Source organism: Planosporangium flavigriseum (assembly GCF_011947225.1).
GTDB lineage: Bacteria > Actinomycetota > Actinomycetes > Mycobacteriales > Micromonosporaceae > Planosporangium > Planosporangium flavigriseum.
Genome location: NZ_JAATVW010000008.1, coordinates 112,306 through 169,160, shown reverse-complemented (window position 1 = coordinate 169,160; position 56,855 = coordinate 112,306). Strand labels below are relative to the sequence as shown.

Genomic DNA, 56,855 nt, shown 5'->3' with positions numbered 1-56,855 from the left:
GACGGTCGTGCTGAGCCAGCTGACGGAGGCGGTCATCGCCGAGGCGGCACCGCACCGGACGGCCGGGGCCGATGACGTCCTGGCGCCGCGGGCACTGCTGGCCGGCCCGATGGGGCCGGCGGGACAGGCCGGGCCGGCCGGCGTCGCCGGACCACAGCCGCCGACCGCCACGATGGTCGGCGCGGTGGCCCACAGCGCCGCCGACGCGGCCAGCACGACGCCGGCCGGCACGGCACGGGGAGTCGCGCCGCCGATCATCGGTGCCATCTCCGGCCGGTGGCCGGACGCGAGCCTGCAGTAGTCGTCCCCATGTTCACGGGGAGTCGGTGTCACCAGGACGACACCGACTCCCCGTGAACATGGGAACCTAGAGCAGGTTCAGCTCGCGCGCCCGCTGGATGACCTCGCGGCGACGGCCGGCCCCCAGCTTGCGGTAGATGCTCTTCATGTGGGTCTTCACGGTGTTGACCGACACGCACAGCATCGACGCGATCTCCGCGGCCGACAGCATGCTCTGCAGGTACCGCAGGACGGTCAGCTCCCGCTCGGTCAACGGCTCGGGCAGCCGGCTCACCGCCACGTTCTGCCGCGACGCCCCCTGCGCCAGGTCGCCGGCGAGGTCGTCGGCGAGGCTCCGGTAGCTGCTGCCGGCCGGCACGTACGTGGTGAGCAGCTCGCGGATCGCGTGCCCACCCTCCAGGAACGGCCGCCGGATGCCCTCCTCGTCGGCCAGGCGCAGCGCCTGCTCCACCGACCGGCCGGCCTTCGTCCGGTCGCCGAGCGCCCGCATCGCCCGCGCGTACGTCAGGTTGGCCTCGATCGTCCACAGCAGCGAGGTGCCGCCCGGCTCGAGGTGCGCCACGACCGCGGACGCGGCCGGCGACGGTCGTCGCTCAGCCAGGTGGACCTTCGCCTGCACCAGGGTGAACCAGACCGACAGCAGATCCGGCGGCGGTGCGCCCAGCAGCCGCTTGGCCGCCGCCGGCTCGCCGGCCTGCACGTGCAGCTCCGCCTCGGCGAGGGTCAACGAGTGCCACAGCAGGCCCGAGATCTGGCAGTCGACGAGTTGGCGGCGCACCACCGACAGCTCGCTCGCGGCGCCCTGGACGTCGCCGGCGGCCGCCGCCAGGCGGGCACGGACGATCGCCGCCGAGGCGACCATGCCCGGGTCGACGAGGCCGCCGCTGTTCACCGCGCGTTCGAGGTAGTACATCGCCGGGCGGACCCGGTTCTGCTGGTAGCACACGTCGGCGAGGGTCAGCAGGGTCCAGATCAGGTCGCTGCCCTGGATCAGGCCGTGCTGGTCGGCCAGGCTCACCGCCTCCTTGGCGAAGCGCACGGCGGCGTTGAGCCGGCCCCGGGTGGCATGCAGCGCGGCGAGCTGGCGCAGGGACGCGATCTGCGCCTGCGCCACCCCGGAGCGCCGGGCGTGCACGAGTCCCTCCTCCAGCGGCGCCTCGGCCGCCTGCAGATCGCCCTGGTGCAGCCGCGCGCTCCCCATCGCGATGAGCGCGAGGGCCCGGACCTGGTGGATGTCCCCTTCGGACACCGGCACGTCGTCGGAGAGCAGCAGGGGCGCGGTCGCGAGTACCAGCTCAGAATCGCCGGACAGGTGCGCCTCCGCCACCCGGAACGCCGCGAGGATCGGGCGCACCTGGTCGCGGGTGGAGTCGTCGGGCGCCGCGTGCTGGGAGCGGTCCACCAGGTGCAGGAACGTCTCGGTGGCCCGCGGGTCGCTCGCGTCGAGCCGCTCGGCGGCGAACGCCAGCGCCAACCGGGGATCCTGCTGCACCTGCTGCGGCGGCGTCGGAACGATCTCTTTGAGGGTACGCATGCGGGCGCCGGGCACGAGCTCGTGCCAACTGGAGTCGACGACAGCGACCGCCTGGGCCCACTCCCCTGCCGCGAGCGCGTGCCGGATCGCGTCCGCGGGCATGTCGTGCGCGAAGTACCACTCCGCGGCCCGCCGGTGCAGCACCGGCAGCTGCTCGGGCCGGCGGTGGCGCAGCTCGTTGTAGAGCATCAGGCCGAACAGCGGGTGACAGCGGTACCAGCCACGACTGCCGGTACCGTGTACGGCCAGCAGGTTGGCCTGCTCGAGCGAGGCGAGGATCCGCTCCCCGTCGGCGCGGCCGGTCAACGCCTGAACCAGCTCCGGGCGTACCTGCTCCAGGATCGACGTGGCGAGCAGGACCTCGCGGATGTCGTCCGGCAGCTTGCCCAGCACCTCCCCGACGAGGTACTCCCCCAGCGCCCGGTCATGCACCGCGAACTCCGGTACCAGGCTGTCCGGGTCCGGGTGGTCGGCGATCGCGAGGGCCGCCAGCCGCAGCCCGGCCGCCCAGCCCTCAGTCATCGCGTGCAGGCTCACCAGCGCCGGCTCCGCGAGCCGCACGCCGTGGGCGCCGAGCAACTGCCCGGTCTCGGCCAGGGAGAACGCGAGCTGAGCGCTGCGGATCTCGGTCACCGCGCCGTTCATCCGCCACCGGTACAGCGCGACCGCCGGGTCGGCCCGGCAGCCGAGCACGAACCGCAGCCGGGCGGCCGTACGGCCGAGCACGGTCTCCAGCTCAGTCCAGACCTGCGCGTCGGCCACCTCGTGGGCGTCATCGACGACCACGACGATGATCGGCCCCGGTACCTCCAGCGCGGCGACGATCTCCCCGATCGTGCCGGCGCGGTCGTCCGCCCGGTGCGCGAACGGCTCGACGGCGGCGAGCGCGGCGGCGAACTGGTCCCAGAACTCCGCGACTGAGGCGGCCTCGGCCGTGAACCAGGCCACCGGGCCCGGCGCCCGCCCGGCCCGCACCCACGCGCCGAGCAGCGTCGTCTTGCCCCAGCCGGCAGGCGCGGAAACGATGGTCAGCGGCCGGGTAACCGCCTGGTCGAGCAGCTCGAACAGGCGCGGCCGCTCAACCAGGTTCGGTGGCGGCGCCGGGATGGCCGGTTCGGACAGCACCTGCTCCATGCCACCGGGCGCGAACGCGTCGATCACGGCGACGGTCGGATCCGACCGGCTGTCAGAGGTCATGCCGGCCCCCACTGGGCCGTACGCGCGCCCAGGCGCCGGACCGCCCCTCGCTCACCCCGGCGGGCAGCCCCGTGGGACCGCCCGAAGTCCTGGTAGCCATACCTGTCGTTCACCCAGCGGTCCCCCTGCCCGTTGATGCGTAACACGCCGGGAATTCTTTAGGCGGCCGAGGTGATCCGTCTTCACCCCGCGAAGGTGAAGCCCGCATCCGCACCGGCAGGCCCCGTGACCTCGGCATCCAGCGCCGACAGCGACGCCACCGCGTCGTCCATCATGCGGCCGGGTGGGGTGAGCGCGCCTCGCACCGGCCGGACCACGCGCCGGCCGCCGACACCACGGATGCGACCACCCCACCGAGGTGACGTGTGCTCACCCAGGCCCCTACCACGATCGACGGCGTCATGGTTGGCACGCTCAAGCCAAGGGAGGTGGCCGCTGAAGGAGGCTCGCCAGGCGGGCCGCGACAGGGAGCACTCTCACCCGCCGGGCGGCTTCCGGCCAACTACGCCGCCCGCTCCTGCCGCACGCGACGCGCCACGGTCCGCCGGCGAGTCCGGCCGAGCTATCCGGAGTCGGAGGAGTCAGCCAATGACCCAAAGTACGAGCCCACGGTCGGGCTGGATCAGCTTCGCCACGGTCATACTGACGATCATCGGAGCGTTCAACATCGCGCACGGCCTGGCCACCCTCATGGTGGGCACGGTCAGCTTCGTCGACGCGGGCCGCCTGATAGTGGTCAACCTGACGGCGTGGGGCGTGCTCGCCCTCGTCTCCGGCGCGCTGCTCATCGCCGTCGGCCTGGGACTGCTCGCCCGCAGCCAGCTGGCACGCGTGGCGGCGGTGGTCCTCATCTGCCTGCACGCGCTCATCCAGGTCGCCGTGCTCGCGGCCTTCCCGATCTGGTCGCTGATCATGGTCGCGCTGGACGTGGTGGTCCTGTTCGCGTTGACGGTGCACTGGCCCGACGCCGTGGTCGAGCCCGTGACCGAGCCACTGGCGGTTCCCGACGCACGGCCGGCGGGCGGCGCGCCACGCTGACCCGCGCCTACCCGGTCACCACCACTGCTCGTGGCGCAGCACGCGTGCCTTCGCGGCCGCGAACTCCTGCGTGGTCAGCACGCCCCGCTCAGCCAGCTCGACCAGCTGGCTGAGCTGGGCGACGACGTCATCGCCCCCGCTCGCGATGGACGGCGGCGTGGAGATCGGGCTCGCGGGTACCGGCTCCGGTGGCAGACCGCCCGGCCAACCAGCCGAGAGCGCCGCGACGGCCTCCTCCGCCCTGCGGTGCGCCAGACCGATGCTGAGGGCGCCGCGCAGCAGCGGCGCGCCATGCCGGCGAGAAGACATTGGTCCCTCCTTACGACGGGGTCGTCAACGGGCCGGGTGGCCGGGCGCCTCCTGGCACCGGCGCGCTTCGTTCGCGTACGCCTCGGGGATCCGTACCGCGCCGACCAGCAGGCCGCCCAGCTCGCGCACAGCGGCGTCGGCCGCGCTGGCCCAGACGTGGTCGATCAGCAGGGCGAGCGCGGCGGTTCCGGCGTCCAGCGCCTGTCCGACCTCGTCGACGTCGGCGGCGTCGATCAGCCCCGGGTCGGCGACGTCGTACGCGGCCAGCGCCGGCACGTCCGCGAACTCCACGCCGCGGACGTGCCCGTCGCGGTCCTTGACGACCGCCAGCGCGTCGACGATCCGGACAGCGCCGCCGGTCTCCACGGCCTGCAGCACGGACGCGACCCGGTCCGGCAGCGCCTCCCCCGGAAACGCCACCACCAGGAACTCCAGTGGACCGATCCCCGCCATCAACCGCTCCTGTCCGCCTACCTCTGCCCCGGCCGTCGGCGACCGAGTCGTTGCCGGCAATCGTGGGGCTCGATCGGGTGAGAGCGCGTCACCCGCTACGGACACCGCTCGCCCGCGCCGCCGTCACCCCGTACCGGCTCCGGCGGGTACGGCCGGGGTCATCCTCCGGGTGAGCGTGGGGTGTCCGCGGTCGGACTGTTCGGCCGGTCACCGCCGCGAGCTGGCCTCCGGTCACTAGGCTTGCCTCGTGAGTCGACCTCTGCTGCTCGTCGATACGGCAAGTCTCTACTTCCGGGCCTACTTCGGCATCCCCGAGTCGGCAGTGGCCGCACCGGACGGCACGCCGGTCAACGCCGTACGCGGCTTTCTCGACATGCTCGCGACGCTGGTGCGCACGCGGCGACCGGGGCGCGTGGTGTGCGCGCTGGACGCCGACTGGCGCCCCGCCTGGCGGGTGGCGCTGATCCCCGGCTACAAGGCCCACCGGCTCGCCGACGACGGCGGCGAGCAGACGCCGGACGGGCTGTCGCGCCAGGTGCCGATCATCCTCGACGTCCTCGAGGCGCTCGGCGTGCCCGCGATCGGGGTGGCCGGTTACGAGGCGGACGACGTCATCGGCACCCTCGCAGCCCGCGAGCCCGGCCCGATCGAGGTGGCCACCGGCGACCGTGACCTGTTCCAGGTGATCGACGACGACCGCGCCGTACGGGTGCTGTACTGCGGTCGCGGCGTGTCCAAGCTCGCGGTGTACGACGACGCGGCGGTACGCGCGAAGTACGGGGTGCCGGCGGCCGCGTACGCGGACTTCGCGGCGATGCGCGGGGACCCGAGCGACGGGCTGCCCGGCGTGGCCGGCGTCGGCGAGAAGACCGCCGCCCGGCTGGTCGACCGGTACGGCAGCGTGGCCGGCGTACTCACGGCCCTCGACGACCCGGCGGCGGGGTTCGCGCCCGGCCTGCGCACGAAGCTGACGGCCGCCCGCGACTACCTGGGGGTGGCGCCCGAGGTGGTGCGGGTGGCCGTGGACGTCGCGGTGCCGCCCTTCGACGGTCACCTGCCGCCGTCGACCGAGGGCGAGCGGGTGCTCGCCCTCGCCGAGAAGTGGAACATCGCCGGTTCGGTACAGCGGGTGGTCGACGCGCTCTCCGCCTAGCCGCGGTGGGCGCCCCCGATCCGGCTACTGATCGGCGCCCAGGTGCGGTTGAGCGTTGCCGTGTCGCCGGGCGCGGCGTGTGCGGGAGGCCTGGCGATGCCGGCCTCGGCCGGTGCGACGTGCGCGGCAGATCTGCCGGCGCCGCCTGGCGGCGCCGCGTCGGCACCGGCGACGACTTCCTGTCCGTTGCCCGGGGGCGCCTCGTCCGCCGCGTGCGCGCCCGGCATCCGCACCACCCCGCGTACGGGCTGACTCAGCTGGTCCGGCCGGGTGCCGGCGCGGTCCTGCACGGCCGGTTGAACGGCCGGAAGCGGATCGCTGAGCGGGTCCGGCTGGCTGGGCGCGGCCGGTTGGTCGTCGTTCTCCCGGGCGGGCTCCCGGGCGGGCTCCCGGGCGGGCTCCCGGGCGGCTGACTCCTCGGGGTCGGCAAGTGCCGCCAGGAGGTGCTCGCCGGGTACCGCCGCCGCGACTTCAAGCGACGGCAGTTCGTCGATGCGCCGCTGCACCCCGCCCAACTGTTCGGACAGCGCGTCCCGGTGCGCGCCGAGCGCGTCGACCAGCCACCGGGCCGACGCGATCACCTGGCTGCTGACCGCACCCGCGCGTTCGATGACCCGGCGCGCCGTGTCGCGGGCCTCGTTCACGTGCCGCTCGGCCCAGCCCTCGATCGCGGCGCGACGCTCGGCCGCCGCGGCGTCCTCGGCGGCCCGCCGCTGGGCCAGCATGGCCTCCAGGGCCGAGGTCGCCTGCTCGGCCTGTTGGCGGGCGGTCGTGAGGACGTTCTCGGCCTCCTCGCGGATCGCCCTGGTTTCCGCGTCGGCGCGGGCGCGCATCTCCTCGGCCTCGGCGGTGGCGATGTCGATGATCTGCCGGAGGCGGGCACCAACGACTACTGATTCCGGCTTGTTGGGGTCGCAGGTGCATATGGCGGCGGCCCTAGTCAGGTCGTCGACCCGGGCGGTGAGGATCTGCTCGTGCTGGCGTACCGCGACCAGTTCGTTCGTGAGCTCCTCGATGCGCTGCTGCGTCCGGGTCACGTACTTGTTGACCTGCCGCCGGTCGTACCCGCGCAGCGCCCCGTCGAACCCGGCGTGCGCTTGCAGGTCGACATCTCCGCCGACCGGGGTCGGGTGGGCCTCTTCGCCCCTGACCTCCGGTGCGGCCGTCGTCGCGGCGGGTTGCGCGGGTGACTGGTCCATCAACGCTCCTTCGTTACCGGTTCGGGGTGGGACACGTCTGCAGGCAACCGGGCTTCAGCTAACGCCCGACGAGTGGCGCCGCAGCATCCACAGTGGAGTGGTCGATGTCCGGGGATGGTCAGCGCCGGGCAGGCCCGGGACGTACCCCTTCCCGCGCCCGTGAACTGCCGCAACCGGGCACCGGCGGTATCGCGCCGGTTCACCCACAACGCCCAGAACGGTAGGAGAGGGCCGGGTTCGTCTTCATCACCCTGGCTGGGTGAACCTCCCGAGGGCGGCGGCTACCGCCGTCACCGGGTGTACGCGAGCACCCCGCGGTTCACGGCGGACATCGCCTGCCGCGCGGTCTTGCGGATCTCCGCCGAGGCGCCGCTCGCCTCGGCGAGCTGGCCGAGCAGGTCGATCACCTGGCGTGCCCAGCGCACGAAGTCGCCCGCCGGCATGTCGCCCTCGATGCCGTGCGCGCTCGCCAGGACCTTCGACAGCGACTCGCCGCGCGCCCACCGGTACATCGGCCAGACGAACCCGAGATCGGGCTCGCGGGTCAGCTGCAACCCCAGGGCGGACTCGGCGTTCTGGAGCTCCGCCCACAGCTTCAGCGTGTCGTCCACCGCCTCGGCGAGCGCGCCACGGGGCACCGACGCCCGCTCCTCGGTCTCCCGGCGGGACTCGTAGAGCACCACCGACACCGCGGCGGCCAGCTCAGCGGCGTCGAGGCCGTCCCATGCGCCCTCCCGCAGGCACTCGGTGACGAGCAGGTCCGCCTCGGTCCAGATCCGCGCAAGCATCTGGCCGTTCGGGGTCACCTCGCCCCCGCCGCCGAGGTAGCCGCGCTGGGCGAGGATCGTGCAGACCCGATCGAAGGTACGGGTCAGCGAACCGGTCCGGGTGGAGACCTTCTCCTGCAGCGCCTCGTTCTCGCGGGCCAGCCGCCAGCGCCGCTCGGCCCAGCGGGCGTGCTCCTCCCGGTCGGGGCAGGCGTGGCAGGGGTGGCTGCGCATCCGGTCGCGCAGCCGCGCCAGCTCGGAGTCGTCGCCGCCGTCCGCGCGGTGCCGGCGCGGCCGGCGGTGCCCGTCGACCTCCCCGGCGGCGTCGCGCAGCAGCGACGCGAGGTCGCGGCGTGCCTGCGGGGAACGGTGGTTGAAGTGCTTGGGTACCCGTACCCGGGTCAGCGGCTCGACCGGCTCGGCGAAGTCGCCGGACGAGATCCGGCCGGCCCACCGGTCCTCGGTGAGCACGAGCGGGCGGGGCTCGCCGAACCCGGCGGAGCCGTTGTCGAGAACGACCGCGAGACCGGCCCGCCGCCCGTGCGGCACCCGGATCACGTCGCCAATGCGCAGCCGCTCGACCGACTCGACGGCAGCGGCGCGCCGCTGCGCCTTGCCCCGGCGCGCCAACTGCCGCTCGCGGTCCGCGATCGCCACCCGCAGCGCGAAGTAGTCCTCGAAGTTGCCGAGGTGGCAGCTCATCTCTTCGAGGTAGCTCTGCATCGCCTCGGTGTTGCGCTGCACCTGGCGGGCGAAGCCCACCACCGACCGGTCGGCCTGGAACTGGGCGAACGAGGACTCCAGCAGCTCGTGGGAGGCCGTCATGCCGACGCTGCCGACGAGGTTCACGGCCATGTTGTACGAGGGCCGGAAGCTCGACCGCAGCGGGTAGGTGCGGGTGGAGGCCAGTCCGGCGACGTGCCGCGGGTCGATCTCGGGCGACCACGCGACGACGGCGTGCCCTTCGACGTCGATGCCGCGCCGGCCTGCCCTACCGGTGAGCTGGGTGTACTCCCCCGGCGTCAGGTCGACGTGCGCCTCGCCGTTGAACTTGACCAGCCGTTCGAGCACCACGCAGCGCGCCGGCATGTTGATCCCCAGCGCCAGCGTCTCGGTCGCGAAGACGGCCTTGACCAGGCCCCGTACGAACAGCTCCTCGACGACTTCCTTGAACGCCGGCAGCATCCCCGCGTGGTGGGCGGCCAGGCCCCGTTCCAGCCCGTCGAGCCACTCCCAGTACCCGAGCAGCTGCAGGTCCTCGCTCGGGATGTGGGCGGTGCGCTCCTCGACGATGCGCCGAATCTCGATGCGCTCGTCCGGCGCCGTCAGGCGCAGACCGGCCTGCAGGCACTGTTCCACCGCGGCGGCGCAGCCGGCGCGGCTGAAGATGAAGACGATCGCCGGCAACAGGCCCTCGCGATCGAGGCGCTCGACGACGTCCGGCCGCGGCGGCGGCATCCAGCGCCGGCCGCGACCCGGCCGGCCGCGACCGTCGTACTCGCCCAGCCGCCGCAGCGTCTCCCGGGTGTAGCGCAGCAGCTCCGGGTGTACCTCGCGCTTCTCGGCCGCCTCGGGGTCGTGGAACAGGTCGAACATCCGCTTGCCGACGAGCATGTGCTGCCACAGCGGAACAGGTCGGTGCTCGCTGACGATGACGTCGGTGTGGCCGCGCACGGTGATCAGCCAGTCGGCGAACTCCTCGGCGTTGGAGACGGTGGCCGACAGCGATACCACTCGCACCGATTCGGGCAGGTGGATGATCACTTCTTCCCAGACCGCGCCGCGGAAGGGGTCGGCGAGGAAGTGCACCTCGTCCATGACCACGTACGCCAGCCCCCGCAAGGCCGACGACTTGGCGTACAGCATGTTCCGCAGGACCTCGGTGGTCATCACGACCACCGGGGCGTCACCGTTGATCGCGTTGTCCCCGGTCAGCAGGCCGACCTGCTCGGCGCCGTAGCGCTCGACCAGGTCGTTGTACTTCTGATTGGACAGCGCCTTGATCGGGGTGGTGTAGAAGCACTTCCGGAGCAGCCCGTCACCGTCGGAGTCGGGCCGCTCGGCGGCTGCGCTCCCGCGCAGCGCGAGGTGGACGGCGAACTCACCGACGACGGTCTTGCCGGCGCCCGTCGGCGCGCAGACCAGGACCCCGCTGCCGCGCTCGAGCGCTTCGCACGCCTCGCGCTGGAAATCGTCCAGTTCGAACCCGAGCCCCTCGGCGAACTCATGGAGAGCCGGGAATCGGGCCACCTCAGCGGCGCGCTTTCGGGCCGCGGCATACCGTTCGGCCGGGCTGGTCATAACCTAAGGCTAGGGGACGGAGGTTGTGGGCTGTCGGGCGGAGCCCACGACTCGACGGCCGGTTCGTTTCAATCGTCTCCTGTCGGGTCGGTATGGTGCTCGGCGTGCCGCACCGCCCCGAAGCGCCGCAGCAGAACCACGAGTCGGACTCCGACCCCTCGGCGTCACCGCTGCCAGCGGTTAACCCGTCCCGGCGAGCGGATCGGGCCCAGGTGGAGCGGCCGCAGGCGGTGCTGTTCGACTTCCAGGGCACGCTCGCGCAGGTCGAGGACCCCGTGACCTGGGTACGCGAGGCGGCCCGTACCTGTGGCGTGGAACTGGACCGGCCCCGGGCGACGATCCTCGCGGACCGGCTCGTCACCGCGGGCCGGGCCGGCGGCCCCGCACCGCACCGGGTCCCGCCACACCTGGCGGAGGCCTACTGCGACCGGGATCTTGACCCGCGGTCGCATCGGGCGACGTACACCGGCCTGGCGCAGACCGTGGACTGCGGCGTGGACGGGTTGCCGGAGGCGCTGTACGACCGGCTGCTGAGCCCGGGTGGGTGGGTGACCTACCCGCATACGGTGCCGACCCTCAAGGCGCTGCGCGCCGCCGGCATCCCCGTGGCGGTGGTCAGCAACATCGGCTTCGACATCCGGCCGATCACGGCACATCTCGGCTTCGCCGATCTCGTCACCGAGTTTGTGCTCTCGTACGAGGTCGGGCGGTGCAAACCCGATGCGGCGATCTTCGAGTACGCGTGCGGGCGGCTCCGCGTTGACCCGGAGCGGACGCTGATGGTGGGTGACACTCCCGCCGACGCCGGGGCGGTGGTGGCCGGCTGCCGGGTGCTGATCATCCCGGCCCAACCGCCGGCGACGGCCAACGGCATCGCGGCCGTGCTCGACCTCGCCGGGCTGTAGTGGGGGCCGGCCGGATCAGCTGAGCAGCGTCAGCGCGCCGGGCACACAGGTGATCGTGACCGGCAGCGGGAACGCGCGCTCGCCGTCGGCGTATCCGATGATCCCTTCGGCGTCCAGTTCGACCGTACGGGCACGGAACGTGCTCACCATCGGATGCTCCACGTGGGTGCCCCGGTAGACCCGAGGCTTGATCCGCATCAGCGTCAACCGGCCGACGGCGCCCGCGACGACCACGTCCAGCAGCCCGTCGCCCGGGTCCGCGGCGGGACAGATCCGCATGCCACCGCCGTAGCTGGCGGTGTTGCCGACCGCGACCAGGACCGCGTCGACGGTGTGCGCCACACCGTCGAGGCGCAGCGTGTACCGGCGAGGCCGCAGCCGGGCCAGCTCGGCGAGGATGGCGAGGTCGTAGCGGCGGGGACCGCGCGGGAAGCGCATGACGTTGGCCCGCTCGTTGACGATGGCGTCGAATCCCGCGCCGAGCACCGCCCCGTACCAGCGGGTCCGGTCCGCGCCGGAGCGCAGCTTCGCCAGGTCGACCGTACGGGTCCGGCCGGCTGCGAGGGCCGCGGCGACGGCGTCGGCCGCGGCGAGCGGCTGCGTCGACAGCCCGACCTCCGCGGCGAAGTCGTTGCCGGTGCCGGCCGGGACGATGCCCAGCGGTACCGGCGTCCCGCCCACCGCCTGCAGGGCGGTGTGCACGGTCCCGTCCCCGCCGACGGCCACCAGCGCCGCGGCGCCCCCGGCGACGGCCGCGTGGCAGGCGTCGGAGGCCCCGGCGGCGTCCGAGGCCTCCAACAGCCGCACGGACGCGCCGGCACCGCCGAGCCGGGCCAGGACCTCCGGCAGCAACCGGGCGAGGCGTCCACGGCCGGCCGACGGGTTGGCGAGCACCGCGATCTCACCGGTACAGGGCGGCTCCGTCACATCGCTCGTGGCGCTGGTGGTCACGGCGAGCAGCGTACGGCCGCATCAGCCTCACGTGAAGTCGTCGTAGCCGCGGTCGAGGGGCTTTGGCCGGGCCACCGACTCCGGCGCGTCGATCGAAGAGATCCGGTCGACCGGCTCGCCGGCCTCGATCGGGTCCGCGTCGTACTCCAGCGGCGAGACCTCGTCGTCGCCGACGTTGCCGAACTCCGCCTTGCGGCGGCGCTCACGGCGGCGGTCGTTGAGGAACGCGAACCCGACGGCCCCGAAGTAGAGCACGGCCATCGCACCGGCGAGGGCCGACATTCCGAACGGGTCGGGGGTCGGGGTGACCACCGCGCCGAAGAGGAACATCAGGAAGACCGCCACGCGCCACCAGCTCAACAGCTTGCGCGCGGACACCGCACCGGCCAGGTTGAGCATGACCACGATCAACGGGAACTCGAACCCGGCGCCGAACAGCAACATCATGTTCGTGACGAAGTCGAAGTAGCCGGTCAGCCCGACGGTGATGTTGAACTGGCTGCTGTCCCCGAGGAAGAAGTGCAGGCTCTTGGCGACGATGAAGTACGCCAGGGTGGCGCCGGCGAAGAACAGCGGCGCGGCGACCGCCGCGAAGGCGTACGTGTAGCGCCGCTCATGCTTGTGCAGACCGGGCGCGATGAACGCCCACAGCTGGTAGAGCCAGATCGGCGCCGCCGCCATCAGCCCCAGGTAGAGGGCAATGCGCAGGTTCAGGATGAACGGGTCCATCGGGGCGCTCGCCACGAACTGGCAGTCCGGCCCGGGCTTGACGCCCTTGAGATCGCAGTAGGGCGTGATCAGGAAATCGAGAGCCTGCCTGGCGAAGAAGTATCCGACGCACAGGCCGACCAGGACCGCCAACGAACCCTTGAACAGGCGGCTACGCAGCTCCTGGAGGTGCTCCATGAGGGTCATGGAGCCGTCGGCGGCCCGGTTGAACCGGGCTTCGCGCTGCCGTCGAATGGGGAGTGCCACGATTTACTTGTCGCGGACCCGCTCGACCGGGTCCACGGTGCTCGGCCGCCCGTCTTCCGACTTCGGCAACGGCTGGCGTTCGTGCTGCGCGTCGGCCTTGGCGTTCACGTCGTCGTCGGCCAGGCCCTTGGTCTCGGCCTTCAGGATGCGCATCGAACGGCCCAGGCCGCGGGCGGCGTCAGGCAGGCGCTTCGCACCGAAGAGCAGGATCAGCACGACCACCAGAACGGCGATGTGCCACGGTCGGAGAGCACCCATGTGAAGCCACCTCACAGTAATTGTCGCTGCCGACCTCATGGTACGTGTGTTTATGCACGGGACCCAGGCCGACTGCGATCGGTCAGCAAAGAAGTCTTGACCAGCGCGGCCCGGGCGTCAACGGTCGCACAGCTCTGTTAACCAACTGATCCGCTAGTGACCACTCCGAATTTGAGTGGCCCGCTCCTGAACCGCCACGACCTCCTGCTGCATCCGCTCGGCCCGACTCTGGAGCGCGGTCACCGCTGGCATCAGCCGCTGCACGTCCGCCACGCGCAACTCCAGGCGGCGCGCCGCGATGCCCAGCTCACGCAGCCGCCGCAGCAGCGGCGCCGCCGCGACAGCCAGCAGGAGCAACGAACCGACCACGAGGACGATCACGAGCGACCAGATCACGGACCGACTCTAATACGTCGATCGTCTCCGGACCCGATCAGCACCCGACCGACTCCTCGTACACGGCGAGAGCGGTCCGCGCCTCAGCACCCACCGCCTCGATCAGCTCGGGCGGCCCGACGACGCTCACCTCCGGCCCCAGCCCCAGCACCAGCCGCCGCGCCCACGACAGGTCGGAGGCGCGCAGCGAGACCAGCCAGTGCTCGCCCCGCTCGGCCCGGACCTCCTCGCACGGGTAGTACTCGGTGATCCACCGCGCGCCGCGGCCGACCCGCAGCGTGACCAGCGGCTGGTCTGGGGTGGCACGGAAGACGCCGTCGCGCACGTCGGTAGGGTGCGCGCCCGGCGGGGGCGCCGACGGTTCGGAAAGCGACGTGAAGGCGTCGATGCGGTCCACGCGGAAGAGCCGTACGCCCTCGGCCCGGCGGCACCACGCCTCCAGGTAGGCCCGGTCCCCCACCGCCAGCACCCGCATCGGGTCGACGACCCGGTCCGTGGTCTCGTCCCGCCCCGCGGTGTAGTACGTGATCCGCAGCGCCCGCCCCTTTTCGACCGCGGAGCGCAGCTCGGCGAGCCGGTCCCGGTTGCCCGGCAGCCGCACCGTCACCGGCGGGGCGGCCTCGTCGCCGCTCGCGCTCTCGATCTTCGCCAGGGCCCGCTCGATCGCGTCCCGGTGCCCCACGCCGGGGGTCTCGGCGAGCAGCCGCAGCGCCACCACCAGCGCGAGGGCCTCGTCACGGGTCAGCCGCAGCGGCCGGTCGATACCCGCGTCGTAGGTGATCGTGACCCGGTCGCCGTCGAGCGCCATGTCGATGAGGTCACCCGGCCCGTATCCAGGCAGGCCGCACACCCACAGCAGCTCCAGGTCATCGCGGAGTTGACGCTCGGTGACCCCGAGATCCGCCGCCGCCTCGGCGACCTCGATACCCGGCCGGGCCAGCAGGTAGGGCACCAGATTGAGCAGCCGGGACACCCGGTCCGCGGAACCGCTCATGAAAAAGCCGCCTCCTGCCGTACGGACGGGTGCGCGCCGACGATCTCGTGCAGCCGCTTGACCACGAAGTCACGTACCTCGGGCGGGTCGAGGACGATCACGTCCGCACCGTAGCCGACCAGCCACCCGGCGAGCCCCTCGGCGTCGGCGTACCGCAACACGACCCGATCTCCGTCGTCGCCCGGGACGATCTCCTCGGCATAGCGGCGGATGCCCGCGCCGCGCCCCTTGCGGACGACGACGGTGGCGCGGCGGGTGCGCTCCGGCGGGCCGGACCACCTGGCCACGTAGCTGATCAGATCGACGTCGGGCGGGGTGTACGCGCCCGGGCGGTCGATGCGCCGCACGGTCCCGACGACGCGCGACAGCCGGAAGCACCGGGGCGCCGCGCGCTCCAGGTCGTGGCCGACCACGTACCACCGGCCGCGCCAGCAGACCACGCCCCACGGCTGCAGCCGGCGGGTCGTGGGCCGGTCGTCGGATGGCGTGCGGTAGTCGAACGTCACCGGCTGCCGGTCCCGCACCGCGGCGGTCAGCGGCTCGAACGCCGGATCCACCCGGACCACCGGCTCGATCCCGAGGGTCGCGTGCGGGTCGACGTCGATCCCGGCCGCACGCAGCTTGGCGAGGGCCGACGCCGCCGCGGCGGCGAGGCCGGCGTGCTGCCAGGTCCGGGCGGCGATGCCCACGGCCGCCGCCTCGTCCGGCTCCAGGTGAATGTCGGGGAGCGCGTACTCCCCCCGTGCGATGCGGTAGCCGGGCTCGGTGTCGAAGACGCTGGCGGTGCCGGTCTCCAGCGGCACCCCGAGGTCGCGCAGTTCGGCCTTGTCCCGCTCGAACTTGCGCTGGAACGCCTCGTGGTCGCGCGGGTCTGACGGATCGTGCTCGTAGCCGGGCACGGTCGCGGCGATCTGCGCCGCGGTCAGGAAGCGGCGGGTGGACAACAGGCAGATGACGAGGTTGACGAGGCGTTCGGTGCGGCTGCGCGACACGCTCCGACGCTAGCAGCGTCCGGGCGTGTTTGCGGTGACGGTTGACGATATCCGTACGTACGTACGATCAACTGTGTCCCGGCGGGGTGGCGCGGAGGCCACGGCGTGATCCGTTAGCGTGGCACGGTGATCCGATGGCGCCAGGGCACCGTGACCGGACTGCGTCGCCGCTGGCGGGGCGCGGTCGAACTCGACGTGACGCTGGAACGCCGGCGCCCGGAGGATCCGGCGGCGGTACGGGCGTTGGCCTACCCCGCGCTCGTCGGCGAACCGCAGGTCGGAGACATGGTCCTGCTCAACGTCAACGCGCTCGCCCTGGGCCTGGGTACCGGCGGGTACGCCCTGGTCGTCGCGCTACCCGACCGGCTGCCCGCCGACGCCGACCAGCCGGGACACGTGGTGAAGGCCCGCTACACGCCGCTGCAGGCGGTCGTGCTGGCCGCCGACGAGGACGACTCACCCCACCGTGGCGTGCTCGAGTCGTCGGACTCGCTGGACGGGATGCCCGTGGTGACCGCGGACCTGCACTCCGCGCTCCCCGCGGTGGTCGCCGGGGTGCACGCCGACCGGCCCGACGCGCGCGTCGCGTACGTGATGACCGACGGTGGCGCGCTGCCGGCCTGGTTCTCCCGCACGCTCGACGCCCTCGCCGACCGGCTCGCCGGGGTGGTGACCGTCGGGCAGGCCTTCGGCGGCGACCTCGAGGCCACCAACGTGCACACCGGCCTGCTCGCGGCGCGCCATGCCCTGCGCGCCGACGTGGCGGTCGTGGCGCAGGGGCCGGGCAACCTCGGTACGGGTACCCCCTGGGGTTTTTCCGGCGTCGCCGTGGGCGAGGCGGTCAACGCGGCCGCGACGCTGTCCGGCCGTCCGGTGGGTTCGCTGCGCATCTCCGCCGCTGACCCCCGGGCCCGCCACCGGGGCGTCTCCCACCACAGCCTCACCGCGTACGGGCGAGTCGCCCTGGCGCCGGCCGACCTGGTGGTGCCGGCGGGCGTGGACCCGGACCTGGGCGTCGACGCCGCGCTCGCCCCGCTCCGGCAGCGGCACCGGATCGTGACGGTCGGCGTGGCCGGGCTCGACGAGGCGCTGCGCGCCCTGCCGGTCACGCTCTCGACGATGGGGCGCGGCCTGGCCGCCGACCACGCGTACTTCCTGGCCGCCGCGGCCGCCGGACGGCACGCCGCGTCACTGCTCTAAGCGGAGCGGTCAGGACAGGACCACCAGGGCGAGCCAGCCGCCGAGGATCACGGCGAGCAGCACCGTCAGGACCCAGGTGGGCACGACCGGCTCGCCGCGCCGGTTGCGCTCGATCTCGGCGGAGATCCTGTTCCGGCGCCGCCGGACGCGCTGGACCGCCCAGCCCACCATGTCCGAGCGGAGGGGCAGCTCAGCCGAGCGGAGGGGCAGCTCAACCGACCGGCCCGGAGCCGCGGACGTGGCCGGGCCCGCGGACGGCGGCTGGGCGCTCCCGGCCGGGGCGGTCGACTCGGCGACTGGGTCATCGTGTGCCATGGCGTCGCCGAGCCTACCCACTACCTGATCGCCGGTCACATACTGGCGATCAGCCGGTCGACCCGCTCGTCATAGGCCCGGAACGGGTCCTTGCACAGGACCGTCCGCTGCGCCTGGTCGTTGAGCTTGAGGTGCACCCAGTCGACCGTGAAGTCGCGGCGACGCTCCTGGGCGTGCCGGATGAACTCCCCGCGCAGCCGCGCCCGCGTGGTCTGCGGTGGGGTCTCCTTGGCCTGGAAGATCTCCACGTCCGTCGCGACCCGGTCGACCGCGCCGCGCTTCTCCAGCAGGGCGTACAGGCCGCGACCGCGCCGCAGGTCGTGGTAGGCCAGGTCCATCTGCGCGACCCTTGGATGCGACAGCGGCAGATCGTGCCTGCGCTGGTAGCTCTCGATCGTCCGCAGCTTCGTGACCCAGTCGATCTCACGGTCCACCCCGGACAGGTCACCGCTCTCGACCGCCTGCAGCACCCGGCTCCACAGGTCCACGACCCGCTTCGTCGCCGCGTCGGCGCCCCGCCGTTCGACGAACTCGCTGGCCCTGGCGAAGTACTCCTGCTGGATCTCCAGCGCACTGCACTCCTTGCCGTTGGCCAGGCGTACCTTGCGCCGCCCGGTGATGTCGTGGCTGACCTCGCGGATCGCCCGGATCGGGTTCTCCAGGGTCAGGTCACGCACCGGAACGCCGGCCTCGATCATCCGCAGCACGATGTCGGCGCTGCCGACCTTCAGCAGCGTCGTGACCTCGTTCATGTTGGAGTCGCCCACGATGACGTGCAGCCGCCGGTACCGCTCAGCGTCGGCGTGCGGCTCGTCGCGCGTGTTGATGATCGGCCGGCTGCGGGTGGTGGCCGACGAGACGCCCTCCCAGATGTGCTCGGCACGCTGGGACAGGCAGTACACGGCCCCCCGCGGGGTCTGCAGCACCTTGCCGGCGCCGCAGATGAGCTGGCGGGTGACCAGGAAAGGAATCAGGACGTCGGCCAGCCGCCCGAACTCCCCGTGTCTGCTGACCAGGTAGTTCTCATGGCAGCCGTATGAGTTGCCGGCCGAGTCCGTGTTGTTCTTGAAAAGGTAGATCTCGCCCGCGATGCCCTCGTCGTGCAGCCGCTTCTCCGCGTCGACGAGCAGACCCTCGAGGATGCGCTCGCCCGCGCGGTCGTGCATGACCAGGTCGGGCACAGAGTCGCACTCCGGAGTCGCGTACTCCGGATGCGAGCCGACGTCCAGATACAGCCGCGCGCCGTTGCGCAGGAACACGTTGCTCGAACGGCCCCACGACACGACCCGGCGGAATAGGTAACGCGCCACCTCGTCCGGGGACAGCCGCCGCTGCCCACGGTAGGTACAGGTGACCCCGTACTCGGTCTCCAGTCCGAAGATGCGCCGGTCCATGGAAAGACATTAGCCGCCGAGGGAGCATTCCTGCCGTAGCGATCCGGCCTGGATCGCACCTGATTTCTGGCATGATCCGCCTAGACGGCTCCTGGGCGGCCGATCACGGCGGTACCGGCGACTCGCGGGCCAGCGCCCGGGGTCAGGCGCCCGCGCCGAGCCCCGGTTCGGGCTGCCCGAGCGCCGCGCGGACCAGGCCCAGCGCCTGAGCCGGATCGAGGCCCAGGCGGCGGGTCTCCTCCGCATACCGGGCCGCGAGCCGCTCAGCCTCGACGGGCACGCAGGCGGCGCGGTGCGTCACGAACGTGCCGTGCCGGCCCCGGGTCTCGACCAGGCCGGCCGCCTCCAACTCCCGGTACGTCCGCGCCACGGTGTTGACGGCGAGGCCGAGGTCGCCCGCGAGCTGGCGGACGGTGGGGAGCCGGGTGCCTGCCGACAGGTGGCCATCCCGGGCCAGGGCCGCGATCTGGGATCGGACCTGCTCGTACGGTGGGACCGGCGAGTGCGGGTCGACGTTGATCACTATCGCATCGCCCGCGGTGAGCGGGCGGTGCCCGGCACCGCCCGCTTCGTGTCACCCATTGTCTTAATGTAGCAACACACTTTGCCCGTTTCATGAACGCCAATCCGAATGCGGCTACCCTGTCGTGCGCGAGCTACGAGCGGACCGACAGGAGATCGACGATGACCACCAATCGAGAGAGCGACGCGCTGCCGCGCGTCAGCGCGATCGTTCTCGCGTGGCAGGCCGAGCCGTGGCTGCGCCGCGGCGTGGAGGCGCTGCTGGCATCGGAGAAGGCGGCGGTCGACGTGGTGCTCGTCGACAACGGGTGCACCACCGACGACGTCGAGGTCCTCGAAAAGCTGCCCGGCGTGACCGTCGTACGCCCGGGCGAGAACCTGGGCTTCGCCGGCGGCTGCAACGCCGGCGCCATGGCTGCGACCGGCGAGTACATCGCGCTGGTCAACGGTGACGCGATCGTCGAGCCGAACACGATGGCCCGGCTGGTCGAGGAGGCCGCCCGCCCCGGGATCGGAATCGCCGGCGCCAGTATCCGGCTGGCCGACGATCCCCGTCTGATCAACTCCGCCGGCAACCCGGTCCACGTGCTGGGGCTGAGCTGGGCCGGGCGCCTGGGTGAGCCGGAGGAGGGCACGGAGCCGGTCGACGTCGTGACCGCCAGTGGCGCCTGCCTGCTGATGCGCCGCTCGCTGTGGGTGGAGCTGGGCGGCTTCGACGTGGAGTACTTCGCCTACCACGAGGACACCGAGCTGTCGATTCGCACGTGGCGGCGCGGCCTGCGCGTGGTTTACGTCCCCGACGCGGTCGCCGTGCACCGGTACGAATTCTCCCGCAACGAGTTCAAGTTCTACATGATCGAGCGCAACCGGCTCATGTTCCTCGCCACGCTGTGGGGGTGGCGGGCGCTCCTGCTGCTGTCACCCGCGCTGCTCAGCCTCGAACTGGGCATGGTGCCGCTCGCCGCCAAGCAGGGATGGCTGCGGGCCAAGCTGCGAAGCTGGCGATGGCTGATCGGCCACGCCGGCCACATCCGGCGACGGCGGCGGCTGCTGCAGGCCGAGCGTGTCGTTCCCGACCGGCAGTGGATGGCCCTGCTGACCGACCAGCTCTCCACGAGCGCGATCGAGCTGCCCGGCGTGGTCACCCCGCTCAACGCCGTCATGCGGGCGTACTGGCGCCTCGTGCGCCCATTGGTGTGATCGGTCGTTGGTCAGAGCAGCCGCTACGATGACCGCGCGAACGAATTCTAGGGGTGAGCGAGTGGCCAGGGGCAACGAGGACGTGTGGATCATCATCCCCGTCTACAACGAGGAGAAGGTGATTGCCGACGTCCTCGAGAATGTCCTGCAGACCTTCCCGAATGTCGTCTGCGTCGACGACGGCAGTTCCGACGCCTCCGCACAGCAGATCCTCGGTACCCGAGCCCACCTCGTCCGCCATCCGATCAACTTGGGCCAGGGCGCGGCGCTGCAGACAGGCCTGCGCTACGCCTTGGGCCGCACCGGAAGCAGCTACTTCGTCACTTTCGACGCCGACGGCCAGCACCGGGTCGAGGACGTCCTCACGATGCTCGACCTGGCCCGCTCCGGCAAGGCCGACGTCGTGCTCGGCTCGCGCTTCCTCACGAGCGCCGAAACCGTGCCGTGGATCAAGCGGGTCGTCCTGCGCACCGTCGTCGCCCTGAGCCCCACCGCTCGCCGTCTCAAGTTGACCGACGCGCACAACGGCCTGCGCCTTTTCACCCGGGGTCCGGCCGAAGCCCTGCGCATCAGCCAGAACGGGATGGCCCACGCCTCCGAGATCGCCACGGCCCTCGCCCGGTCCTCCTGGCGCGTCGCGGAGTGCCCGGTGACGGTTCTCTACACGGAGTACTCGCGCGCGAAGGGCCAGTCCCTGATCAACGGCGTCAACATCCTCTTCGACGTCTCGATGTCCCGGCGCGGGAGGTAGTCCGATGAAGCTTCTGATTCAGGCCGTCCTGCTGGCTGCGGTCCTCGGTTTCCTGATCGTGTTCGTCCGCGGTCAGCACGGCGCGCGGATGCGGGCGAGCAAGCGCCTGGCGTTCATCGCCTTCCTGTTCCTCAATGCGTTCGCGGTGCTGCAGCCGGAAGCCACGTCCTGGGTGGCCAAGCACATCTTCGGGGTCGGCCGCGGCGCGGACCTGCTGCTGTACGCGCTGATCGTGGCGTTCGTCTTCGCGGTCCTCAGCCTCTACCTGCGCCTGCAGAGCAGCGAGCAGCGCACCACGGAACTGGTCCGCACGGTCGCCATCCGGGACGCCGAAATCCTCAATCGCGACCGGGGGCTGCTGCCCGCCCCGACCCTGCTGGCTCCGACTGAGCCGCCGGCCTGATCCCACCCGACGCGCAACGAACCGTGCCCGGCCCTCGCGAAGAGAGCCGGGCACGGTCGTGTACGGATGTGAGCGGCGGGCTTACCCCTCGCCGTCGGCGACGGGGTCGACCCCGCCCGGGGACTTGTCCGCCGGTGACGGGCCCGGCTCTGCGATCTTCGGCCCCTCGGCCGGCTCCACCGGCGCCCCGCCCTTCTTACCGGCCCCGTCCTCGGGGGCGAGCAGCGGAGCCAGCGCTGCTCCCGTGATCCGCCGGAACGTACGCCCGGGCCGGCGACGATCGAGCACCGCCACCTCAAGCTGACTGGCTTCCAACTTGCGCGGCTGGCCGCCCTCTCCCCCGACGCTGCCCAACGACTGCACCGCGAGCTGGACCGCATCACGCAGGGACATGTCCGGGCGGTGACGGGCCTTGAGCACCTGCGAGATGGCGTCCGCCTGGCCACCCATCGCGATCGTGCCCGGCTCGTCCTGCAACGACCCGTCGTATGTCAGCCGGTAGAGCTCGTCGCGCTCCGGCCGGGAACCGACCTCCGCCACGCAGATCTCCACCTCGAACGGCTTGGACTGCTCGGTGAAGATCGCGCCGAGGGTCTGGGCGTACGCGTTGGCGAGAGACCTGGCGGTCACGTCCCGGCGGTCGTAGGAGTACCCGCGCAGGTCCGCCATGCGGACCCCGGCGGCGCGCAGGTTCTCCAGCTCGTTGAACCGGCCGACCGCGGCGAACCCGATCCGGTCGTAAAGCTCACTGACCTTGTGCAGGGCGGTCGACACGTTCTCGGCGACGAAGAGCACCCCACCCTCGTAGGTGAGCACGACGACGCTGCGCCCACGGGCGATTCCCTTGCGGGCGTACTCCGAGCGGTCCCGCATGATCTGCTCGGGCGAGGCATAGAACTGCATGGCCACGGCGGGTTGCGTCTCCTTTACGGCGATCGTCGCTTACGAACTGGTGTGGGCGTCAGCCGCCCGGGTTTTCCATCCGGTCGCGGACCACGGCCTCGGCCACCTCACCCGCTTCCTCGTCGGTCAGCCGGCGCGAGCCCTCCGCGGTCGCGGTCATGACGACCGGGTACACCTTCCGGATCAGGTCGGGGCCGCCGGTGGCGGTGTCGTCATCGGCGGCGTCGTACAGCGCCTCCATCGCCAGCCGGACCCCCTCGTCGAGGCTCACCCCGGCGCGGTAGCGCTTCTTCAACGCCGACTTCGCGAACAGCGAACCGGAGCCGATGGCGTCGAAGCCCTTCTCCTCGTAGACCCCGCCGGCGATGTCGAAGCTGAAGATACGCCCGGCGTGGCCGGGGTCCTCGGCGTCCACATCGAACCCGGCGAAGAGCGGGATCACCGCGAGTCCCTGCAGCGCGGCGCCGAGGTTGTTGCGGATCATCGTCGCCAACCGGTTGGCCTTGCCGTGCAACGAGAGCATCGCGCCCTCGATCTTCTCGTAGTGCTCCAGTTCGACCTGGAACAACCGCATGAGCTCGATGCCCACACCGGCGGTTCCGGCGATGCCGACCAGCGAGTACGCATCGGCGGCGAAGACCTTCTCGATGTCCCGACTGGCGATGAGGTTGCCCATCGTGGCCCGCCGATCGCCAGCCATCACCACACCGTCCGCGCAGGTGAGCGCGACGATCGTGGTCGCGTGCGGTCCGACCTCGGCTGACGCGCCAGCGGGCAACGGGCGCCGGCCGGGCAGCAGTTCCGGAGCGGCCATGCTCAGGAACTCGGTGAACGACGAAGTTCCCGGCGTGGTGAATACAGCCGGTAGACGCCCGGATGGATCGAGACCCGCTGCCACGTGGTTCCTTTCAGGTATCTGATCGCCTCGCTCAGCCTCCGGACATCGCCGGAGAACTGACCCAGGCCGCCGTTGCAGTTGAAGCAGAGAATGCCACGTACGTTACCGAACACATGATCGTGGTCAACACGCTCGGGGTCGGGTGTGCCGCAGATTGCGCAGACGCCGCCCTGCTCGGCCAGCAGTGCCCCAAACTCCTTCTGGCCGATGCGGTACCGACGCCTCAGGTGATACTGGCGAGCGCTTCGCGGGGCTAGCCACTGAACGCACGTGTAACACGGCTTGCAGCAGCTGCCGTTGCCACTTGGGCGCCGGCTGCTACTGCAAGCTCGGTTAGCGGTCTCCACTCACCGCAGTCCCGACAGCGACGCAATTCGTCGCGGTCGCCGATAGGCCGCGCTTTGTCCGATTTACTCGGAAATAAGCGTCACTGTCCGCCTTTTTGGACGTAACCCCGAACGAACTCCTCTGCGTTCTCCTCAAGAACCGAGTCGATCTCGTCGAGCAGGTCGTCGACGTCCTCGCTCAACTTCTCGTGACGCTCCGCCGCTTCGGCGCTGGCCTCGGCAGCCGGCGCCTCGTCGATCTCTTCGTCACGGCGGGAGCGGCCGGACTGCGCCCGTCCCCCGGGTTCACGAGTTGCCATATCGGGCCTCCTTCAGCGCATCGCCGATGCGTGCCGTCCTTGTGCGTGCCAACGTACCGCGATCCTCCGACGTTACCCGGACGTGATCGCCTCAAGCAGGTCCTTCGCGCTGGCGCAACGATCGAACAAGGTGCCCACGTGCTTTTTCGTCCCCCGCTCCGGCTCCATCATCGGAACCCGGACCAGCGACTCCCTGCCCACGTCGAAGATGACCGAGTCCCAACTCGCCGCAACCACCTCCGAGGCGTACTGCGCCAGGCACCTGCCCCGGAAGTAGGCACGAGTGTCGTCGGGCGGTTCGACCATCGCCCGACGCACGTCTTCCTCGCCGAACAGCGTCTTCATCGAGCCACGCGCGACCAGGCGGTGGTAGAGGCCCTTCTCCAGTCGCACGTCGGAGTACTGCAGGTCGACCAGTTGCAGCTTGTGCGATGCCCATCCGAGGGACTCGCGGTCGCGGTAGCCCTCCAGCAGGCGCAGTTTGGCCACCCAGTCCAGCTCGTCGGCGCACAGCGCGGGGTCGCGACCGAGGCGGTCGAGGATGCTCTCCCAGCGATCCAGTACGTCGAAGGTGACCTCTTCGGCCTCGTCCTCGCCTCGGCGGGCCTCGGCGTAGGCCCGGGCGCGTTCATAGAACGCCCACTGAATGTCCAGGGCGGTCAGCCGACGCCCGTCCCGCATGCGGATGAGGTGCTTGAGCGACGGGTCGTGGCTGACGGCCTTGAGCTCGCTGACGGGGTCGGCGATGCCGAGATCGCCGGGCAGCGCCTTGTCTTCGATCATCGCCAGGACCAGGGAGGTCGTGCCGACCTTCAGGTACGTGGAAATCTCGGAGAGGTTGGCGTCGCCGATGATGACGTGCAGCCGTCGGTACTTGTCGGCGTCGGCGTGCGGCTCGTCGCGGGTGTTGATGATGGGCCGCTTGAGCGTGGTCTCCAGACCGACCTCGACCTCGAAGAAGTCGGCGCGCTGCGAGATCTGGAAGCCCGGGGTGTTGCCGTCCTGCCCGATGCCGACCCGCCCGGCCCCGCAGACGATCTGGCGGGTGACGAAGAAGGGCGTCAGGTGCACCACGATGTCGGCGAACGGCGTCGACCGGCGCATCAGGTAGTTCTCGTGCGCGCCGTAGCTAGCGCCCTTGTTGTCAGTGTTGTTCTTGTAGAGGTGGATCACGTGACTGCCGGGGATGGTGGCCGCCCGGCGGGACGCCTCGGCCATCACCCGCTCCCCCGCCTTGTCCCACAGCACCACGTCACGGGGGTTGGTCACCTCGGGGGTGGAGTACTCCGGGTGGGCGTGGTCGACGTAGAGGCGGGCACCGTTGGTCAGTATCACGTTCGCGAGGCCGAGGTCCTCGTCCGCGAGCGCTTCAGCGGGGTCGTAGAGGGCACCGGAGTAGCTGAAGCCGCGAGCGTCGCGCAGCGGCGACTCCTCCTCGTAGTCCCAGCGGGCGCGGCCACCTCTGGTCAACTCGGGCCGCGCACCGTAGGCGTTCACCACCTGCGAGGAGGTCACCATCGGGTTCGCGCCGGACTGCCCCGGCACCGACACGCCGTATTCGACCTCTGTGCCCATCACACGACGCACGCTCATGCCCCAACCCTAGACGTACCGGCGGCGCGATGGCTTAGTCCGGGTACGCACTTCTGTCCATGTGCCGGCCAGCGCGCCAGCCGGACCTCACTGAGCGGGGGCAGTGCCGAAGGCTGACAGTTTCGGCTGCCCGGACAGGTTTTCCCGCCCGGAGCTGTCCGAACCCTCTCCGGGCACACCTTCGGCATGATCAGTCACGCTCGGCCGAGCCGAGCCGGCGGCGAGCCGCCAACACAGCACGCCCAGGAGGACGAGGCCGGACACCGAACACAACAACGGCAACAGCGAGCCGACCTGCGGGTGCCAGCTCCCAACGAGCGGGTTGTAGGAGCTGAGGTTGGGCGGCGGGGACGATCGCGGGATGCCCTGCTGGTAGCGGGCCATGGTGACCTGGAGCGCGTGCAGCTGGATGGGCAGCGTGACGACAACGGCGAGCCTGCTGCTCAAGCGGGCATATGCCGCGGTGATGGCGCCGCGCCGTTCGATGATCCAGGCAGCGAGCAGGAGTGCACCACTCAACGTCGGCAGCAGGTAGCGACCCTGGGCGAACCAGAAGCCGACCTTGTTGACGGCGCTCATGTCCAGAATGGCCGCGGCCGCGATGGTGCCTCCGACGACGACGAGCAGCCGCACGCGGTCCAGACCGGACCCGACCAGCAGAGCGACCAGCAACAGCGCGGCCGCCGGATACTGCCAGAACTGGTAGGCCGGTGGCCACATCGCGGTGTCGAGCCAGCCCGTGATGCCGACCAGCTGCTGAGTGAGGCTGGGCCAGGTCATGAGCTCGCCGATGAAGAGCTGGCCGCGATTGAGCAGCGCGAACGGCGAAACCCCGACGATTTCCCCGGGTTTCATGATCAAGATCCACAGCGCCGACGCGATGCCGGCCACCACCAGCACGAGGACGCCCCAACGCACCGCCACCGGCCGCAGTACCTGTCTGACGGTCCGCGGGGTCAACGGCAGCAGCAGGGCGAGGCCGCCGAGCGCAAGCCAGATCGGGCCGCCACTGCGAACCATGACCAGGATGACGGCGCTGACGACAGTGACGCAGACCAGCCAGGTCGGCGGGTGCTCGCGTGCGCTGCCGACCAGCAACGGGATGGCTGAGGCGAAGAAGGCGATACCCGCCGCGATCTCGAGGCCGCTGGGGTTGATCGCGCCAGCCATGTTGATCGCTATCGGCGTAGCGCCGAACAGCAACGCGCCGAGCATAAACCGGTACCGGGAGTAACTTACGACGCTCACCAGGGCGGCTGCGAGCAGCGCGGCCGCCCTGGCGGCGCTGATCAGACGGGCCAGGACGACGCCCTTCATCGTCGGCCAAATCTTCAGCGGAGCGCCGACCATCGCGTAGTAGAAGGGGTTGTACCGACCGGCCGAATTGGCGAACCTGATCGGGGTCTGCGGGCCATGGAGATCTGCCTGGCACGCGCGGGGCTCCAAGGGGCAGTGTTCACTGCGGAGGTTCTTCGGCACCGACTGGTAGGCGCCGCGGGGCGCCAACTCGGGCATGATGTCGCCGCTGGCCACCTGGCAGGCGCGCAACGCGTGCGACATCTCGTCGGCGGTACCGCTTTACGGAAGGGCCAGCGACCAGGCGCCGATGGTCAGGCCGAAGCCGACGAACGCGAGCAGCCAGAGCCGAAGCAGCGACATTCCGTTCTCCGCCCTGGAAGTTCCGGTTTTCCGGGGCTTCCCCGGTGACAGCGACTCCATCAGCTCGCCGGGCCGAACGCACCCGCGGCGGGAGCGATGGGCCGCGCGCCGGTCTCGGATGCCTGATCCGCCTCTGCTGCGGGCCCACCCGGAAGGCCGCGCTGCGCGCGCCAGCCGAGCCATCCGATCACCGCGATGCCCGCGGCCGCCATGACGAGCGGAAGCAGCGACCCGAGCACGGGATGCCACTCCCCGGCCAACGGGTTGAACCGCCGGAACGGGGTGAAGTCGCGCAGACCGTGCTGCCAGCGGACCATCGTGTACGAGAGGAAGACGAGGTGGAGTGAGAACAGCACGACGAACAGGCGGGTCGCGGCCCGGCACCGGGCCAGGTCCAGCCCCCGATCCTCGGCCACGTACGCCGCGAAGAGCACCGCCCCGGCGAGAATGGGCATCATGTAGCGCCCCTGCATGACGTAGCCGGTCTCGTTGAAGTAGCGGACCTGCATCGCCGTGGGCACGAGCGCCCCGCCGACCAGCAGCACCAGCAGCCGCCAGCGGTCCAGCAGGCGACCGAAGACCACGCCGAGGAACAGGAGCCCGAAGACAGCGGCTTGCCAGGTCGTGTAGAACGGCGTCGGCAGTCGGGCGTCGAGGTACGAGGCGACACCGACCATCTGCTCCAGGAAGTTGCCCCAGCGCTCCGCCACGAGCCAGCTCGCCTGGAAGGGCGACAGCTGCATCGGGAACTTGTAGTTGCCGAGGTCGGACGCCTTCATCACGACGATCCAGGCCGCCGCGACTGCCGTGGAGACGGCGATCCCGGCCGCCCACCAGACAGCCGCCCGCTGCCGAATCAGGGCGGGGAGGTTGCCGCGCCGGAGCGGGAACGCGAACGCGACGAACGCCGTGGCGAGCAGGAGCGGGCCGGTCTGCCGGAGCATCGAGAGCAGCAGCCCGCTGATCCCGGCCAGAAAGATCAACCCACGCCACGACCCGGTGCGCTCCCCCAACATGAGCGGGATGAACGCGGCGAAGAAGGCGATGGCCGCCGCGAGCTCCAGTCCGCTGGGGTTGACCGAACTGGCCAGGTGCACCGTCATCGGGGTCGTGACGGCCAGGAGCGCGGCCATCATCAACCGGCGACGCGAGCGGCGCATGATCACGACGAAGGCGCCGGCCAGCAGGGCGGCGCAGAACGCGCCACTGATCAGGCGGGCCCCCAGCACTCCGGACATGCCGGGCCGGAGCACAAGCGGCCAACCCACTGCCGCGTAGTAGGCGGGGTGGTAGCGCCCGGCAGCGGTGCCCACGCGGACCGGGGTGGAGTCGCCGCCCGGAGACGGCGCGCAGCCGGCGTTGGCCTGAACGTTGAACTGCCAGCACTGATCCCGCACGAGGCCCCGGGGAACGGTCTGGAACGCTCCCGAACCCTTCTTGGCCACCTCCGGTTTCGGCGCGAACTGCCCGGCGGCCACGCCCGCGGCACGGATGACGTGCTCCTGTTCGTCCGGCGCGCCGTCGTAGGGGGTGGCCACCGACCAAGCGGCGATGAGGAGGAAGAAACCCGCGAAGGCGAGCGCCCAGAGCCGCAGCGCCCCCCGCCGTTCGGTAGCTGCCGAAACTGTGTCGCTCATCGCCGCCTCGTATCGCCTGTCGTAGTACTGCCGTGGGTCGCCGCGATGGATGGTGCCGGACCGCGCTCCGGATCCGCTCCCACGCGCCCGTCAGTCTGGTGTGGACTGGATGTCCAGCGTCAGTGCGGAGATCAACATATGGACGCCGGTAAGCAGCGGAGCGACGGCCAGCAGCACGCTGCCGGTGGTGGCCACCGGCGGACCGAGGGTCTCCACCACCACCCAGATGCCCCACCCGACGCCGACGAACACGAGGAACAGCCCCGTGAAGAAGAGCAGCGCCACCGCCGAGAGCGACGGGAAGACGTGCTTGAGCAGCATCCGCCGCCAGAACCCACGGAAGAGCAGGCTCGCGATGGCCGGGGCGACGCGGTGGATGCGCATCGTCGAGACCTCTTCGCCGTACAGGGCCGGGACAGGGACATCCTTGGCGCGTGCGTTGGCGATGTTGAGCCAGATGAGGAGGTCGTTCTCGAACTCGTACCCGCGCGCCACCGCGCCCAGGTTGAGCCGTTGCAGCGCCGAGCGCGCGATGGCGGTGTAGCCGTTCTGCGGATCGAAGAGGTTCCAGTAGCCGCTCGCGAGCTTGGTACCGAAGGAGAGCAACACACTGCCCACCATGCGGATCTTCGGCATGTCGGCGAACGAGGTACGGGAAAAGAACCGGTTGGCCTTCGTGAACTCGTACCCGTCTTCGCAGATCGGGTCGAGCAGGGCCGGCAGATAGGCGGGGTCCATCTGCGCGTCCCCCGCCATGACCACGTTGACATCGGCGCCGAGTTCGAGCGCTCGCTGGTGGCCATCCATGATCGATCCACCGACGCCGGTGTTCTTCTCGTGGTCGATGACGGTCACCCGAGGGTCGCCCACCGCCCGCGCACGCGCCGAGGTGTCGTCCGTGGAACAGTCGTTGATCACGATGATCATGTCGACGAAGTCCGGCATCGTCGTGATCGTCTTGCCGATCAGCTTGCTTTCGTTGTACGCGGGCACAACGGCTGCGATCTTCCTGCCCTTGTACATCCTTAGCCCATCGTCGCGGAGTCGCGGATAGCCAGGCAGACCTCGAGAGCCGCCAGCCCGTCCTCTCCGGTCACCTCCGGCCGGCGCCGATTGACGACACAGTCGGCGAAGTTGCGCAGTTCGTGCATGAGGGGCTCACCGTGCTGGGACAGGAACGGGATCTCGACGAGACCGCTCTGGCGGTAACGCACCCCACCCTCGGAGAGGTACTCAGAGTGTTCGATCCGGTGCACCTCGACGTGCTGGCGCAGCAGGTCGGCCACGACCGAGTTCTCCCGCTGGGTCAACGTGATCCGGCGGATCTTGTTCTGGCTGACCCGGCTGGCGGTGATGTTCGCGACCACGCCGTTGTCGAAGAGCAGCAGCGCCATGGCGTGATCGTGCTCCCCGGACCGCACCACGCGTGCCATCGCATGGTGTTCCACGACCTCCGCGCCGGCGATGGCACGCGCGAGATCCACATCGTGGATCATCAGGTCGAGCACCACATCGGCCAGCGCCCGGTTCGGGTACGGGCCGACCCGGGTGATCGCGACCGACAGCGGGTCGTCGACCAACTGCCGAAGCTCGACCACCGCCGGGTTGAACCGCTCGACATGACCGACCATGAGCACCCGGTCGTGGGCCGCGGCGGCATCGATCAGCTTCCGCGCGTCGCCCACCGACGTCGCGATCGGCTTCTCGATGAGCAGGTCACGGCCGCTCTGCAGGACCCGCAGCCCCAGCTCACCATGGGTCTCGCTGGGAGTGGCGAGCACGACCGCGTCGGCCGAGGCGATGGCCTCGTCGAAATCGGACGTGTAGTCCGCGCCGATCGATGCCGCCAGGGCGGCGGCCCGCTCGGCCGAGGGGTCGCAGACCGTGGTGACGGTGAAATCCGGCACGAGGCGGGCGACGCGGCCGTGGTTGGCGCCCATGATGCCGGCGCCGATGATAGCGAGATTAGGCACGGAAGCCCCCTCGCACGGCGGCCACGATCCGGTCCACGTCACTGTCGGCCAGGTGCTGGTGCACGGGGAGCGAGACGACCTCGCCGGCTATCTGCTGAGCCAGCGGCGTGGCGTCGTCCGCGATCTGGGGGTGATCGACATAGCAGTCGTAGTGATGCATGAGCCTCGGGTAGTACAGCCCGTACCCGATCTGCGCCTCGTCCAGGTGCTTGCCGAGATCGTCTCGGGTGATCGGGGCGTCGGCACCGACGCGCACCGTGTACTGGTGCCACACGTGGCTGCGGCCCTCAGGCACGCTGGGCGTGGTCAGCCCGGGCACACCGGCGAGCCCTTCGTTGAGGCGGGCGGCGTTCGCGGCCCGTCGCTGGGTGGTCTCAGCCAACCGCCCGACCTGCGGCACGGCGATCGCGGCCTGCAGGTCCGTCAGCCGCCAGTTGTGCCCCGGCATCTCGTACTGGTAGCGCACGCGCATGCCCTGGTTGCGCAGCAGCCGCAGCCGGTCGGCGATGGCGTCGTCCGAGGTGGTGATGAGGCCGCCCTCGCCGCACTGCAGGTTCTTCGTGGCGTAGAGCGAGAAGCAGCCGGTGCCGAACGAGCCGACGGCCCGGTCGCCGACCCGCGCCCCGTGGGCCTGCGCGGCGTCCTCGATGATGGCGAGACCGGCGCTCTCGGCGATGGCGGTCAAGGCGGTCATATCAGCGGGTAGTCCATAGAGGTGCACCGGCAGGATCGCCTTGGTGCGCTCGTTGACCAGCGCCTGCACCGCGGCCGGGTCGATCGTGAAGTCGTCGCGCACGTCGGCGAAGCGGACGGTCGCTCCAGACTCGAGAATCGCGTTGAGGGTCGCGGCGAAGCTGAAGGGAGTGGTGATCACCTCGTCGCCGGGACCGAGACCGACGGCCTCCAACGCGGCGACGAGCGCCACCGTGCCGTTGTTGACGGCGACCGCGTGAGACACCCCACACAGCTCGGCGAAGGCGCGTTCCAACTCGGCGACGACGGGACCCTGTGCGAGCTTGCCCGAACGGAGCACCTCCAGAACGGCGGCCTCTTCATCCGGGCCGATGACAACTGAGGTGATGGGGATGAAACTCATTGTTCTCGTTCCGTCTCAGTGTTCTTCGAGGATGTCAGCGGCAGGCTTCTCGGCCTCGCGCGACACGATGTCGCCGCGTCGGTTGACCCAGCCGAGATGGCGGGCGGGATTGCCCGCCACAACCTGGTGTGGTTGGACATCGCGGGTCACCACCGAACCGGCCGCGACGAGAGCGTACTGCCCTATCTCGGTTCCGCAAACGATCGTTGCGTTCGCGCCGATGGAAGCACCGCGGCGTACCACCGTTGGAGTGACGACCCAGTCCGGATTCTGTGCCCGCGGCCGCAAGTCGTTGGTGAACACGGCGCTCGGACCGACGAACACCTCGTCCTCGAGAGTCACGCCAACGTAGACCGAGACATTGTTCTGTACCTTGACCAGATCGCCGATGCTGACGCCCGCATCGACGTAGACATTGCGGCCGATGTTGCAGCCGGCACCGATCCGCGCTCCGGACCGGATGTGTGCCACGTGCCAGATCTTCGTGCCGGCTCCGACTTCGGCACCGTCCTCGACTTCCGCCGTGGGATGGACGAACGCTGTCGGCGCCGGGGAACCGGCATCAATCACTGGAGTACTCCCGATGACTCGTAGCGGCCGCGCCGCCCTGTGGGACGAACAGACGATAACCTACAAAGCCGTGACCGATCATGCGCCACCGCGCCGTGACCGATCGAGTCGCGTCCAGTACTTGGGAGTCATCTCTTGAAGTCAGAAATCCCCCGGTCAATCACTGCCCTGACTCGGCACAGCGCGGTGCGATTCCTGGTTGTCGGCGGCCTCAGCATGGTCACCGACACCGGCGCGCTGTTCGTCTTCCACGGCGTTGCCAGGATCTGGCTCCCACTGGCGACGGTGCTCGCCTTCGCCGTGGCGTTCGTGGTCAACTTCGGCCTCAACCGGGTATGGGCGTTCGAGGGTGGCGCGGCCGGCACGAACACGATCGGCACCCAACTGTGGCGTTATCTCGCCCTGGTCCTGGCGAATCTCGTGGCTACCGTCGCACTGGTCTCGACGCTGACCTGGGCAGGGCTCCCCTACCTGGTCGCCAAAGTGGTCACCGCCGCTTTGCTGGCCGTGGCCAACTATCTCGTCTCCCGGAAGTGGATCTTCACGTCCGCCGGGACCGTCGAGGTGCCGTAGTCGCATTGACCGAGGTACCGGACACCCGGAAGCACGGCATCGAACCGGCGACGAAAATCCTCGTCCACTGCGGTGACGCAGCAGGTGCGGCGCGTTAACGCGCCGCACCTGCTGCCCGCCGGACGCCTACAGGTACTGACCGGTGTTGGTGGCGGTCTCTATCGATCGACCCGACTCGGCACCCTTGCCACCGGAGACGAGCGTCCGGATGTACACGATCCGCTCGCCCTTCTTGCCGGAGATGCGCGCCCAGTCGTCGGGGTTGGTCGTATTGGGCAGGTCCTCGTTCTCCCGGAACTCGTCCACGCAAGCGTCTAGTAGGTGCTGCAGGCGCAGCCCCTTCTGGCCGTTGGACAGGAAGTCCTTGATGGCCATCTTCTTGCCGCGGTCGACGATGTTCTGGATCATGGCACCCGAGTTGAAGTCCTTGAAGTACAGGACCTCCTTGTCACCGTTGGCGTAGGTGACCTCGAGGAAACGGTTCTCCTCGGTCTCGGCGTACATCCTCATCACCACGGCGTCGATCATCGCCGCCACCGTCGCCTCGGTTGACCTACCGTGCTCGGCCAGGTCGTCGGAGTGCAGCGGCAGCCCGGAGAGGATGTACTTGCTGAAGATGTCCTTGGCCGCCTCGGCGTCCGGACGCTCGATCTTGATCTTCACATCGAGACGGCCGGGTCGCAGGATGGCCGGGTCGATCATGTCTTCCCGGTTGGAGGCGCCGATGACGATGACGTTCTCCAGCCCCTCGACACCGTCGATCTCGCTGAGGAGCTGTGGAACGATCGTGTTCTCCACGTCGGAGGAGACGCCCGAGCCGCGGGTGCGGAACACGGAGTCCATCTCGTCGAAGAACACGATGACCGGTGTGCCTTCACCGGCCTTCTCGCGCGCCCGCTGGAAGATCAGCCGGATGTGCCGCTCGGTCTCGCCGACGTACTTGTTGAGCAGCTCCGGACCCTTGATGTTGAGGAAGTAGCTGGCGCGCTTCTCCTCGCCGCGCTTCTCGGCGATCTGCTTGGCCAACGAGTTGGCCACCGCCTTGGCGATGAGGGTCTTACCGCAGCCGGGCGGGCCGTAGAGCAGGACACCCTTCGGCGGCCGCAACTGGTGCTCGCGGAACAGGTCGGCGTGCAGGAACGGCAACTCCACCGCGTCGCGAATCTGCTCGATCTGGCGGGAAAGACCACCGATGTCGTGGTAGTCGACGTCGGGGACCTCCTCCAGCACGAGCTCTTCGACCTCGCTCTTGGGGATCCGCTCGTACGCGTACGCCGAGCGGGGCTCGATCATCAGCGAGTCGCCCGCGCGCAGCGGCGTGTCGAGCAGCGTCTCGGCGAGGAACACGATGCGCTCCTCGTCGGCGTGCGAGATCACCAGGGCGCGGTCGCCGCCGTCGAGCACCTCCTTGAGCATGACGACCTCGCCGGTACGTTCGAAGCCGAACGCGTCCACGATGTTGAGGGCGTCATTGAGCAGGACCTCCTGGCCGCGCCGGAGGTCCTCCACGTCGAGGGCCGGAGACACAGCCACCCGCAGCTTCCGCCCGCCGGTGAACACGTCTACGGTGCCGTCGTCATGCTTGTCGAGGAAGATGCCGTAGCCGCTCGGCGGCTGCGCCAGGCGGTCGACCTCCTCCTTGAGCGTGATGATCTGCGCGCGCGCTTCCTTGAGCGTGGCGACCAGGCGCTCGTTGTTCTCCGTGATCCGGGCAATCTGAGCCTGAGCCGCCGCCAGCCGTTCTTCGAGCTGGCGGACGTGTCGCGGGCTCTCGGTCAGCTTGCGCCGCAGCAGGGCAATCTCTTCCTGCAGGAACGCGACCTGGTTGGAGAGATCGCGGGCATCTTTCTCCCACCGTGCGGCGCGCGTCTCCGCGTCGTCGCTGCGTGCCACGTCCCACCTCCCCGGGGCTTTGAACGTCGTGCTCTAACACTAACTGCTGATCGCCCAAACAGCCCCGTACCAAACGCCATCACGTGATCTGTTACCGATCCGGCTGCGGCGCTGTGCGCCGTCGATCCTTCGTCCGGTAACGTCGCTACCGTAGAGTGCCCGGGAGGTAAAGCATGGTCGTCGACACCGATGAATTGCAGGTCTGGGTTGACCAGTCGCTCTGCACCGGCGACGGGCTGTGCGTGCAGTACGCACCGGACGTGTTCGAGTTCGACGTCGACGGCCTGGCCTACGTCAAGGACGAGTCGGGCGAACTGCAACTCGCCGAGGGCAGCAAGGTTGGCGTGCCGGCCCACCTGCGCCTCGAAGTCATCGACGCGGCCAAGGAGTGCCCGGGCGAGTGCATCCACGTGCAGCGCGCCAGCGACGGCGCCCCGGTGGCCGGCCCGGACGCCGAGGACTGACCCCTACTGGCCGGCCGGCTCAAACCAGCGGCCGGTCACCGGGATCGGACCCTCCGTAGCGCCTTCGCGGTGCTCAGAGCATCGGACGGCCGACGAGCGACGCGACCAGGCGGGCGAACTCCTCCAGCCGGGCGATCTGCCCGGCGCCGCCGTCGTCGAGCGTCTTGCCGAACCTCAGCGCGTCGTGGCGCAACGTCGACGTCGACGTCGAATCTTCGGCCGTCGCGCCGCCGCCAGCCTCGTCCAGTGACGAGAGCAGCAGGTAGACGTCGATGCTGTCCACGCGGACGACGCCGGTCGGCGTACGGGTCAGACGCCGCCGGCAACCGACCTCCGTGACCGCCGACAGCGCGACGACCCGGAGCGACGAGGTCAGCGAGCCCGGCGGGCCGTCGCCCGGCGGCACGTCCTCCCCATGCCAGAGCACCAGGCGGGTGCCGTCGCAGACGACGACCTCCTGCCACACACCGTTGACCTCGTTGACGAACCGCTCCAGGGTGAAGCCCAGCACGCTCGCGCCCCGCAGCACGCCCGACAGCGACTCCAAGGCGATCTCCGGATCGCGCAGGTATGCCCGCGCCGCCGAGTCCAGGTCCTGGTAGGGCGACCAGTCGGGGAAGACTGCCGGAATCTCGCTGCCGAAGCTGGGGCGGCTCATGTCACCTCCAGGTCATCCTGGTCACGCGCGTCGCCCCCAGCACCGGCGGTGTCGGCGCCGTTCGCCGCTGCGCTGCGGCGCAGCGCGTACGCCTCGGCGCCCTTGCTCGGCTTGCGCCGTCTGGGCGGAGCGACCACGCCGGGAGCCAGGCGCCGGCTGGTGACCAGGAACGCGGTGTGAGCGATCATACGATGATCGGGGCGGACCGCCAGCCCCTCGACGTGCCAATCGCGCACCAGGCTCTCCCACGCCCGCGGCTCGGTGAAACCGCCCCGCTCGCGCAGTGCCTCCACCAACTCGGACAGCTGCGGCGTGGTCGCCACGTAGCCGATGAACACCCCGCCGGGTACGAGGGCGCGCTCGACCACGTCGAGCACCTCCCACGGGGTCAGCATGTCAAGGATTATCCGGTCGAACCCCGTCTCGTCACAGCCCGCCACGTCGCCAACGCGAAGCGTCCAGTTGGGTGGCACGGTACCGAAGAACGCCTCGACGTTGCGGCGGGCGATGTCGGCGAACTCCTGACGGACCTCGTACGACGTGACTTGTCCGGTCGTGCCCACTGCGCGAAGCAGCGAACAGGTGAGGGCGCCGGAGCCGGCGCCCGCTTCGAGCACCCTGGCTCCGGGGAACACGTCGCCCATGGCGACGATCTGAGCCGCGTCCTTCGGGTAGATGACCTGGGCGCCGCGCGGCATCGACAGGACGTAGTCGGCCAGCAGCGGGCGCAGCGCCAGGTACGCGGTGCCGCCGGTGGAGGTCACCACGCTGCCGTCCGGCCGCCCGATCAGATCGTTGTGCTCCAGTCCGCCCCGATGGGTGTGGAAAGTCTTGCCCGGTTCGAGCACGACGGTGTGCATTCGCCCCTTCGGGTCGGTGAGCTGCACCCGGTCCCCCGGCTGGAACGGTCCCCGCCGTACCGGCGGCAGACCGCTGGCGCCGTCACCGGCGGCGCTCGTGTCGCCGGGCGTGGTCGAGGTGGTGGGGTGCGGAACGGTCACCGTGCGGTCTCCTTGGCGATGATCAGATCCGCGGCGTGGACACCGCGGAGGACTTCCCCCAACATCCTCACCCGTCGCCACCGGATGGTCGCCGGGAGGGTCGCCCGGTGCGGCGGGGCGCGCGGGTCCGCGCCTGATCGACGGTTTCGTCGTAGGGCTGCCCTAACCTGTCCCCCATGACGGTCGAAATGGTGCGGGACCCATCCCAACCGACGGGCGCGGAGCCGACGAGCCCGGCGCCGACGGGCGCGGAGCCGACGAGCGCGGAGCCGACGAGCCCGGCCTCGACGAGCGCGGATCCGGCAAGGGGCCAGGCGGCGGAGCGGCCGCGGCGGCCGTCGCTGTCCCCGTCCCGCGCGGCCGACTTCAAGACCTGCCCGCTGCTATTCCGTTTCCGCACCATCGATCGGCTTCCCGAGCAGCCAACGGCTGACCAGGCCCGCGGCACCCTGGTGCACGCCGTTCTGGAGCGGCTGTTCGACCTGCCTGCCGCCGACCGCACCCCGGAGCGCGCCGCGGAGCTCGTCGCTCCCGAGTGGGAGCGGCTGCGGGCCGCGAACGCGGAGCTGGCCGGGCTGTTCTCGCCGGATGCGGCAGCCCCGGCGATGCCGCCGGCGGGCGAGGCGCCGGCAGGCGCGCCACCGAAGGGCGCGACGGCGGCGGAGTTCCTCGCCTCTGCCACCGACCTGCTGGCCGGCTATTTCACCATGGAGGATCCGCGGCGCCTCGAGCCCGCCGAACGCGAGACCCTGATCGAGGCGACGATCGGCGACGAGCTCCTCATCCGTGGCTATGTCGACCGGCTCGACATCTCACCCGCCGGCGACATGCGAGTGGTCGACTACAAGACCGGCGGGGCGCCGCGGGAGGCGTTCGAGGCGCGGGCCCTGTTCCAGCTCAAGTTCTACGCGCTGGTGCTGTGGCGCATCCACGGCGTCGTGCCGCGGGTGCTGCGCCTGCTTTATCTGCGTGACGCGGAGGTCTGCGACTACACCCCCGACCTCGACGAGCTGCTGCGTTTCGAGCGCACCCTGCTGGCGTTGTGGCAGGCGATCGAACGGGCGACCCAGACCGGTGACTTCCGCCCCAAGCCGAGCAGGCTCTGCGGCTGGTGCGCCCACCAGGCCCACTGCCCCGAATTCGGTGGCAGCCCGCCGCCGTACCCGGCGATCGCGTTGGCGCCGGGCGTACCCGCGCCCGCCGGCGAGGACTGACGCTGCGATCTCCCATGAGTTGCACGTCGGCGCGACCACGGTTAAGACGCATGTAGGCCACGTCCTGACAAAGCTGAGACCGCGCGACCGCGTACCGGCGGTCGTCCTCGCATACGAGAGCGGTCCTGTCCGCCCCGCGTGTGCCCACGGCCCTGCCGCCTCCGGATGGAGATGTTCTTCACCGGAAACACATGTGGCGGTTATCCGAAGGAACGAAGCTCCATTCGCATACGCCCTTTACCGTCGTTGATGCAACTGACGGGGAACCTTCGAAAGGACTAGACGTGACCGCGACACTCCCAACGGCGGTGGATATCGCCGCTCGTGCGGTGGACGTGTGGAAGGTATACGGCAGCGGTGAGGCCCAGGTCATCGCGTTGCACGGAGTGAGTGTGGAGCTCCAGCGCGGTCAGTTCACCGCGATCATGGGGCCATCCGGATCGGGCAAGTCGACGCTGATGCACTGCCTCGCCGGGCTGGACACGGTGACCCGGGGCGAGGTGTACGTCGGGGACGCCCGGGTCACCGGGCTGAGCGACCGGGCGCTGACCGACCTGCGCCGCGACAAGGTCGGCTTCATCTTCCAGCAGTTCAACCTGCTGCCCACGCTGACGGCCGAGGAGAACATCCTGCTGCCGCTGGCCATCGCCGGGCGCAAGCCCGACCGGGATTGGTTCGACACGGTGATCGACACGGTCGGGCTCCGGGACCGCCTCAAGCACCGGCCGACCCAGTTGTCCGGCGGCCAGCAGCAGCGGGTCGCCTGCGCCCGGGCGCTGGTGGCCCGGCCCGAGGTGATCTTCGCCGACGAGCCGACCGGAAACCTCGACTCCCGCTCCGGCGCCGAGGTCCTGAGCTTCCTGCGCAACTCGGTACGCGACTTCGGCCAGACCATCGTCATGGTCACCCACGACCCCAACGCCGCCTCGTACGCCGACCGGGTGATCTTCCTCGCCGACGGCCGGGTCGTCGACGAACTGCGCGACCCGAGCGCCGAGGCCGTACTCGACCGGCTCAAGCGCCTCGACGTCACGGCGGCCCAGCTCGCTGACGGCGCCGTCGACGGGGCCGTGTGATGCTGCGCGCCACACTCAAGAGCCTGCTGTCGCGCAAACTGCGACTGTTACTGAGCGGCCTGGCGGTCGTGCTTGCGGTGATGTTCGTATCGGGGGCGTTCGTGCTGTCCGACACGCTCGGCCGCACCTTCGACTCGCTGTTCACCAATGCGTACGACAACACCGACATCCAGGTCCAGGCCAAGCCCAAGGTCGACGTGGACGGCGACGGTCAGGGGGCCGTACCGGCGAACATAGAGTCCACTGTGGTCGGCAAGGTGGCGGCGGTGCCCGGCGTGGCGAAGGCCACGGGATTGGTCTTGGCCGAAGGCGCCCGGGTGGTCGGGCACAACGGCAAGGTCGTGGGGGGCGCCAGCCCCTCTCCCCGCTTCGGCGTCAACTGGGCCGGCGAGGACGAGCTGATGTCGCTGCGCGAAGGTCGTGGTCCGCGGACGAGCGGCGAGGTGGCCATCAACGCCGGCCTGGCCAAGACCGGCGACCTCACGGTCGGCGAGCAGGTCGGGGTGCTCACGCTCGAGGCGAAGAAGACGTTCACGGTGGTGGGCATCTTCGGGTACACCGGAGGCCGGGACTCCGTCGGTGGCGAGCAGACCGTCGCGTTCACCGAACCGGTGGCCCAGCAGCTCATGCTCGGGGCGACGGGCGTCTACAACGTCATCGACGTCAAAGTCACCGACGAGCGGGACCTGACGAAGGTACGCGACGCGCTGCGCACCCAACTGGGTGCGGCCTACCAGGTCGACACCGGTGAGGATCTGGCCAAGAAGCAGGCCGACAATCTCAAGCAGGTGCTGTCGTTCATCACGTACATCCTCCTCGGCTTCGCCGGGGTGGCGTTGCTGGTCGGCGTGTTCCTGATCCTCAACACCTTCTCGATCATCGTGGCGCAGCGCACCCGGGAACTGGCGCTGCTGCGCGCGATGGGCGCCAGCCGGGGTCAGATGATCGGATCCGTGATGGTCGAGGCGACCGTCATCGGCGTGGTGTCCTGGCTGGTCGGTCTCGCCCTGGGGGTCGGGATCGGTTGGCTGGGCGGGTTCCTGGTGGCGAAGCTCAGCGGCGACCTGGAGGTCGCCAGCCTCGGGGTTCCACCGGCGGCGTGGATCGTGTCGTTCGTCGTCGGGGTGGGGGTGACGATCCTCGCCGCTCTGTTGCCGGCGTTCCAGGCGTCCCGCGTGCCGCCGGTCGCCGCGATGCGCCAGGCGAACACCGCCGACCGGCCGTTGACGCGGCTCACCGTGGCGGGTGCGGTCCTCCTGCTGGCCGGGAGCGGTTCGCTCGTGTACGGCCTGTCCGGCAAGGCCGGCGGCAACACGATCTGGTGGGTCGTCGGTGGCGTGTTCGTCGACTTCATCGCGGTCGCCCTGCTGACCCCGTTGCTGGGCCAGCCGGTGGTGTCGCTGCTCGGCAGGCTGTTCTCCTGGTCGGTGCCGGGCAAGCTGGGCCGGCTCAACTCCGGCCGTAACCCGCGCCGCACGGCGATCACCGCCGCCGCGATGATGATCAGCATCGCGTTGGTCACCGGTATCAGCACGATCTTCTCGTCGGTCGACGAGAGCATCGGGAAGGTTCTCGACAAGCAGATCCAGGCCGACCTGATCATCGCCGGTCAGCAGACGTCAGCGATCCCGCCGTCGATCGACCCGGCGGCACTGCGGCAGGTCCGCGCCATGCCCGCGGTGGACGCGGTGGCCGCCGAGGCGTACGACGCCGTCCTGGTCGACGGCAAGCAGCGCTTCGTGGGCGCCTTCGACGACCAGGCCGCCGCGAGCCGGGTCCTCAGGCTCAAGGCGACGAACGGCCGGGTCGACCGGCTGGGCGCCGGAGAGCTGCTCATCGACGAGAGCACGGCGAAGGACCGGAAGTGGAAGGCCGGCGACACGGTCGCCGCCCAACTGTCCCGCGGTGAGCCGCGCCAGTTCCGGATCACCGGCGTCTTCGCCAACAGCGGGGGCGGCGGCGGCATGATCATGTCCTGGCAGGACGCGACCACCGGGTTCCGGACCGCGACCGCCACACAGGCGTTCGTCAAGCTGCGGCCGGGGGCCGACGCGACGAGCGCCAAGCGCGACATCGACATGGTCCTCAAGGACAGCCCAGAGGTCAACGTGTCGACCCGCAGTGAATGGATCGGCAACCAGCTGAAGATCTTCACCTTCGCGCTGTTCATGGTCCAGGTACTGCTCTTCGTGGCCATGCTCATCGCGATCCTCGGCATCATCAACACCCTGGTGCTGTCCGTCCTCGAGCGTACCCGCGAACTCGGCATGCTCCGGGCCATCGGCCTGCGCCGTGGTCGTACAATGTGGATGATCACCGTGGAGTCGGTCGTCATCTCGCTGTTCGGGGCGCTGCTCGGTATCACCGTCGGGGCCGGGCTCGGCGCGGCGGTCGTCCGGGCGCTCAAGGACAAGGGCATCACCGAACTGTCGCTGCCGTGGGGCCTGATGGCCACGTACGTCATCGGCGGGGCCGTGGTCGGCGTGGTCGCCGCCATCATCCCGGCGATCCGGGCGGCCCGCCTCAACGTGCTGAACGCGATCGCGTACGAGTAACGGCGCGACCATCTCGCAGGAGGGCGCCTCTCTCACGGGTTAGACCGTACGAGGGGCGCCCTCCTCACGTACAGGGGCGCTCCACCGCACACGTCGGGGGCTCCCTGACGGACATAAGTCCTTATGAACGCCCGGTTTACCGCGCCGGAGACGGTCCGCGCCCACCCGACATCGGGGATTTTCCCGGAGGGGCGGAGCCGGGTTCCCCTGATGGGAAAACCGGTGGCAGGCTCCCCCGCCGGGTGGACGTAACCGCACGTCACCGCCCCGATCATGGGCTTGCGGGACGACGGGGATCGACGGGACAGATGGAGGAGCGGTGACACTCACCACGGGTACACGCAGGACGGACGTGGCGCGCACCATTCTGCCGGCGGCGCGCGCGGTGGACGTGTGGAAGGTGTACGGCAGCGGCGAGGCCCAGGTGGCGGCGCTCCGGGGGGTGAACGTCGACCTGACCCGCGGGGAGTTCACTGCGATCATGGGGCCGTCCGGATCGGGCAAGTCGACGCTGATGCACTGCCTCGCCGGACTGGACACCGTGACGCGGGGCGAGGTGTACGTCGGCGACACCCGAATCAGCGGGCTGCCCGACCGCGGCCTGACCCGGCTGCGGCGCGGCCAGGTCGGCTTCATCTTCCAGCAGTTCAACCTGCTGCCCACGCTGACGGCCGAGGAGAACATCCTGCTGCCGCTGGCCATCGCCGGGCGCAAGCCCGATCGTCAGTGGTTCAACGCCGTCGTCGACACGGTCGGGCTGCGCGACCGCCTCCAGCACCGCCCCACCCAGCTGTCGGGGGGGCAGCAGCAGCGCGTCGCCTGCGCCCGGGCCCTCATCTCGCGACCCGAGGTCATCTTCGCCGACGAGCCGACCGGAAACCTCGACTCCCGCTCCGGCGCCGCGGTCCTGAGCTTCCTGCGCAACTCGGCGCGCGACTTCGGCCAGACCATCGTCATGGTCACCCACGACGCAAGCGCCGCCGCGTACGCCGACCGGGTGATCTTCCTGGCCGACGGGCAACTCGTCACCGAGCTGGGCACGCCGAGCCCCGACGCCGTACTGGACATGTTGAAGAATCTCGACACCCTGGCGGCGGTGGGCTGACCCGGCCGCGACGTGGTCGGTACCCGACCGTCAGGCCGCGGCGCGGCCCGCCAGATGCCGGCGCAGCGTCGCGACATCCATCATCGTGAGGCTGTCGATCTGGACGACGCCATCCGTCGGGACCAGGGCAACCTCACAGGGAACCGCCACGACCAGGCATCCGGCGGCCAGGGCGCTCGCCACGCCCGTCGGCGAATCCTCGATCGCCGCGCACCGCCGCGGGTCCGCACCGAGCTTGGACGCCGCCGTCAGGTACGGCTCAGGGTGCGGCTTGCTGTTGCCGACCTCGTCGCCGCACACCACGACGTCGAAGTTATGCGCACCGATCGTGCCGAGAGCCACGTCCACCAGGCGCCGACGGGTCGCCGTCACCAACGCCGCCGGTAACCCGGCTGCCCGCACCGCGTCGAGTAGCTCCCGCGCGCCCGGTCGCCAGATCAACCCCGCGGCGAACAGCTCGTACACCCGGTTCTCTAACCAGGTGACGCTCTCCTCCGGGTTTAGCCACGGCTGGGAGATATCGGCGTGGAGGATCTCCATCGACTCGGCCATGCTGGTGCCGACCATCCGGGTACGGGCCGCCTGCGACAGCTCTCCCCCGAACCTGCGCGCCAACTCCCGCAGGCCGACATCCCACACTTTCTCACTGTCGACAAGGGTGCCGTCCATGTCGAACAGCACCGCCTCAAGCTCCGACACACTCACCTCAGGATCTCGACGGATGTCCCCCAACTTACGGCTGTGATCGCCGTCATAGCGGTAGGTGGGTAGCTCCCAGCCAGCCCCGCCCGTCGCAGCCCCGGCCAGTGCGGTCCCTCCCCCCCCTGTTTGTTCATTGCCTCGGGCAATACGCCATCTAACCGGACGAATGAACCCGGCCCGTCAACCAAACCGAGAGGTACCCGCAACCGAATGGCAACCGGCAACCGGTTGGCAACCGACGAGCACCCGTACCGCAACTGTCAATCTCAAGCATGGCCTGATCACACACAGTCCGTACTGGATCTAGAGCGCTGAGTGAGCGCGTCTTTTGACGGGTCCGCGACTGAGGCCAGCACTGAATGAGACGCAGGGAGGTCCAAGCCGCGATCGATTGGGTCCGACTCGTGCGCCGGAGCGCGGCGACCACGCTGACCGCCGCAGCGGTGGCAATACCCGGGACGGTCGTCCTGGGCGCGCCGGCGGCAAGCGCCGAGACATGTCTCCCGGTCTCCGGACCGTGCCCCGGGGCGCTAGCGCTGCCAACCGTTCCGGCCGCACCGGACGTTCCAGCCCTGCCGGCCCTACCGGCCCTACCGGCCGTACCAGCGGTGCCGGTCGTACCGGCCGTACCAGCCGTGCCGGATCTACCGGCCCTACCGACCGCGCCAGGCGTTCCGGTCATCGACCAGCAGCAGCCAACTGCGCAGCCCACTGCGGGCCATCCCGCAATTCCGACCCCCGGCAACCAGGAGGGGCCGGTCAGGAAGGGCCCCACCGGCAACGCCGACAGCTCGGTCAACAGCGGCACTCCCGTGCCCGGAACCGGCTCTCCGGGCGCTCCTGGACAGCACGCGGGCCCCTCGGCGCCGCCTGCGTCGTCAAACGACTCGCACGTAGTACGTTCTCGATCGACCAAAACCGGCGCCGACATCGCCGGCGCAGAGCCCACGCCGGCGCAGCCGGCGACGGGCAGCGGCGGCGACACCGCCACGATCCTGGCGGCCGTCGCGTTCGTGCTGGCCGGCCTAAAGGACGGGGATTCCCTCCGCGCTGCGCGTGGAACGCGCGCGGCGCGCGGGTGGATTACCGCTTCCCTGCGCGCCGCCGGCACGAGTGCCGGTCTTACGTGCGCTCCACGGTCGTTTAGGCTCTCCGCCCGTCCGGCGGCGAGCACGTTCATGGCGGCGTTGACGTCCCGGTCGTGGGCTGCTCCGCAGGGGCAGTCCCACGCTCGGACGGTGAGCGCCATCTTGTCGTTGACACGCCCATACTGCGAGCACATCCGGGTGGACGGGAAGAACCGGTCGATCTTGGCGAAGGTCCGCCCGTACCGGGCGGCCTTGTACTCCAACATCCCGTCAAACGACGCCCAGCCGGCGTCGTGCACGGATTTGGCCAGCCGGGTCCGGCCGAGACCGGCCACGCACAGGTCCTCGACGTACACCGCTTGGTTGTCGCGGATGATCGCCGTGGACAGCTGGTGCTGCCAGTCCCGCCGGGTGTCGGCCACCCGGGCGTGGGCCTTCGCCACCTTGACGACGGCCTTCTTGCGGCGGTTGCTGCCCTTGGTCTTGCGGGAAAGGTCCTGTTGCAACCGTTTGAGCTTGCGGGCGGCCCGGCGCAGGAACTTCGGCGCCGCCACCTTCGTACCGTCCGACAACACCGCGAAGTGCGTCAGCCCCAGGTCGATGCCGACCTCCGCGTCCGCCTCGGGCAGCGGCTCGTCCTGCGTGGTCTGCACCACGAACGAGGCGAAGTACCGGCCCGCCGCGTCCTTCACGATGGTGACCGAGCTGGGTTCGGACGGCAGGCTGCGCGACCAGCGCACGTCCAGGCCGCCGATTTTCGGCAACCTGAGCCGGCCGTTGTCGCCCACCTTGAACCGGGCGTTGGCCGTGAACCGAATCGCCTGCCGGTTGTCCTTGCGCGACCGCAACCGCGGCGGCGCGACCTTGCGGCCCTTGCGCTTGCCGGTGATCGAGGCGAAGAAGTTGCGGTAGGCCACGTTCAGATCCGCCAGGGCCTGCTGGAGCACCACCGCCGACACCTCGCCCAGCCACTCCCGCTCCGGGGTGGCCTTGGCCTGGGTGATGACCTGCTTGGACAGCTGCCCATCCGACAGGTACGGCAGGCCCTGCTCCCGCGCGTTCTGGCGTGCGCGCAGCCCGTCGTTGAACACCACCCGCGCGCACCCGAACGCCCGCGCCAGCGCCTCGCGCTGAGCGGCGTCGGGTACACCCGGTAGTTGTAACGCAGCTGCATGGCCGCACTGTGCCATTGGCCTATGGCTGATCTCAACGGTATTCGCACTAGACACTGCGGGTTTGCCCTGCACGCTCACTTGGTCTTCGTGACGAAGTTCCGACACCAGGTGTTCGCCGACCGCCACCACGCCCGGATGAAGGAGATCATGCGCGACGTCTGCCGGGACTTCGAGACCGACCTGGTCGAGTTCAACGGCGAGAGCAACCACATCCACCAGCTCTCGAACGTCCCGCCCAAGGTCGCCATCGCCAAGCTGATCAACAGCCTCAAGGGCGTGTCCTCCCGGCGGATGCGCCAGGAATTCCCCGACCTGCGGCGGCACTACTACCGGGCCAACAAGCTGTGGTCGGCCCGTACTTCACCGGTTCCCTCGGCGGCACCCCGCGAAGTGCCGTCGGCCAGTACATCGAGCAGCACAACCACCCGGCCTAAGGCACCCTCGGGCCCGGCGACCCTCCCGCACGGGCCTTCACCCCCGCGCTGAAAGGCGGAGCACTGGCCCGCAAGGCGGTAGCGGCGTTCTTACGCGACAGGCTTGGACTCCAGTTCGCCGGCCGCAGCCTCGGCCGGTGTGCCATCCGGGCCCGGGCGAACCGCGGTCACCGCCAGCACGGCACCCACCAGGACCACCGCGCCGCCGAATAGTTGCGGCCCAGTCAGCTGCGAACCCAGCAACAGCCAGGCGGCGATGATGCTGACGACGGGCTCGAACATGCTGAGAACGGCGGCCGACGACGGTCCGATCAGGCTCATCCCGGCGAAGAACGAGCCGATCGCGACGACCGTCGAGACCACCGCCAGGCCCAAGACCGGCCACCAACCGGCGGGCGCGAAGTCGAACCGCAACTCACCCGTCGCGCCGCCGACCAGCCCTGACGAGATTGCCCCGAACACGCACACGTACCCGCCGATGGCCATCGGCGACACCGACGGGGAGACGCGGTTACCGAACACGATGTAGAGCGAGTAGAAGATCGCGGACCCGACGGCGAGGACGACACCGAGGAGGTTCACCGAGCCGCCCGGCAGACCAAAGATGAGGGCTATCCCGGCGAACGCCACCAGCATCGCCGTGAGCCGGCGGCCGGACAGCCGCTCCCTGTCCATGACCACCGACAAGAGCATCACGATGGCCGGGAACAGGTAGAGCAGCAGCACCGCCAGCGGCGGCGGGATGTAGCGCACCGAGGAGAAGAAGGTGATCGACTGAAGCTCGTAGAGCACCCCGCCGAGCACCGCCAGCAGCGCCAGGTCCCGTCCACGCGGCAGGCGAAGCTGACCGCGCACGGCCAGGTAGCCGAAGAAGAGCAGCGCCGCGATCGAGAACCGCAGGAACAGCAGCGTGAACACGGTGATCCGATGCTGGTACGCGTACGCCGTGAAGGTCGGCAGGAAGCCGAAACACGTCGCGGACAACAGCACCAACGGTGCTCCCCAAACGCGCTTACCCATCATGCCCACCCTCTCCACGCGAATCTGATCATGGTACGACCCACCTGAGTCGTTCCGTGAGCAAGCCAGGCTGGTCGCTCGCCGCGCCGGCCCCGTCGGCACAATCGCGGCCAATGGTCGCCTGTTGCCGATGTTTCACGGTGCCGTGTGCCCCGGATGTGCCCCCGCTTATGGCTCAGCGACCCGCCGGCCGGGGTGACGATCACCCAGGTCAGCGCCGGGACTTACCACAGGTGTGCGGTGTCGTCGGCGGGTGCGGTGTACTGCTGGGGCTTCAACGTCTACGGGCAGCTCCGCGACGGCAGCACCACCCAGCGGCACGCTCCGGTGGCGGTGAGCGCCTTGCCGACCACGCCGCCGGGGGCGCCGACCTGGACTGATCCGAAGGCCATCAACCCTCGCCAGCGTCACCGCAGGAAGCCCGCGCCTGCTACCCGCGGCGTCGCCCCGCCCCTACATCCTCGCTGTGTACCGTCGACCCACCCTTCGGGGAGCGGGCCGGCGACGGGCGGGGCACCCCGACGTCCAGGTAACGCCCACGTGGAGCCAAGACACGACCAGAACCGCGCTACGGTCCATGACTATGACAACCTACTCAGGTCCTGCAACGCTGATCCTCGCCGACGGCGCACGCGTAGTCGGCATGGCTTCGCTCGGGACCAACCAACGCGGGGACCTCAACGGCTGGAGTGGCACGTTCCGTCCGAACGAGGTCAGCAGGGATGTCCGCAACGCGAGCGACGGGCTACAACTGGAGTTGCCCGATGAGGAGATCGGCGCGGTCGCCGTCACGAGCATCCGGCCCGTACTCGCGACGCAAGTGTTGATGTCGCTGGTCGGTCGCGGTCCGGTACCGTTCTGATGTCGCAGTCCGACGGCCGGCGCACTACTTCGCCGCAAGTCGCGCGTTAGCCCTTCGCCGCGTATGGACGGTCGTCCGATGAGACGATGCCTTTGCGCACGGCCAGCGATGAATGTCACCGATCGGCTGCGGAGAACCCGGCGCCCGGCTCGTCTCACGTGGCCTTGGCCGGACAATGGCTACAGGCGACCGATACGCGGTGTGGTGCCTGCGTTTCCGCCGGTTCGTTGGTGCGCCCCTGGACGTGCGGGTGCCAGACCGCTCACGGGCGGGGGCGACCGGGCGTACGCTGGCGTGCGTGGATCAAGAAGAGCGTATCGCCCTGTTCCTTGACTATGAGAATCTGGCGATTGGTGCGCGCGACTACCTTGGTGGCATGACGTTCGACTTGCGGCCCATCGCGGATGCGCTCGCCGAGCGGGGGCGGGTGGTAGTGCGTCGGGCGTACGCCGACTGGTCGTACTTCGATGAGGACCGCCGGATGCTCACCCGGTCGCACGTCGAACTCATCGACATACCGCAGCGCATGGGCGCTTCGCGTAAGAACGCGGCCGACATCAAGATGGCCGTAGACGCCCTGGAGCTGGCCTTCGAGCGGGACTATATCTCGACGTTCGTCTTCGGTACCGGCGACAGCGACTTCACTCCGCTGGTGCAAAAGCTTCGCGAGCTCAACAAGCGCGTCATCGGCTTCGGAGTGGAGAAGACGACCTCGGCACTGCTACCGCCGGCGTGTGACGAGTTCCTCTACTACGACCGTCTGGAGGGTGTCGAGGTCCCGCCGGCGCCTACCCGGCGAGGCCGTCCGGCCCGCGCCCCGCAGGCAGAACCACAGTTGCCGGCGCAGGAATCCCAACTCCAGGCGGCCGCGGACGGATCCGGCCGCGATGCCGACGCACTCGCCGCCCTCGTCGCCCAGACCGTGGCCGGTCTTCAGGGCAGTTCCAGCGGTGCGGTGACCGCCTCGACACTCAAGCGGACCCTGCTCAGGAAGGACCCGACATTCAACGAAGCCGACTATGGGTTCCGCGCCTTCGGAGAACTCTTGCGCCACCTCGCCGCCCAGAACGTGGTCGAGCTGACCGAAGGCCCCGCCAGGGGCGACCTTGAAGTGACGCTCCCCGAGCAGGGCGACCGGGAGGAGGCGTTCAAGCTGCTGCGCTCGGTGATCCTCGACCTGGCCGGCCGCGACGGCTCGGTGCCGCTGTCCGGCCTCAAGAATCAGCTGCGCAAGGTACGGCCCGACTTCAGCGAGAAGAAGCTCGGCTACCGCAGCTTTCTCCAGTTCTGCAAGGCGGCGGCGACCACCAGAGCTGTCGACCTACGGTGGAGTGCCGACGCCGACGACTACCTGCTCACCGCCAAGACAGAAAGCTAGGTGCTGCCCGGCTTCACGCTGCGTACCGACACGCACCTGCTGCCCACCAGCGAGGACCGCCCCTGACAGGCGATCGACCGGGCCTTCGGTGACGGCTTGGACGCGGTTGACGGCCTAGGCGGCGTGCGGCAACCAGTTTTCGCAGGTCACCCCTTGCTAAAGGCTCACTTGGCGTTGAAGTAGTTCGCCTCGGGGTGGTGCACGATGATCGCGTCCGTGGCCTGCTCCGGAATGAGCTGGAACTCCTCCGACAGCGTCACCCCGATCCGCTCCGGCCGCAGCAGGTCAACGATCTTGGCGCGGTCCTCTAGGTCCGGGCAGGCGGGGTAGCCAAAGGCGTACCGGCAGCCGCGGTAGTCGGTGCGCAGCAGACCGTCGAGGTCGGCCGGGTCGTCGTCGGCGATCCGGCGGCCGTCGGGAAGGATCATCTCCTCGCGCATCCGCCGGTGCCAGTACTCGGCGAGCGCCTCGGTCAGCTGCACGGACAGGCCGTGGACTTCCAGGTAATCGCGGTAGGCGTTCTCGGCGAACAGCTTCGCGGTGTACTCGCTGATGGCCTGGCCGACGGTGACGAGCTGCAGACCGACAACGTCCAGCCCCGACTCCCGGTTCCGGAAGAAGTCGGCCAGGCACAGGCGGCGGTCCCGGCGCTGCCGCGGGAAGGTGAACCGGGCGCGCTCGCCGTGGGCGTTCTCGTCGAGTACGACCAGGTCGTTGCCTTCCGAGTACGCCGGGAAGTAGCCGTACACGACCGCGGCTTCGAGGACCTTGTCGGCGGCCAGCCGGTCCAGCCAGTACCGCAGCCGCGGCCGGCCCTCGGTCTCGACGAGCTCCTCGTAGGACGGTCCACTACCGCCGCGGGCACCGCGCAGCCCCCACTGGCCCATGAACGTGGCCCGCTCGTCGAGCAGCGCGGCGTAGTCGGCGAGCGGGATGCCGCGCACGACCCGGGTACCGAGGAACGGCGTCGACGGTACCGGCGCGTCGGCGGCGACATCCGAGCGGACCGAGGAGTCCGACAGCGACGGTAGCTCCTCGCGTACCGTCGCGGTTTTCTGACGCCGCTCACGACGGGCGGCGAGGGCGGCTTCGCGCTCGACATCGACGACGGCCGCGCCGCCCCGCTTGGCGGTCATCACCCGGTCCATCAGGGATAGTCCCTCGAAGGCGTCCCGGGCGTAGTGCACGTCGCCGGTGTACAGCGCGCGCAGGTCGTCCTCGACGTACGCGCGGGTCAGCGCCGCGCCGCCGAGCAGCACCGGCCAGCGCTCCGCGACGCCACGGGTGTTCATCTCCTCCAGGTTCTCTTTCATGATGACCGTGGACTTGACGAGCAGACCGGACATGCCGATCACGTCGGCGTTGTGCGTCTCGGCGGCCTCGATGATCGCGCTGATCGGCTGCTTGATGCCGATGTTGACGACCTCGTAGCCGTTGTTGGACAGGATGATGTCGACCAGGTTCTTGCCGATGTCATGCACGTCGCCCTTGACGGTGGCGAGCACGATGCGGCCCTTGCCGCCGTCGTCGGTCTTCTCCATGTGCGGCTCGAGGTAGGCGACGGCAGCCTTCATCACCTCTGCCGACTGCAGCACGAACGGCAACTGCATCTGACCGGAGCCGAACAGCTCGCCGACGACCTTCATGCCGTCGAGCAGGATGTCGTTGATGATCGACAATGCGGAGCGACCGGCGGCGAGAGCCTCGTCGAGATCGGCCTCCAGGCCGCCCCGCTCACCGTCGATGATGCGCCGCTTGAGCCGCTCGTCGAGCGGCAGGCTGGCCAGTTCCTGGGCGCGGGAGGCACGGGCGCTGGTAACGTCGACGCCCTCGAACAGCTCGATGAACTTCTGTACGGGGTCGTAGCCGTCGCGGCGCCGGTCGTACACCAGGTCGAGGGCGACCTCGCGCTGCTCCGCCGGAATGCGCACAATCGGCAGGATCTTGGACGAGTGCACGATGGCGCTGGTCAGCCCGGCCTGCACACACTCGTGCAGGAACACCGAGTTGAGCACCTGCCGGGCGGCCGGGTTGAGGCCGAAGGAGACGTTGGAGATGCCGAGGGTGAAGTTGACCCCTGGGTACCGCCGGTTAATCTCCCGGATCGCCTCGATGGTCTCGATGCCGTCGCGGCGGGTCTCCTCCTGACCGGTGGCGATCGGGAACGTCAGGCAGTCGATCAGGATGTCTTCGCGGCGCATGCCCCAGCGGCCGGTCAGGTCGTCGATGAGCCGGGAGGCCACCCGGACCTTCCACTCGGCGGTGCGTGCCTGGCCCTCCTCGTCGATGGTGAGGGCGACGACGGCGGCGCCGTGCTCCCGCACGATCGGCATGATCCTGGCGTACCGGGAACCGGGGCCGTCGCCGTCCTCGTAGTTGACGGAGTTGACGACGCAGCGGCCACCGAGCATCTCCAGGCCGGCCTCGATCACGTTGGGCTCGGTCGAGTCGAGCATGATCGGCAGCGTGGACGCGGTCGCGAAGCGGCCGGCGAGTTCCCGCATGTCCCCCGCGCCGTCCCGGCCGACGTAGTCGATGCACAGGTCGAGCAGGTGCGAGCCGTCCCGGGCCTGCTGGCGGGCGATCTCGATGCAGGCCTGCCAGTCGGCGGCGAGCATCGCCTCCCGGAACGCCTTCGAGCCGTTGGCATTCGTGCGCTCGCCGACGTTGAGGATGCTGGCGTCCTGGGCGAACGGTACGTGGTGGTAGAGGCTCGCGACGCCGGGCTCCGGCCGCGGATCGCGGGACGCCGGGCGTTTGCCGGCCAGCCGGGCGACGACCGCCTCGATGTGCGCCGGCGTGGTGCCACAGCAGCCGCCGACCATACCGACGCCGTACTCGGTGACGAACCGGTCGAGCGCCTCGGCCAGTTCACCGGGCGTCAGCGGGTAGACCGCTCCGTCGCTGGTCAGTTGGGGCAGGCCCGCGTTGGGCATGACCGACAGCGGCACCCGGGAGTTCTTGGACAGGTAACGCAGGTGCTCGGTCATCTCCGCCGGGCCGGTGGCGCAGTTGAGCCCGATCAGGTCGATGCCGAGGGGTTCGAGCGCTGCGAGGGCGGCGCCGATCTCGCTGCCCAGCAGCATCGTCCCGGTGGTCTCGACCGTGACGTGGCAGATGAGCGGGACGCCTCCGCCGGCGGCGGCCATGGCCCGCTTGGCGCCGATGATGGCCGCCTTGGTCTGCAGCAGGTCCTGGCAGGTCTCCACGAGGATCGCGTCGGCGCCACCGGCGATCAGACCGGCGGCGTTCTCCTGGTAGGCGTCGCGCAGCCGGGCGTACGGGGCGTGCCCGAGGGTCGGCAGCTTCGTGCCCGGCCCGACCGAGCCGAGCACGTACCGTGGGCGCTCCGGGGTGGACCAGGCGTCCGCGGCCTCGCGGGCCAAGCGGGCACCGGCTTCGGACAGCTCGCGGATGCGGTCGTCGATCCCGTACTCGCCCAAATTAGCCAGGTTTGCGCCGAATGTGTTTGTCTCGACGCAGTCAGCCCCGGCCGCCAGGTAGGCGTCGTGCACGCTGCGGACGACGTCCGGACGGGTTACATTGAGTACCTCGTTGCAGCCTTCGTGCCCGTCGAAGTCGTCAAGCGACAGATCGGCCGCCTGCAGCATCGTGCCCATCGCGCCGTCCGCCACGAGCACGCGGTCCGACAGTGCGCTGAGCAGTGAGATCGACACGACTAGAGGCTAACTGGAAAACAAGGGCGATTCCCAACTACCGTCCGTAATCCACGTCTCTCTCCCACACCGCGCCGGACACGTTCCGGCGCGGTCGGAGCGCCGTTTGCAATGCGGACACGTAGGCTTGGCAGTGTGACCGAGTTCGACGGCCTGCCAGTTCTCCGCTCCCCTGTCGCCATCGCCGCGTTCGAAGGGTGGAACGACGCTGCGGATGCGTCCACCGCCGCAGTGGAGCACCTAGAGCAGATGTGGGATGCCCGGCCGGTGGCCGAGATGGATCCCGAAGAGTTCTACGACTTCCAGGTCAACCGCCCGATCGTGGCCATGGCCGACGGTGAGACCCGCCGCATCGAGTGGCCCACCACTCGCTTCTCCGTGGCCACCCCACCCGGCGCCGACCGTGACGTCGTGCTGATCCGCGGCATCGAGCCGAGCATGCGCTGGCGGACGTTCTGCGATTCACTGTTGGAGATCTGTCACAGCCTCGAGGTCACCCAGATCGTGCTCCTCGGCGCGCTGCTGGCCGACGTGCCCTACACCCGGCCGCTGCCGGTGACGGGGAGCGCGTCCGACCGGGCGACCATCGAGAAGTACAACCTGACCCCCAACCGGTACGAGGGTCCGACCGGCATCGTCGGCATCCTGCAGGACGCTTGCACCCGCGCCGACCTGCAGGCGGTTTCGTTCTGGGTCCACGTGCCGCACTACGCCAACAACCCACCCTGCCCCAAGGCGACACTCTCGCTGCTGCACCGCGTCGAGGACGTCCTCGACCTGCCGGTGCCGGTCGCGGACCTGGGCGAAGAGTCGACCGAGTGGGAGGAGCGCCTGCGGGCCGCGGCCGAGCAGGACGCCGAGCTTGCCGAGTACGTACGCGAGCTCGAGGAGCGCTCCGGCGACGCCGGCCTGAAGCCCCTGTCCGGCGACGAGATCGCGCAGGAGTTCGAGAAGTACCTGCGTCGGCGGGGCGGCCAGGCCGGCCCGTCAGCGACCGGCCCGACCTGGTAGACCGATGCGAAGAGGGGCCGGCCCGATCGGGCCGGCCCCTCTTCGCGTGCACGGTAGGGCTACTGCTTGTAGGTGGCGAGGAAGCGGGCGATGCGCCCGATGGCATCTTCGAGGTCGGTCACCCGCGGCAGCGTCACGATGCGGAAGTGGTCGGGGGCACCCCAGTTGAAGCCGGTCCCCTGCACCACCAGCACCCGCTCCTTGACCAGCAGGTCCATGACGAACTTCTCGTCGTCGGCGATCGGGTACATCTTCGGGTCCAGCCGCGGGAACGCGTACAGCGCGCCGGTGGGCTTGACGCAGCTCACGCCCGGGATCTCGTTGAGCAGCTTCCAGGTGACGTCGCGCTGCTCGACCAGCCGGCCGCCGGGCAGGATCAGGTCGTTGATGCTCTGGTAGCCACCCAGCGCCGTCTGCACCGCGAACTGGGTCGGCATGTTGGGACACAGGCGCATGTTCGCGAGGACGTCGAGGCCCTCGATGTAGCTCTCGGCGTGCTGCTTGGCGCCGGACACGACCATCCACCCGGTGCGGAAACCGGCCACCCGGTACGCCTTGGACAGTCCGTTGAACGTGACGCAGAGTAGGTCGGGGGCGAGCGTCGCGGTGGACGTGTGGGTCGTCCCGTCGTACAGGATCTTGTCGTAGATCTCGTCGGAGAAGATGACGAGGTTGTGCCGGCGGGCGACCTCGACGATGCTCTCGAGCAGTTCCGTCGGGTACACGGCGCCGGTCGGGTTGTTCGGGTTGATAAGGACGATCGCCCGGGTACGGTCGGTGATGCGCGACTCGATGTCGGCCGGGTCGGGGAACCAACCGTTCTGCTCGTCGCACACGTAGTGCACGGGAGTGCCGCCGGAGAGGCTGACCGCGGCGGTCCACAGTGGGTAGTCCGGCGCCGGGAGGAGCACCTCGTCGCCGTTGTCGACGAGGCCCTGCATCGCCATCACGATGAGTTCGGACACGCCGTTGCCGAGGTACACGTCCTCGATGTCGAGGCCCGGCAGGCCCTTCTGCTGGTAGTACTGCACGACTGCGCGCCGTGCGGACAGCAGGCCCTTGGAGTCGCCGTAGCCGTGCGCGTTGGGCAGGTTGAGGATGACGTCCTTGAGGATCTCCTCCGGCGCCTCGAAGCCGAACGGCGCGGGGTTGCCGATGTTCAGCTTGAGGATCCGCTGCCCCTCGGCCTCCATCTGCTTCGCCTGACGCAGAACCGGTCCCCTGATTTCGTAACAGACGTTCGCGAGCTTGGCCGACTGAGTCACCTGCATGCGGTCACCTTAGAGAGTCGACGCACGCCTACGCGCAGGTAGTTCGCGTTGTGGACGCATTTGTGTGTGGTAACACAGCGCCTAGTGCGTCCTAGGATGCTAGGTTGTGTGAATGAGCATCAACCCCGGCGCGGCTGAGTTCCCGCACCGTCAGATCGCCGCCGAACTACGCGCTCGCATCCACCGCGGCGACTGGGCCGCCGGCGAACGACTGCCCTCGATTCCGGCGCTCGCGGAGATGTACGGCGTCGCCAAGCAGACCGTGCAGCGCACCATCGACCAACTGCGCGTCGAGGGGCTACTCATCACCAAGCCGGGCTCCGGCACGTACGTGCGCGGCACCAAACGCCGGCTCAACCGCCTGACCCGGGGCCGGTACGGAAGCCAGCGCGGCTACCACGCCGACCTCGCGGCCCGGTACCGGCAGCAACTCATCTACGTCGGCCGTGCCCCGGCGCCCGCCGAGGTGGCCGAGGCGTTCGGCGTCTCCCCCGGCACCGAACTGCTCACCCGCCGCCACCTGGTCCGCACCGGCGACGCCCCGGTCGAGGTCGGCGCGTCCTGGCTGCGGCCGACGGACACGGCCGGCACCTCCCTGGAGCGCCCCGAGGTCTTCGGGCGGCCGCTCTACCAGGAGGTCGAGGACGTCACCGGGCGGCGGTACATCACCGCGACCGACCACCTCAGCGCCCGCCTGCCGACCCGGGAGGAGGCGGAGGTGCTGCAGATCCGCCCCGACACCCCGGTGCTCGTCCTGCTGCACGTCGCGTTCGACGGCGACCACCGTCCGATCGAGGTGGCCCAGGCGACCTGGCCCGGGCCCATGACGACGCTGACCGAGGAGTACCGGGTGCCCGGCGTGCGTCCGGAGCTACCCGACGAACCCGGTCTGGCCCTCGGGTAGCTCCTTACAGTAGGACGCCCAGCAGCGCGTCGACGCTCGAGCGCACCAGCGCCGGCGCGCCCGGGTCGTCGCCCTCGCCGGCGAGGGCCGCGTCCGCCCACGCGTCGACGACCGCGAGGGCGCCCGGGGCGTCCAGGTCGTCGGCGAGCCGCTCGCGTACCCCCGCGAGCACCGCGGCGCCCGACGGGCCCGCGCTCGCCGTGACGGCTTCGCGCCAGCGGGCCAGCCGCTGCTGCGCGAGCTTGAGGACGTCATCGGTCCACTGCCGGTCGGTGCGGTAGTGGTCGGCGAGCAGCCCCAGCCGCACCGCCA

53 protein-coding genes and 3 pseudogenes (2 of these 56 only partly in view) are annotated in these 56,855 nt (G+C 70.0%); 21 read left to right on the top strand and 35 right to left on the bottom strand.

Annotation, left to right across the window (positions count from 1 at the left end; all coding sequences use genetic code 11):
• On the top strand, window positions 1-301 hold the final stretch of the coding sequence (locus HC028_RS27080) for a DUF7144 family membrane protein (protein ID WP_203981399.1). Its footprint begins 539 nt before the window's first position; 301 of the gene's 840 nt are visible here — the last part of the coding sequence; its start codon lies beyond the left edge, outside the window; the stop codon is at window positions 299-301.
• Between the two features lie 66 nt (window positions 302-367).
• On the opposite strand, the gene HC028_RS14070 is transcribed toward HC028_RS27080, so the two are convergent.
• Complete coding sequence (locus HC028_RS14070) at window positions 368-3,031, bottom strand: winged helix-turn-helix domain-containing protein (protein WP_168077359.1); 2,664 nt, start codon at window positions 3,029-3,031, stop codon at window positions 368-370.
• Window positions 3,032-3,619: 588 nt separating this feature from the next.
• Between HC028_RS14070 and HC028_RS14065 the strand changes: the two genes are divergently transcribed.
• Window positions 3,620-4,069 (top strand): DUF7144 family membrane protein, encoded by a 450-nt coding sequence (locus HC028_RS14065; RefSeq protein WP_168077357.1) that lies wholly within the window; start codon window positions 3,620-3,622, stop codon window positions 4,067-4,069.
• Window positions 4,070-4,084: 15 nt separating this feature from the next.
• On the opposite strand, the gene HC028_RS14060 is transcribed toward HC028_RS14065, so the two are convergent.
• Both HC028_RS14060 and HC028_RS14055 read right to left on the bottom strand, forming a co-directional pair.
• Window positions 4,085-4,378 carry an SHOCT domain-containing protein gene (locus HC028_RS14060; protein ID WP_168077355.1) on the bottom strand — a complete coding sequence of 98 codons (294 nt, stop codon included), beginning with the start codon at window positions 4,376-4,378 and terminating at the stop codon, window positions 4,085-4,087.
• Window positions 4,379-4,402: 24 nt separating this feature from the next.
• A complete protein-coding gene (locus tag HC028_RS14055) occupies window positions 4,403-4,831 on the bottom strand; it encodes a DUF6325 family protein (RefSeq protein ID WP_168077353.1) in 429 nt (142 codons plus the stop codon).
• 247 nt (window positions 4,832-5,078) lie between these two features.
• Here HC028_RS14055 and HC028_RS14050 point away from each other — a divergent pair, with 247 nt between their 5' ends.
• Window positions 5,079-5,984, top strand: a complete 906-nt coding sequence (locus tag HC028_RS14050; protein WP_168077351.1) for a 5'-3' exonuclease — start codon at window positions 5,079-5,081, stop codon at window positions 5,982-5,984.
• Here HC028_RS14050 and HC028_RS14045 read toward each other — a convergent pair.
• A complete protein-coding gene (locus tag HC028_RS14045; RefSeq protein WP_168077349.1) occupies window positions 5,981-7,183 on the bottom strand; it encodes a hypothetical protein in 1,203 nt (400 codons plus the stop codon). The genes HC028_RS14050 and HC028_RS14045 overlap by 4 nt on opposite strands.
• Before the next feature lie 290 nt (window positions 7,184-7,473).
• Window positions 7,474-10,251, bottom strand: coding sequence for a DEAD/DEAH box helicase (locus HC028_RS14040; RefSeq protein ID WP_168077347.1), 2,778 nt, complete (start codon window positions 10,249-10,251; stop codon window positions 7,474-7,476).
• Window positions 10,252-10,343: 92 nt separating this feature from the next.
• Between HC028_RS14040 and HC028_RS14035 the strand changes: the two genes are divergently transcribed.
• Entirely contained in the window at window positions 10,344-11,156 is an 813-nt protein-coding gene (locus HC028_RS14035; protein WP_168077338.1) for an HAD family hydrolase, read from the top strand.
• 15 nt (window positions 11,157-11,171) lie between these two features.
• Here HC028_RS14035 and HC028_RS14030 read toward each other — a convergent pair whose 3' ends face one another.
• The 6 genes from HC028_RS14030 to HC028_RS14005 all read right to left on the bottom strand — a co-directional run bounded on the left by HC028_RS14030 (window position 11,172) and on the right by HC028_RS14005 (window position 15,722).
• The gene (locus tag HC028_RS14030; protein WP_373313953.1) at window positions 11,172-12,107 is read right to left on the bottom strand and encodes a diacylglycerol kinase; all 936 of its coding nucleotides are present in this window, start codon (window positions 12,105-12,107) and stop codon (window positions 11,172-11,174) included.
• Window positions 12,108-12,134: 27 nt separating this feature from the next.
• Complete coding sequence (tatC, locus tag HC028_RS14025; protein ID WP_168077336.1) at window positions 12,135-13,082, bottom strand: twin-arginine translocase subunit TatC; 948 nt, start codon at window positions 13,080-13,082, stop codon at window positions 12,135-12,137.
• A gap of 3 nt (window positions 13,083-13,085) precedes the next feature.
• Window positions 13,086-13,340, bottom strand: coding sequence for a Sec-independent protein translocase subunit TatA (gene tatA, locus HC028_RS14020; protein ID WP_168077334.1), 255 nt, complete (start codon window positions 13,338-13,340; stop codon window positions 13,086-13,088).
• 153 nt (window positions 13,341-13,493) lie between these two features.
• A complete protein-coding gene (locus HC028_RS14015; RefSeq protein WP_168077332.1) occupies window positions 13,494-13,736 on the bottom strand; it encodes a hypothetical protein in 243 nt (80 codons plus the stop codon).
• Between the two features lie 37 nt (window positions 13,737-13,773).
• Window positions 13,774-14,730, bottom strand: a complete 957-nt coding sequence (locus tag HC028_RS14010; RefSeq protein ID WP_168077330.1) for a helix-turn-helix transcriptional regulator — start codon at window positions 14,728-14,730, stop codon at window positions 13,774-13,776.
• Window positions 14,727-15,722, bottom strand: a complete 996-nt coding sequence (locus tag HC028_RS14005; protein WP_168077319.1) for a helix-turn-helix transcriptional regulator — start codon at window positions 15,720-15,722, stop codon at window positions 14,727-14,729. Before HC028_RS14005 ends, HC028_RS14010 begins: the two co-directional genes overlap by 4 nt.
• A gap of 126 nt (window positions 15,723-15,848) precedes the next feature.
• Between HC028_RS14005 and HC028_RS14000 the strand changes: the two genes are divergently transcribed.
• Window positions 15,849-16,922 (top strand): DUF3866 family protein, encoded by a 1,074-nt coding sequence (locus tag HC028_RS14000; protein WP_168077310.1) that lies wholly within the window; start codon window positions 15,849-15,851, stop codon window positions 16,920-16,922.
• 9 nt (window positions 16,923-16,931) lie between these two features.
• Here HC028_RS14000 and HC028_RS13995 read toward each other — a convergent pair whose 3' ends face one another.
• The 3 genes from HC028_RS13995 to HC028_RS13985 all read right to left on the bottom strand — a co-directional run bounded on the left by HC028_RS13995 (window position 16,932) and on the right by HC028_RS13985 (window position 19,157).
• Window positions 16,932-17,237, bottom strand: a complete 306-nt coding sequence (locus HC028_RS13995; protein ID WP_168077038.1) for a hypothetical protein — start codon at window positions 17,235-17,237, stop codon at window positions 16,932-16,934.
• Between the two features lie 35 nt (window positions 17,238-17,272).
• Window positions 17,273-18,631 carry a Pup--protein ligase gene (pafA, locus tag HC028_RS13990; RefSeq protein ID WP_168077301.1) on the bottom strand — a complete coding sequence of 453 codons (1,359 nt, stop codon included), beginning with the start codon at window positions 18,629-18,631 and terminating at the stop codon, window positions 17,273-17,275.
• Between the two features lie 142 nt (window positions 18,632-18,773).
• A complete protein-coding gene (locus tag HC028_RS13985; RefSeq protein WP_168077458.1) occupies window positions 18,774-19,157 on the bottom strand; it encodes a GntR family transcriptional regulator in 384 nt (127 codons plus the stop codon).
• A 158-nt stretch (window positions 19,158-19,315) separates the two neighbouring features.
• Between HC028_RS13985 and HC028_RS13980 the strand changes: the two genes are divergently transcribed.
• The 3 genes from HC028_RS13980 (at window position 19,316) to HC028_RS13970 (ending at window position 21,507) form a co-directional block, all read left to right on the top strand.
• Window positions 19,316-20,353: a glycosyltransferase family 2 protein gene (locus tag HC028_RS13980; RefSeq protein WP_168077293.1), complete on the top strand. Its 1,038-nt coding sequence runs from the start codon at window positions 19,316-19,318 to the stop codon at window positions 20,351-20,353.
• 61 nt (window positions 20,354-20,414) lie between these two features.
• Window positions 20,415-21,104, top strand: coding sequence for a glycosyltransferase family 2 protein (locus HC028_RS13975; RefSeq protein WP_203981398.1), 690 nt, complete (start codon window positions 20,415-20,417; stop codon window positions 21,102-21,104).
• A 4-nt stretch (window positions 21,105-21,108) separates the two neighbouring features.
• Window positions 21,109-21,507 carry a DUF2304 domain-containing protein gene (locus HC028_RS13970; protein ID WP_168077289.1) on the top strand — a complete coding sequence of 133 codons (399 nt, stop codon included), beginning with the start codon at window positions 21,109-21,111 and terminating at the stop codon, window positions 21,505-21,507.
• 81 nt (window positions 21,508-21,588) lie between these two features.
• Here the strand turns inward: HC028_RS13970 and prcA are convergent, their stop codons facing one another.
• The 12 genes from prcA to HC028_RS13910 all read right to left on the bottom strand — a co-directional run bounded on the left by prcA (window position 21,589) and on the right by HC028_RS13910 (window position 32,479).
• Window positions 21,589-22,416, bottom strand: a complete 828-nt coding sequence (prcA, locus tag HC028_RS13965; protein ID WP_168077287.1) for a proteasome subunit alpha — start codon at window positions 22,414-22,416, stop codon at window positions 21,589-21,591.
• A gap of 52 nt (window positions 22,417-22,468) precedes the next feature.
• Window positions 22,469-23,308 (bottom strand): proteasome subunit beta, encoded by an 840-nt coding sequence (gene prcB / locus HC028_RS13960; protein WP_168077276.1) that lies wholly within the window; start codon window positions 23,306-23,308, stop codon window positions 22,469-22,471.
• The gene (locus tag HC028_RS28710; protein ID WP_168077265.1) at window positions 23,227-23,655 is read right to left on the bottom strand and encodes an endonuclease VII domain-containing protein; all 429 of its coding nucleotides are present in this window, start codon (window positions 23,653-23,655) and stop codon (window positions 23,227-23,229) included. Before HC028_RS28710 ends, prcB begins: the two co-directional genes overlap by 82 nt.
• 80 nt (window positions 23,656-23,735) lie before the next feature.
• Window positions 23,736-23,954, bottom strand: a complete 219-nt coding sequence (locus HC028_RS13950) for a ubiquitin-like protein Pup (protein ID WP_168077263.1) — start codon at window positions 23,952-23,954, stop codon at window positions 23,736-23,738.
• Between the two features lie 72 nt (window positions 23,955-24,026).
• Window positions 24,027-25,547: a depupylase/deamidase Dop gene (dop, locus tag HC028_RS13945; protein WP_168077261.1), complete on the bottom strand. Its 1,521-nt coding sequence runs from the start codon at window positions 25,545-25,547 to the stop codon at window positions 24,027-24,029.
• A gap of 87 nt (window positions 25,548-25,634) precedes the next feature.
• Complete coding sequence (locus tag HC028_RS13940; protein WP_168077259.1) at window positions 25,635-27,107, bottom strand: DUF2142 domain-containing protein; 1,473 nt, start codon at window positions 27,105-27,107, stop codon at window positions 25,635-25,637.
• Window positions 27,108-27,125: 18 nt separating this feature from the next.
• A complete protein-coding gene (locus HC028_RS13935) occupies window positions 27,126-27,266 on the bottom strand; it encodes a hypothetical protein (RefSeq protein WP_168077257.1) in 141 nt (46 codons plus the stop codon).
• Window positions 27,266-28,843 carry a DUF2142 domain-containing protein gene (locus tag HC028_RS13930; protein ID WP_168077255.1) on the bottom strand — a complete coding sequence of 526 codons (1,578 nt, stop codon included), beginning with the start codon at window positions 28,841-28,843 and terminating at the stop codon, window positions 27,266-27,268. The genes HC028_RS13935 and HC028_RS13930 overlap by 1 nt, the downstream gene beginning before the upstream one ends.
• A 90-nt stretch (window positions 28,844-28,933) precedes the next feature.
• On the bottom strand, window positions 28,934-29,866 hold the full coding sequence (locus tag HC028_RS13925; RefSeq protein ID WP_168077253.1) for a glycosyltransferase family 2 protein: 933 nt from the start codon (window positions 29,864-29,866) through the stop codon (window positions 28,934-28,936).
• Between the two features lie 2 nt (window positions 29,867-29,868).
• Window positions 29,869-30,816: a Gfo/Idh/MocA family protein gene (locus tag HC028_RS28465; RefSeq protein ID WP_168077251.1), complete on the bottom strand. Its 948-nt coding sequence runs from the start codon at window positions 30,814-30,816 to the stop codon at window positions 29,869-29,871.
• Window positions 30,809-31,912 (bottom strand): DegT/DnrJ/EryC1/StrS family aminotransferase, encoded by a 1,104-nt coding sequence (locus HC028_RS13915; RefSeq protein WP_168077249.1) that lies wholly within the window; start codon window positions 31,910-31,912, stop codon window positions 30,809-30,811. The genes HC028_RS28465 and HC028_RS13915 overlap by 8 nt, the downstream gene beginning before the upstream one ends.
• Before the next feature lie 15 nt (window positions 31,913-31,927).
• Window positions 31,928-32,479 carry an acyltransferase gene (locus tag HC028_RS13910; protein ID WP_168077456.1) on the bottom strand — a complete coding sequence of 184 codons (552 nt, stop codon included), beginning with the start codon at window positions 32,477-32,479 and terminating at the stop codon, window positions 31,928-31,930.
• 189 nt (window positions 32,480-32,668) lie between these two features.
• Here HC028_RS13910 and HC028_RS13905 point away from each other — a divergent pair, with 189 nt between their 5' ends.
• Entirely contained in the window at window positions 32,669-33,055 is a 387-nt protein-coding gene (locus HC028_RS13905; protein ID WP_168077247.1) for a GtrA family protein, read from the top strand.
• A 126-nt stretch (window positions 33,056-33,181) separates the two neighbouring features.
• On the opposite strand, the gene arc is transcribed toward HC028_RS13905, so the two are convergent.
• The gene (gene arc / locus HC028_RS13900) at window positions 33,182-34,948 is read right to left on the bottom strand and encodes a proteasome ATPase (protein ID WP_168077245.1); all 1,767 of its coding nucleotides are present in this window, start codon (window positions 34,946-34,948) and stop codon (window positions 33,182-33,184) included.
• Between the two features lie 173 nt (window positions 34,949-35,121).
• Between arc and HC028_RS13895 the strand changes: the two genes are divergently transcribed.
• Entirely contained in the window at window positions 35,122-35,412 is a 291-nt protein-coding gene (locus HC028_RS13895) for a ferredoxin (protein ID WP_168077235.1), read from the top strand.
• 73 nt (window positions 35,413-35,485) lie between these two features.
• Here HC028_RS13895 and HC028_RS13890 read toward each other — a convergent pair whose 3' ends face one another.
• A complete protein-coding gene (locus HC028_RS13890; protein WP_168077233.1) occupies window positions 35,486-36,070 on the bottom strand; it encodes a hypothetical protein in 585 nt (194 codons plus the stop codon).
• Entirely contained in the window at window positions 36,067-36,999 is a 933-nt protein-coding gene (locus tag HC028_RS13885; RefSeq protein WP_168077454.1) for a tRNA (adenine-N1)-methyltransferase, read from the bottom strand. The genes HC028_RS13890 and HC028_RS13885 overlap by 4 nt, the downstream gene beginning before the upstream one ends.
• 248 nt (window positions 37,000-37,247) lie before the next feature.
• Here HC028_RS13885 and HC028_RS13880 point away from each other — a divergent pair, with 248 nt between their 5' ends.
• The 5 genes and pseudogenes from HC028_RS13880 (at window position 37,248) to HC028_RS13860 (ending at window position 43,021) form a co-directional block, all read left to right on the top strand.
• Window positions 37,248-38,285 carry a RecB family exonuclease gene (locus HC028_RS13880; RefSeq protein WP_239075553.1) on the top strand — a complete coding sequence of 346 codons (1,038 nt, stop codon included), beginning with the start codon at window positions 37,248-37,250 and terminating at the stop codon, window positions 38,283-38,285.
• Window positions 38,286-38,292: 7 nt separating this feature from the next.
• Window positions 38,293-38,421 (top strand): annotated as a pseudogene (locus HC028_RS27575) (LuxR C-terminal-related transcriptional regulator); the annotation flags it as partial.
• 148 nt (window positions 38,422-38,569) lie between these two features.
• A complete protein-coding gene (locus HC028_RS13870; protein WP_338091280.1) occupies window positions 38,570-39,361 on the top strand; it encodes an ABC transporter ATP-binding protein in 792 nt (263 codons plus the stop codon).
• Window positions 39,361-41,916 (top strand): ABC transporter permease, encoded by a 2,556-nt coding sequence (locus HC028_RS13865; RefSeq protein WP_168077229.1) that lies wholly within the window; start codon window positions 39,361-39,363, stop codon window positions 41,914-41,916. The genes HC028_RS13870 and HC028_RS13865 overlap by 1 nt, the downstream gene beginning before the upstream one ends.
• Before the next feature lie 352 nt (window positions 41,917-42,268).
• Window positions 42,269-43,021, top strand: a complete 753-nt coding sequence (locus tag HC028_RS13860) for an ATP-binding cassette domain-containing protein (RefSeq protein ID WP_168077227.1) — start codon at window positions 42,269-42,271, stop codon at window positions 43,019-43,021.
• A gap of 30 nt (window positions 43,022-43,051) precedes the next feature.
• Here the strand turns inward: HC028_RS13860 and HC028_RS13855 are convergent, their stop codons facing one another.
• Both HC028_RS13855 and HC028_RS27570 read right to left on the bottom strand, forming a co-directional pair.
• Complete coding sequence (locus HC028_RS13855; protein WP_168077450.1) at window positions 43,052-43,702, bottom strand: HAD family hydrolase; 651 nt, start codon at window positions 43,700-43,702, stop codon at window positions 43,052-43,054.
• A 175-nt stretch (window positions 43,703-43,877) separates the two neighbouring features.
• Window positions 43,878-46,001, bottom strand: coding sequence for an RNA-guided endonuclease TnpB family protein (locus tag HC028_RS27570; RefSeq protein ID WP_240940074.1), 2,124 nt, complete (start codon window positions 45,999-46,001; stop codon window positions 43,878-43,880).
• Window positions 46,002-46,007: 6 nt separating this feature from the next.
• On the opposite strand from HC028_RS27570, the pseudogene tnpA reads away from it, so the two are divergent.
• A pseudogene (gene tnpA / locus HC028_RS13845) lies at window positions 46,008-46,420 on the top strand (IS200/IS605 family transposase).
• Between the two features lie 90 nt (window positions 46,421-46,510).
• On the opposite strand, the gene HC028_RS13840 reads toward tnpA, so the two are convergent.
• Entirely contained in the window at window positions 46,511-47,440 is a 930-nt protein-coding gene (locus tag HC028_RS13840; protein ID WP_168077225.1) for a DMT family transporter, read from the bottom strand.
• A 156-nt stretch (window positions 47,441-47,596) separates the two neighbouring features.
• Here HC028_RS13840 and HC028_RS28705 point away from each other — a divergent pair.
• From HC028_RS28705 to HC028_RS13825, 3 genes and pseudogenes are all read left to right on the top strand, one after another.
• Window positions 47,597-47,746: pseudogene (locus HC028_RS28705) on the top strand (hypothetical protein); the annotation flags it as partial.
• Window positions 47,747-48,023: 277 nt separating this feature from the next.
• Window positions 48,024-48,302: a hypothetical protein gene (locus HC028_RS13830; protein ID WP_168077223.1), complete on the top strand. Its 279-nt coding sequence runs from the start codon at window positions 48,024-48,026 to the stop codon at window positions 48,300-48,302.
• Window positions 48,303-48,546: 244 nt separating this feature from the next.
• Window positions 48,547-49,680: an NYN domain-containing protein gene (locus tag HC028_RS13825; protein WP_338091279.1), complete on the top strand. Its 1,134-nt coding sequence runs from the start codon at window positions 48,547-48,549 to the stop codon at window positions 49,678-49,680.
• Window positions 49,681-49,844: 164 nt separating this feature from the next.
• Here the strand turns inward: HC028_RS13825 and metH are convergent, their stop codons facing one another.
• Window positions 49,845-53,357 carry a methionine synthase gene (metH, locus tag HC028_RS13820; protein WP_203981421.1) on the bottom strand — a complete coding sequence of 1,171 codons (3,513 nt, stop codon included), beginning with the start codon at window positions 53,355-53,357 and terminating at the stop codon, window positions 49,845-49,847.
• Window positions 53,358-53,492: 135 nt separating this feature from the next.
• Here metH and HC028_RS13815 point away from each other — a divergent pair, with 135 nt between their 5' ends.
• Entirely contained in the window at window positions 53,493-54,368 is an 876-nt protein-coding gene (locus HC028_RS13815; protein WP_168077219.1) for a PAC2 family protein, read from the top strand.
• Between the two features lie 59 nt (window positions 54,369-54,427).
• Here HC028_RS13815 and HC028_RS13810 read toward each other — a convergent pair whose 3' ends face one another.
• Window positions 54,428-55,639: a pyridoxal phosphate-dependent aminotransferase gene (locus tag HC028_RS13810; protein ID WP_168077217.1), complete on the bottom strand. Its 1,212-nt coding sequence runs from the start codon at window positions 55,637-55,639 to the stop codon at window positions 54,428-54,430.
• Window positions 55,640-55,751: 112 nt separating this feature from the next.
• Here HC028_RS13810 and HC028_RS13805 point away from each other — a divergent pair, with 112 nt between their 5' ends.
• Window positions 55,752-56,543: a GntR family transcriptional regulator gene (locus tag HC028_RS13805; protein WP_168077215.1), complete on the top strand. Its 792-nt coding sequence runs from the start codon at window positions 55,752-55,754 to the stop codon at window positions 56,541-56,543.
• 4 nt (window positions 56,544-56,547) lie between these two features.
• Here HC028_RS13805 and mshC read toward each other — a convergent pair whose 3' ends face one another.
• Window positions 56,548-56,855, bottom strand: partial view of a cysteine--1-D-myo-inosityl 2-amino-2-deoxy-alpha-D-glucopyranoside ligase gene (mshC, locus tag HC028_RS13800; protein WP_168077213.1) — the 3' portion only. 940 nt of this gene lie beyond the right edge of the window; 308 of the gene's 1,248 nt are visible here — the last part of the coding sequence; its start codon lies off the right edge, out of view; it ends in the stop codon at window positions 56,548-56,550.

What these genes read in the sequence shown, in the direction of transcription:
- HC028_RS14070 (WP_168077359.1), bottom strand. Translation starts at nt 3,031, where the DNA reads ATGACCTCTGACAGCCGGTCGGATCCGACCGTCGCCGTGATCGACGCG.
- HC028_RS14065 (WP_168077357.1), top strand. Translation starts at nt 3,620, where the DNA reads ATGACCCAAAGTACGAGCCCACGGTCGGGCTGGATCAGCTTCGCCACG.
- HC028_RS14060 (WP_168077355.1), bottom strand. Translation starts at nt 4,378, where the DNA reads ATGTCTTCTCGCCGGCATGGCGCGCCGCTGCTGCGCGGCGCCCTCAGC.
- HC028_RS14055 (WP_168077353.1), bottom strand. Translation starts at nt 4,831, where the DNA reads ATGGCGGGGATCGGTCCACTGGAGTTCCTGGTGGTGGCGTTTCCGGGG.
- HC028_RS14045 (WP_168077349.1), bottom strand. Translation starts at nt 7,183, where the DNA reads ATGGACCAGTCACCCGCGCAACCCGCCGCGACGACGGCCGCACCGGAG.
- HC028_RS14040 (WP_168077347.1), bottom strand. Translation starts at nt 10,251, where the DNA reads ATGACCAGCCCGGCCGAACGGTATGCCGCGGCCCGAAAGCGCGCCGCT.
- HC028_RS14035 (WP_168077338.1), top strand. Translation starts at nt 10,344, where the DNA reads ATGGTGCTCGGCGTGCCGCACCGCCCCGAAGCGCCGCAGCAGAACCAC.
- tatA (WP_168077334.1), bottom strand. Translation starts at nt 13,340, where the DNA reads ATGGGTGCTCTCCGACCGTGGCACATCGCCGTTCTGGTGGTCGTGCTG.
- HC028_RS14010 (WP_168077330.1), bottom strand. Translation starts at nt 14,730, where the DNA reads ATGAGCGGTTCCGCGGACCGGGTGTCCCGGCTGCTCAATCTGGTGCCC.
- HC028_RS13995 (WP_168077038.1), bottom strand. Translation starts at nt 17,237, where the DNA reads ATGGCACACGATGACCCAGTCGCCGAGTCGACCGCCCCGGCCGGGAGC.
- pafA (WP_168077301.1), bottom strand. Translation starts at nt 18,631, where the DNA reads ATGGACCGGCGCATCTTCGGACTGGAGACCGAGTACGGGGTCACCTGT.
- HC028_RS13980 (WP_168077293.1), top strand. Translation starts at nt 19,316, where the DNA reads ATGACCACCAATCGAGAGAGCGACGCGCTGCCGCGCGTCAGCGCGATC.
- HC028_RS13970 (WP_168077289.1), top strand. Translation starts at nt 21,109, where the DNA reads ATGAAGCTTCTGATTCAGGCCGTCCTGCTGGCTGCGGTCCTCGGTTTC.
- HC028_RS13950 (WP_168077263.1), bottom strand. Translation starts at nt 23,954, where the DNA reads ATGGCAACTCGTGAACCCGGGGGACGGGCGCAGTCCGGCCGCTCCCGC.
- dop (WP_168077261.1), bottom strand. Translation starts at nt 25,547, where the DNA reads ATGAGCGTGCGTCGTGTGATGGGCACAGAGGTCGAATACGGCGTGTCG.
- HC028_RS13940 (WP_168077259.1), bottom strand. Translation starts at nt 27,107, where the DNA reads ATGTCGCACGCGTTGCGCGCCTGCCAGGTGGCCAGCGGCGACATCATG.
- HC028_RS13935 (WP_168077257.1), bottom strand. Translation starts at nt 27,266, where the DNA reads ATGGAGTCGCTGTCACCGGGGAAGCCCCGGAAAACCGGAACTTCCAGG.
- HC028_RS13930 (WP_168077255.1), bottom strand. Translation starts at nt 28,843, where the DNA reads ATGAGCGACACAGTTTCGGCAGCTACCGAACGGCGGGGGGCGCTGCGG.
- HC028_RS13925 (WP_168077253.1), bottom strand. Translation starts at nt 29,866, where the DNA reads ATGTACAAGGGCAGGAAGATCGCAGCCGTTGTGCCCGCGTACAACGAA.
- HC028_RS13915 (WP_168077249.1), bottom strand. Translation starts at nt 31,912, where the DNA reads ATGAGTTTCATCCCCATCACCTCAGTTGTCATCGGCCCGGATGAAGAG.
- HC028_RS13895 (WP_168077235.1), top strand. Translation starts at nt 35,122, where the DNA reads ATGGTCGTCGACACCGATGAATTGCAGGTCTGGGTTGACCAGTCGCTC.
- HC028_RS13890 (WP_168077233.1), bottom strand. Translation starts at nt 36,070, where the DNA reads ATGAGCCGCCCCAGCTTCGGCAGCGAGATTCCGGCAGTCTTCCCCGAC.
- HC028_RS13880 (WP_239075553.1), top strand. Translation starts at nt 37,248, where the DNA reads ATGACGGTCGAAATGGTGCGGGACCCATCCCAACCGACGGGCGCGGAG.
- HC028_RS13865 (WP_168077229.1), top strand. Translation starts at nt 39,361, where the DNA reads ATGCTGCGCGCCACACTCAAGAGCCTGCTGTCGCGCAAACTGCGACTG.
- HC028_RS27570 (WP_240940074.1), bottom strand. Translation starts at nt 46,001, where the DNA reads ATGGCACAGTGCGGCCATGCAGCTGCGTTACAACTACCGGGTGTACCC.
- HC028_RS13840 (WP_168077225.1), bottom strand. Translation starts at nt 47,440, where the DNA reads ATGGGTAAGCGCGTTTGGGGAGCACCGTTGGTGCTGTTGTCCGCGACG.
- HC028_RS13830 (WP_168077223.1), top strand. Translation starts at nt 48,024, where the DNA reads ATGACAACCTACTCAGGTCCTGCAACGCTGATCCTCGCCGACGGCGCA.
- HC028_RS13810 (WP_168077217.1), bottom strand. Translation starts at nt 55,639, where the DNA reads ATGCAGGTGACTCAGTCGGCCAAGCTCGCGAACGTCTGTTACGAAATC.
- HC028_RS13805 (WP_168077215.1), top strand. Translation starts at nt 55,752, where the DNA reads ATGAGCATCAACCCCGGCGCGGCTGAGTTCCCGCACCGTCAGATCGCC.